General features: G+C 60.9%; 54 protein-coding genes, 1 tRNA gene, 1 pseudogene and 1 riboswitch (2 of these 57 cut by a window edge). Of the genes and pseudogenes, 23 read left to right on the plus strand and 33 right to left on the minus strand.

All coding sequences use genetic code 11. The annotated features are described in order from the left end of the window. A protein-coding gene (locus EPZ47_RS06940; protein WP_135844112.1) for an OprD family porin crosses the window boundary here: on the minus strand, positions 1–457 show its beginning. 797 nt of this gene lie to the left of the window's left edge; 457 of the gene's 1,254 nt are visible here — the first part of the coding sequence; its start codon is at positions 455–457; its stop codon lies beyond the left edge, outside the window. Between the two features lie 1,301 nt (positions 458–1,758). Here EPZ47_RS06940 and EPZ47_RS06950 point away from each other — a divergent pair. Beyond that, positions 1,759–2,115 carry a DUF6124 family protein gene (locus EPZ47_RS06950; protein WP_135844113.1) on the plus strand — a complete coding sequence of 119 codons (357 nt, stop codon included), beginning with the start codon at positions 1,759–1,761 and terminating at the stop codon, positions 2,113–2,115. A gap of 77 nt (positions 2,116–2,192) precedes the next feature. Here the strand turns inward: EPZ47_RS06950 and adeC are convergent, their stop codons facing one another. The 3 genes from adeC to EPZ47_RS06965 are packed head-to-tail and all read right to left on the minus strand — an operon-like array spanning position 2,193 to position 7,972. Next, positions 2,193–3,650, minus strand: coding sequence for an AdeC/AdeK/OprM family multidrug efflux complex outer membrane factor (gene adeC / locus EPZ47_RS06955; RefSeq protein ID WP_135844114.1), 1,458 nt, complete (start codon positions 3,648–3,650; stop codon positions 2,193–2,195). Next, the gene (emhB, locus tag EPZ47_RS06960) at positions 3,647–6,811 is read right to left on the minus strand and encodes an efflux RND transporter permease subunit EmhB (protein ID WP_135844115.1); all 3,165 of its coding nucleotides are present in this window, start codon (positions 6,809–6,811) and stop codon (positions 3,647–3,649) included. Before emhB ends, adeC begins: the two co-directional genes overlap by 4 nt. A gap of 3 nt (positions 6,812–6,814) precedes the next feature. Continuing rightward, positions 6,815–7,972, minus strand: coding sequence for an efflux RND transporter periplasmic adaptor subunit (locus EPZ47_RS06965; RefSeq protein WP_135844116.1), 1,158 nt, complete (start codon positions 7,970–7,972; stop codon positions 6,815–6,817). A 265-nt stretch (positions 7,973–8,237) separates the two neighbouring features. On the opposite strand from EPZ47_RS06965, the gene EPZ47_RS06970 reads away from it, so the two are divergent. After that, a complete protein-coding gene (locus EPZ47_RS06970) occupies positions 8,238–8,870 on the plus strand; it encodes a TetR family transcriptional regulator (RefSeq protein WP_135844117.1) in 633 nt (210 codons plus the stop codon). A 209-nt stretch (positions 8,871–9,079) separates the two neighbouring features. On the opposite strand, the gene EPZ47_RS06975 is transcribed toward EPZ47_RS06970, so the two are convergent. The 4 genes from EPZ47_RS06975 to EPZ47_RS06990 all read right to left on the minus strand — a co-directional run bounded on the left by EPZ47_RS06975 (position 9,080) and on the right by EPZ47_RS06990 (position 12,487). Continuing rightward, a complete protein-coding gene (locus EPZ47_RS06975) occupies positions 9,080–9,586 on the minus strand; it encodes a hypothetical protein (protein WP_135844118.1) in 507 nt (168 codons plus the stop codon). A 325-nt stretch (positions 9,587–9,911) separates the two neighbouring features. Next, positions 9,912–10,961, minus strand: coding sequence for an alkene reductase (locus tag EPZ47_RS06980; protein WP_135844119.1), 1,050 nt, complete (start codon positions 10,959–10,961; stop codon positions 9,912–9,914). A gap of 38 nt (positions 10,962–10,999) precedes the next feature. Then, positions 11,000–12,166: an MFS transporter gene (locus EPZ47_RS06985; RefSeq protein ID WP_135844120.1), complete on the minus strand. Its 1,167-nt coding sequence runs from the start codon at positions 12,164–12,166 to the stop codon at positions 11,000–11,002. Positions 12,167–12,184: 18 nt separating this feature from the next. After that, a complete protein-coding gene (locus EPZ47_RS06990; protein WP_135844121.1) occupies positions 12,185–12,487 on the minus strand; it encodes an ArsR/SmtB family transcription factor in 303 nt (100 codons plus the stop codon). A 156-nt stretch (positions 12,488–12,643) separates the two neighbouring features. On the opposite strand from EPZ47_RS06990, the gene EPZ47_RS06995 reads away from it, so the two are divergent. Further along, on the plus strand, positions 12,644–13,228 hold the full coding sequence (locus EPZ47_RS06995; protein ID WP_135844122.1) for an acyl carrier protein phosphodiesterase: 585 nt from the start codon (positions 12,644–12,646) through the stop codon (positions 13,226–13,228). A gap of 119 nt (positions 13,229–13,347) precedes the next feature. Here the strand turns inward: EPZ47_RS06995 and EPZ47_RS07000 are convergent, their stop codons facing one another. Both EPZ47_RS07000 and olsB read right to left on the minus strand, forming a co-directional pair. Next, positions 13,348–14,139, minus strand: a complete 792-nt coding sequence (locus EPZ47_RS07000) for a lysophospholipid acyltransferase family protein (protein ID WP_135844123.1) — start codon at positions 14,137–14,139, stop codon at positions 13,348–13,350. After that, positions 14,139–14,894: an L-ornithine N(alpha)-acyltransferase gene (gene olsB, locus EPZ47_RS07005; RefSeq protein ID WP_135844124.1), complete on the minus strand. Its 756-nt coding sequence runs from the start codon at positions 14,892–14,894 to the stop codon at positions 14,139–14,141. The genes EPZ47_RS07000 and olsB overlap by 1 nt, the downstream gene beginning before the upstream one ends. A 153-nt stretch (positions 14,895–15,047) precedes the next feature. Here olsB and EPZ47_RS07010 point away from each other — a divergent pair, with 153 nt between their 5' ends. The 5 genes from EPZ47_RS07010 (at position 15,048) to EPZ47_RS07030 (ending at position 19,461) form a co-directional block, all read left to right on the plus strand. Next, positions 15,048–15,932 carry an acyl-CoA dehydrogenase middle domain-containing protein gene (locus EPZ47_RS07010; RefSeq protein WP_135844125.1) on the plus strand — a complete coding sequence of 295 codons (885 nt, stop codon included), beginning with the start codon at positions 15,048–15,050 and terminating at the stop codon, positions 15,930–15,932. A 174-nt stretch (positions 15,933–16,106) separates the two neighbouring features. Further along, on the plus strand, positions 16,107–17,201 hold the full coding sequence (locus tag EPZ47_RS07015) for a serine hydrolase domain-containing protein (RefSeq protein WP_135844126.1): 1,095 nt from the start codon (positions 16,107–16,109) through the stop codon (positions 17,199–17,201). Next, a complete protein-coding gene (locus tag EPZ47_RS07020) occupies positions 17,198–17,506 on the plus strand; it encodes an amidase (RefSeq protein ID WP_135844127.1) in 309 nt (102 codons plus the stop codon). The genes EPZ47_RS07015 and EPZ47_RS07020 overlap by 4 nt, the downstream gene beginning before the upstream one ends. A gap of 205 nt (positions 17,507–17,711) precedes the next feature. After that, positions 17,712–18,302 (plus strand): YceI family protein, encoded by a 591-nt coding sequence (locus EPZ47_RS07025; protein ID WP_135844128.1) that lies wholly within the window; start codon positions 17,712–17,714, stop codon positions 18,300–18,302. Position 18,303: 1 nt separating this feature from the next. Further along, positions 18,304–19,461 (plus strand): phospholipase D-like domain-containing protein, encoded by a 1,158-nt coding sequence (locus EPZ47_RS07030; RefSeq protein WP_135844129.1) that lies wholly within the window; start codon positions 18,304–18,306, stop codon positions 19,459–19,461. 129 nt (positions 19,462–19,590) lie between these two features. On the opposite strand, the gene bglX is transcribed toward EPZ47_RS07030, so the two are convergent. Then, a complete protein-coding gene (bglX, locus tag EPZ47_RS07040; RefSeq protein ID WP_135844130.1) occupies positions 19,591–21,882 on the minus strand; it encodes a beta-glucosidase BglX in 2,292 nt (763 codons plus the stop codon). Positions 21,883–22,135: 253 nt separating this feature from the next. Here bglX and EPZ47_RS07045 point away from each other — a divergent pair, with 253 nt between their 5' ends. From EPZ47_RS07045 to EPZ47_RS07070, 6 genes are all read left to right on the plus strand, one after another. After that, the gene (locus EPZ47_RS07045; RefSeq protein WP_135844131.1) at positions 22,136–22,744 is read left to right on the plus strand and encodes a LemA family protein; all 609 of its coding nucleotides are present in this window, start codon (positions 22,136–22,138) and stop codon (positions 22,742–22,744) included. 43 nt (positions 22,745–22,787) lie between these two features. Beyond that, a complete protein-coding gene (locus tag EPZ47_RS07050; RefSeq protein ID WP_135844132.1) occupies positions 22,788–23,531 on the plus strand; it encodes a TPM domain-containing protein in 744 nt (247 codons plus the stop codon). A gap of 28 nt (positions 23,532–23,559) precedes the next feature. Continuing rightward, positions 23,560–24,177 (plus strand): TPM domain-containing protein, encoded by a 618-nt coding sequence (locus tag EPZ47_RS07055; RefSeq protein ID WP_135844133.1) that lies wholly within the window; start codon positions 23,560–23,562, stop codon positions 24,175–24,177. A gap of 205 nt (positions 24,178–24,382) precedes the next feature. Then, positions 24,383–25,597, plus strand: a complete 1,215-nt coding sequence (locus EPZ47_RS07060) for a class I SAM-dependent methyltransferase (RefSeq protein WP_135844134.1) — start codon at positions 24,383–24,385, stop codon at positions 25,595–25,597. 227 nt (positions 25,598–25,824) lie between these two features. Next, the gene (locus EPZ47_RS07065) at positions 25,825–26,406 is read left to right on the plus strand and encodes a DJ-1/PfpI family protein (RefSeq protein ID WP_135844135.1); all 582 of its coding nucleotides are present in this window, start codon (positions 25,825–25,827) and stop codon (positions 26,404–26,406) included. 81 nt (positions 26,407–26,487) lie between these two features. After that, positions 26,488–26,832: a YegP family protein gene (locus EPZ47_RS07070; RefSeq protein ID WP_135844136.1), complete on the plus strand. Its 345-nt coding sequence runs from the start codon at positions 26,488–26,490 to the stop codon at positions 26,830–26,832. 176 nt (positions 26,833–27,008) lie between these two features. Here the strand turns inward: EPZ47_RS07070 and EPZ47_RS07075 are convergent, their stop codons facing one another. Continuing rightward, on the minus strand, positions 27,009–28,028 hold the full coding sequence (locus EPZ47_RS07075) for a DUF4917 family protein (RefSeq protein ID WP_135844137.1): 1,020 nt from the start codon (positions 28,026–28,028) through the stop codon (positions 27,009–27,011). 140 nt (positions 28,029–28,168) lie between these two features. Here EPZ47_RS07075 and yiaY point away from each other — a divergent pair, with 140 nt between their 5' ends. Further along, positions 28,169–29,317 carry an L-threonine dehydrogenase gene (gene yiaY, locus EPZ47_RS07080; RefSeq protein WP_135844138.1) on the plus strand — a complete coding sequence of 383 codons (1,149 nt, stop codon included), beginning with the start codon at positions 28,169–28,171 and terminating at the stop codon, positions 29,315–29,317. Here yiaY and EPZ47_RS07085 read toward each other — a convergent pair. Together EPZ47_RS07085 and EPZ47_RS07090 are read right to left on the minus strand one after the other, a co-directional pair. Continuing rightward, positions 29,314–30,477 carry an MFS transporter gene (locus EPZ47_RS07085; protein ID WP_135844139.1) on the minus strand — a complete coding sequence of 388 codons (1,164 nt, stop codon included), beginning with the start codon at positions 30,475–30,477 and terminating at the stop codon, positions 29,314–29,316. The genes yiaY and EPZ47_RS07085 overlap by 4 nt on opposite strands. Before the next feature lie 12 nt (positions 30,478–30,489). Next, positions 30,490–31,719, minus strand: a complete 1,230-nt coding sequence (locus EPZ47_RS07090; RefSeq protein WP_135844140.1) for an aminotransferase class I/II-fold pyridoxal phosphate-dependent enzyme — start codon at positions 31,717–31,719, stop codon at positions 30,490–30,492. Positions 31,720–32,024: 305 nt separating this feature from the next. Between EPZ47_RS07090 and fos the strand changes: the two genes are divergently transcribed. The 4 genes from fos (at position 32,025) to EPZ47_RS07115 (ending at position 35,749) form a co-directional block, all read left to right on the plus strand. After that, positions 32,025–32,441: a fosfomycin resistance glutathione transferase gene (gene fos, locus EPZ47_RS07095; protein WP_135844141.1), complete on the plus strand. Its 417-nt coding sequence runs from the start codon at positions 32,025–32,027 to the stop codon at positions 32,439–32,441. A 188-nt stretch (positions 32,442–32,629) separates the two neighbouring features. Continuing rightward, complete coding sequence (locus tag EPZ47_RS07100; RefSeq protein ID WP_135844142.1) at positions 32,630–33,979, plus strand: diguanylate cyclase domain-containing protein; 1,350 nt, start codon at positions 32,630–32,632, stop codon at positions 33,977–33,979. 281 nt (positions 33,980–34,260) lie between these two features. Continuing rightward, positions 34,261–34,764, plus strand: a complete 504-nt coding sequence (locus EPZ47_RS07110) for a DUF4142 domain-containing protein (RefSeq protein WP_135844143.1) — start codon at positions 34,261–34,263, stop codon at positions 34,762–34,764. Positions 34,765–34,840: 76 nt separating this feature from the next. After that, complete coding sequence (locus EPZ47_RS07115) at positions 34,841–35,749, plus strand: SDR family oxidoreductase (RefSeq protein ID WP_135844144.1); 909 nt, start codon at positions 34,841–34,843, stop codon at positions 35,747–35,749. A gap of 48 nt (positions 35,750–35,797) precedes the next feature. Here EPZ47_RS07115 and EPZ47_RS07120 read toward each other — a convergent pair whose 3' ends face one another. After that, the gene (locus EPZ47_RS07120) at positions 35,798–36,202 is read right to left on the minus strand and encodes a low affinity iron permease family protein (RefSeq protein ID WP_135844145.1); all 405 of its coding nucleotides are present in this window, start codon (positions 36,200–36,202) and stop codon (positions 35,798–35,800) included. A gap of 173 nt (positions 36,203–36,375) precedes the next feature. Between EPZ47_RS07120 and EPZ47_RS30195 the strand changes: the two genes are divergently transcribed. Continuing rightward, positions 36,376–36,522 (plus strand): hypothetical protein, encoded by a 147-nt coding sequence (locus EPZ47_RS30195; protein WP_178084240.1) that lies wholly within the window; start codon positions 36,376–36,378, stop codon positions 36,520–36,522. A 105-nt stretch (positions 36,523–36,627) separates the two neighbouring features. Here the strand turns inward: EPZ47_RS30195 and EPZ47_RS07125 are convergent, their stop codons facing one another. The 3 genes from EPZ47_RS07125 to EPZ47_RS07135 form a co-directional block, all read right to left on the minus strand. After that, entirely contained in the window at positions 36,628–37,038 is a 411-nt protein-coding gene (locus EPZ47_RS07125) for a type II toxin-antitoxin system HicB family antitoxin (protein WP_135844146.1), read from the minus strand. Position 37,039: 1 nt separating this feature from the next. Continuing rightward, the gene (locus EPZ47_RS07130; protein WP_135844147.1) at positions 37,040–37,255 is read right to left on the minus strand and encodes a type II toxin-antitoxin system HicA family toxin; all 216 of its coding nucleotides are present in this window, start codon (positions 37,253–37,255) and stop codon (positions 37,040–37,042) included. 287 nt (positions 37,256–37,542) lie between these two features. Next, positions 37,543–38,172, minus strand: coding sequence for a LysE family translocator (locus tag EPZ47_RS07135; protein WP_135844148.1), 630 nt, complete (start codon positions 38,170–38,172; stop codon positions 37,543–37,545). A 145-nt stretch (positions 38,173–38,317) separates the two neighbouring features. Between EPZ47_RS07135 and EPZ47_RS07140 the strand changes: the two genes are divergently transcribed. Beyond that, positions 38,318–38,797, plus strand: coding sequence for an Lrp/AsnC family transcriptional regulator (locus tag EPZ47_RS07140; protein ID WP_135844149.1), 480 nt, complete (start codon positions 38,318–38,320; stop codon positions 38,795–38,797). Positions 38,798–38,820: 23 nt separating this feature from the next. Here EPZ47_RS07140 and EPZ47_RS07145 read toward each other — a convergent pair whose 3' ends face one another. From EPZ47_RS07145 to EPZ47_RS07210, 13 genes and pseudogenes are all read right to left on the minus strand, one after another. Continuing rightward, positions 38,821–39,375, minus strand: a complete 555-nt coding sequence (locus EPZ47_RS07145) for a hypothetical protein (RefSeq protein ID WP_135847960.1) — start codon at positions 39,373–39,375, stop codon at positions 38,821–38,823. A gap of 145 nt (positions 39,376–39,520) precedes the next feature. Beyond that, positions 39,521–39,594: transfer RNA gene (locus EPZ47_RS07150), tRNA-Gly, on the minus strand. Positions 39,595–39,759: 165 nt separating this feature from the next. After that, on the minus strand, positions 39,760–40,644 hold the full coding sequence (locus EPZ47_RS07155) for an alpha/beta fold hydrolase (protein ID WP_135844150.1): 885 nt from the start codon (positions 40,642–40,644) through the stop codon (positions 39,760–39,762). A 309-nt stretch (positions 40,645–40,953) separates the two neighbouring features. Further along, the gene (locus EPZ47_RS07160; RefSeq protein ID WP_135844151.1) at positions 40,954–41,646 is read right to left on the minus strand and encodes a pseudouridine synthase; all 693 of its coding nucleotides are present in this window, start codon (positions 41,644–41,646) and stop codon (positions 40,954–40,956) included. A 35-nt stretch (positions 41,647–41,681) separates the two neighbouring features. Next, a complete protein-coding gene (locus EPZ47_RS07165; RefSeq protein ID WP_135844152.1) occupies positions 41,682–41,900 on the minus strand; it encodes a cysteine-rich CWC family protein in 219 nt (72 codons plus the stop codon). Continuing rightward, positions 41,893–42,504 (minus strand): annotated as a pseudogene (locus EPZ47_RS07170) (GGDEF domain-containing protein); the annotation flags it as partial. The gene EPZ47_RS07165 and the pseudogene EPZ47_RS07170, both read right to left, overlap by 8 nt. Before the next feature lie 258 nt (positions 42,505–42,762). After that, on the minus strand, positions 42,763–44,541 hold the full coding sequence (atzF, locus tag EPZ47_RS07175) for an allophanate hydrolase (protein WP_135844154.1): 1,779 nt from the start codon (positions 44,539–44,541) through the stop codon (positions 42,763–42,765). 22 nt (positions 44,542–44,563) lie between these two features. Next, positions 44,564–48,205, minus strand: coding sequence for an urea carboxylase (gene uca / locus EPZ47_RS07180; protein ID WP_135844155.1), 3,642 nt, complete (start codon positions 48,203–48,205; stop codon positions 44,564–44,566). Positions 48,206–48,509: 304 nt separating this feature from the next. Beyond that, positions 48,510–49,151 carry an urea amidolyase associated protein UAAP2 gene (locus EPZ47_RS07190; RefSeq protein WP_135844157.1) on the minus strand — a complete coding sequence of 214 codons (642 nt, stop codon included), beginning with the start codon at positions 49,149–49,151 and terminating at the stop codon, positions 48,510–48,512. A gap of 11 nt (positions 49,152–49,162) precedes the next feature. Next, positions 49,163–49,888, minus strand: coding sequence for an urea amidolyase associated protein UAAP1 (locus tag EPZ47_RS07195; protein WP_135844158.1), 726 nt, complete (start codon positions 49,886–49,888; stop codon positions 49,163–49,165). 13 nt (positions 49,889–49,901) lie between these two features. Next, on the minus strand, positions 49,902–50,690 hold the full coding sequence (locus EPZ47_RS07200; protein ID WP_135844159.1) for an ABC transporter ATP-binding protein: 789 nt from the start codon (positions 50,688–50,690) through the stop codon (positions 49,902–49,904). Continuing rightward, positions 50,687–51,502 carry an ABC transporter permease gene (locus tag EPZ47_RS07205; protein ID WP_135844160.1) on the minus strand — a complete coding sequence of 272 codons (816 nt, stop codon included), beginning with the start codon at positions 51,500–51,502 and terminating at the stop codon, positions 50,687–50,689. Before EPZ47_RS07205 ends, EPZ47_RS07200 begins: the two co-directional genes overlap by 4 nt. A 15-nt stretch (positions 51,503–51,517) precedes the next feature. After that, a complete protein-coding gene (locus EPZ47_RS07210; RefSeq protein WP_135844161.1) occupies positions 51,518–52,585 on the minus strand; it encodes a putative urea ABC transporter substrate-binding protein in 1,068 nt (355 codons plus the stop codon). Positions 52,586–52,645: 60 nt separating this feature from the next. Beyond that, positions 52,646–52,747, minus strand: a riboswitch (guanidine-I (ykkC/yxkD leader). 305 nt (positions 52,748–53,052) lie between these two features. Here EPZ47_RS07210 and EPZ47_RS07220 point away from each other — a divergent pair. Beyond that, positions 53,053–53,442, plus strand: a complete 390-nt coding sequence (locus tag EPZ47_RS07220) for a hypothetical protein (RefSeq protein ID WP_135844162.1) — start codon at positions 53,053–53,055, stop codon at positions 53,440–53,442. A gap of 115 nt (positions 53,443–53,557) precedes the next feature. On the opposite strand, the gene EPZ47_RS07225 is transcribed toward EPZ47_RS07220, so the two are convergent. After that, positions 53,558–54,670, minus strand: coding sequence for an enoyl-CoA hydratase/isomerase family protein (locus EPZ47_RS07225; protein ID WP_135844163.1), 1,113 nt, complete (start codon positions 54,668–54,670; stop codon positions 53,558–53,560). Between the two features lie 131 nt (positions 54,671–54,801). Between EPZ47_RS07225 and ung the strand changes: the two genes are divergently transcribed. Further along, positions 54,802–55,494, plus strand: coding sequence for a uracil-DNA glycosylase (ung, locus tag EPZ47_RS07230; protein WP_135844164.1), 693 nt, complete (start codon positions 54,802–54,804; stop codon positions 55,492–55,494). 109 nt (positions 55,495–55,603) lie between these two features. Here ung and EPZ47_RS07235 read toward each other — a convergent pair whose 3' ends face one another. Further along, a protein-coding gene (locus EPZ47_RS07235) for an AbrB family transcriptional regulator (RefSeq protein WP_135844165.1) crosses the window boundary here: on the minus strand, positions 55,604–55,744 show its end. Its footprint extends 897 nt past the window's final position; 141 of the gene's 1,038 nt are visible here — the last part of the coding sequence; its start codon lies beyond the right edge, outside the window — the gene reads right to left on this strand; it ends in the stop codon at positions 55,604–55,606.

A 55,744-nucleotide genomic window follows, 5' to 3' on the forward strand; every position in this document is an offset into this window, starting at 1 on the left:
GGGAACGGCCGTCGTCGGAGCGCAGGATCGGCAGCACCGGCATCCATTCGCCAACCTTCAGCTCGGTCTTCGACACCTTGGCCTTGAGGGCCACGCCCAGGCGACCGAAGTCATCGGCCGGACGACCGTCATCGTGCACCGGCAGCAGTTGTGTGCCCGCCGTGCCGCGACCGCCGTCGAGCTTGAGCGAGTACGTGCCCAGCACATCCACACCGAAACCGACCACGCCCTGGGTGAAACCGGACTTGGCGTCGAGGATGAAGCTTTGGGTCCATTCCTCGGCTTTGCCTTGGGCATTGTTCGGGTTGGTGAAGTTACGGTTGATGTAGAAATTGCGCAGGTTGAGATTGACCTTGGCGTCTTCGACAAACCCCGATTCCGCGGCCAGGACGGGTAGGGCGGTACTGGTCAGGGCGACGGCAATGAGGCTGGGGAACAGGTGCTGTGTGGGCTTCATGGGCGTTGTCTCTATTTTTTATGGACGAAGCGAGTTGTTGCCGCACGTTTGAGGTGCTGGCGGTAAGGGTGGAGCCAGGGGCGTCAGGGCGATCGAGGATCAGCCGGGTGGGGCGGTGTGTAGGGGCATGGCGTCGAACCTGTTGTTATTGGTTTTGTGCGAGCGATGGTGAAGGGCCGCCCGGGATCGGTTCAATTGCTGATTGTGGGTTTTGGGCGATTATCGAACGGCAAAAAACTGATTGGATGGACGCATTCCACTGTGGGAGCGAGCTTGCTCGCGATGGCGGCCTGACAGCTGATCGAGTACATATCCATTGCTGCGGTAACGGCTACTTATGGTTCCGCTCTTACAGCGGCTCACTTTTGAGAAGCGCAAAAGTAAGCAAAACGCTCCTGCCCCACCACTCGGTGCCTCGCCTAGGCTCGGCATGCCCGAACGCAGGCATTGCTCCGTGGGCCCGCCGCGAAGGGCCATCCATGGCCCAGCGCGGCTATCCCGGCATCCATGCCGGGATGCCCACTCCACAATGCCTGCGTGCGGCCATCGTGGTTAACGGGGCGCCGAGATCAACGTCCACCGCGAGGCGGCCTTAGAGCCGACCTGACTCTCCTGGTCGTACACCTGTCAGATCTGTGGGAGCAAAGCTTGCTCGCGAAGACGGCGGCACATCCAACGCTGATGCAGGCTGGTCCACCGCTATCGCGAGCAGGCTCGCTCCCACAGGGAAAACGCGGTCCCACCAAGAACCAGGTCGGCTACCAGGCCGCCTCGTGGTGGACGTTGATCTCGGCGCCCCGTTAACCACGATGGCCGCACGCAGGCATTGCGCAGTGGGCACCTCGGCATGGATGCCGAGGTAGCCGCGCTGGGCCATGGATGGCCCTTCGCGGCGGCCCACGGAGCAATGCCGGAGTGCGGGCATGCCGAGCCCTAGCGAGGCACCGAGTGGTGGGGCATGAGCGTTTTGCTTACTTTTGCGCTTCTCAAAAGTGAGCCGCCGTCAGGGCGGAACCCTAAGCCGCCGTTACCGCAGCAATGGATATGTACCCGATCAACAAAATCTTGGCCAGCCGTAAGGCCGCCATCGCGGGCAAGCCTTGCTCCCACAAGATTTGTGGCCGGTCTGACAGACGCGGCGACTTTTCCGACGAAGTTTTAAGGTTGCTGCTCGGAAGCGGTATCTCTAGCTTGTTCGGGTCGCTGCCAATCCAGCGACCGGGACTGCAAGCCCGCCGAATTCGTTAGGCGCCAGCGCCCGGACCCACGTCTCGGGCTCCAATTGATGCAGGAGCGCCGTTATGAAAAAACATCATCCTTCTTCGCCATCAGAAAGCACTTTCCCCTACAACGACCCCGATCCAGAAAAGCTCCAAGAGGCCGCAGACCGAGCACTCGATTACCATCTGGGCACCCACCCTGATCCCAAACCCAAACCCAAAACCTCAACTCAAGTTTTCACCGTCATCGATACCCTCGACACCGAGTGCCTGCTAGCAAATCTCAGCGAAACCCTGGCCTCAGCCAGTGCCATGGTCAACGACCTGGCGTTCGATCTGGAAGGCTCGCGGCGGCATGTCGCGCTCGGCGTGGCGCAGATGATTGACTTGAGTGAGTTGTTGGCCAATCGAGCGCTGGATCTCATCGACCCGCGTTAACCCAGTCGCTGTTAAAACACGCACAAACAAAAAACCCACCTTTCGGTGGGCTTCTTGTTTCAGCGTTCAAACATCAATCAGAACAGTTTCATCTTCGGTGCTTCTTCTTTCACCGGTTCGTTCTTGCCGCTCTCGGCATTCCAGCCACCACCCAGTGCCTTGTACAGATTGACCTCGCTGGTCAATTGCGAGAGGCGGTCGGTGATCAGCGATTGTTGGGCGCTGAACAGTTGGCGTTGGGCGTCGAGGAAGGTCAGGTTGCTGTCGACGCCGATGCGGTAGCGACGCTCGGCCAGGCGGTAGTAGTCCTGGTTGGCGGCGACGAAGGCGGTCTGGGCCTGCAACTGTTCGTTGTAGGTCCGGCGTGCGGCCAGGCCGTCGGAGACTTCCTGGAACGCGGTCTGAATCGACTTCTCGTAATTGGCGACGTTGATGTCTTTCTGGATTTTGGCGTAATCCAGGCTTGCCCGCAGGTTGCCGGCGTTGAAAATCGGCAGATTGATTTGCGGGGCGAAGGTCCAGGTGCCTGAGCCGCCCTTGAACAGCCCGGACAGGTCCGGGCTCAAGGTGCCGGCGTTGGCCGTCAGGCTGATGCTTGGGAAGAATGCAGCCCGCGCGGCGCCGATGTTGGCGTTGGCGGCCAGCAGGTTGCGTTCGGCCTGGAGAATGTCCGGACGACGTTGCAGCAGGTCCGATGGCAACCCGGCCGGCATTTCGCTCAGCAGGTCATCGCTCAGCGGTTGCGAGTTCAGGTTGGCCGGCAGGCCAGTACCCAGCAGCAGGGTCAGGTTGTTCTCGTCCTGGGCGACCTGGCGGGTGTAGCGAGCCAGTTGCACGCGGGCGTTCTCTACCGCCGTGCGCGCCTGGCTCAAGTCCAGGGCCGAGGCCACGCCAACTTCGGCGCTGCGCGAGGTCAGCTTGAGGCTTTGATCGTAAGCGCCCAGGGTGTCCTGGGTCAGCTTGAGCAGTTCCTTGTCGGCCTGCCAGGTCAGGTAGGCGTTGGCCACGCTGGCCACCAGGCTGATCTGGGTGCTGCGACGGGCTTCTTCGGTCGCGAAGTAGCTTTGCAGCGCTTGCTCGCTCAGGCTGCGAACCCGACCGAACAGGTCCAGTTCATAGGCACTGATGCCCAGGGTGGCCGAGTAGGAGCTGCTGATGGCCGCTTCACCGGTCTGCGAGGCCCGTGCTGGTACCCGCTGGCGGCTGCCGGAACCGGTGGCCGAGACCGCCGGGAACAGGTCCGCCCGCTGGATACGGTATTGCGCGGCATAGGCATCGATGTTCAGCGCCGCGACACGCAGGTCGCGGTTGTTTTCAAGGGCCACTTGAATCAGCTGTTGCAACGCCGGGTCATGGAAAAACTGTTTCCAGCCCTGCTCGACGGCGGCCTGGCTGGGCGCATTGGCCGATTCGTAGGCCGGGCCTTGCGGGTACTGCGCCGCAACCGGTGCTTCGGGCCGCTGATAATCGGGGATCAGCGAGCAGCCGCTGAGCACGACGGCAGCGATGGTCAGGGAGAGGAGCGACTTGCTCATTGGCCAGCCTCTTTAGAAGTTTCAGGAGTGTCGTCCTGGTCGGCATTTTTGCGGCGGCCTATCGACGACACGGTCACGAAGAACAAGGGCACCCAGAAGATCGCCAGGATGGTGGCGGTCAACATACCGCCGATCACACCGGTACCGATGGCGTGTTGGCTGCCTGAACCTGCGCCCGTGGAAATCGCCAGCGGGACCACGCCGAGGACAAACGCCAGGGACGTCATGATGATCGGCCTCAGACGCATCCTACAGGCTTCAATGGCAGCTTCCACCAGCGTGCGGCCCTGTTCGTGGAGTTCCTTGGCAAATTCCACGATCAGAATGGCGTTTTTCGCCGCCAGGCCAATGGTCGTCAGCAAGCCCACCTGGAAGTAAACGTCGTTGGACAGTCCACGCAGGCTGGTTGCCATCAATGCACCGATGATCCCCAGCGGGACCACGAGCATGACCGCGATCGGAATCGACCAGCTTTCATACAACGCCGCCAGGCACAGGAACACCATCAGCAGCGACAAGGCGTACAACGCTGGTGCCTGGGAGCCCGACAGGCGTTCCTCGTAGGACAGGCCCGTCCAGGAAATCCCCACACCGGCAGGCAGCTTCTTGGCGATGGCTTCGACTTCGGCCATGGCTTCACCGGTGGAGTAACCCGGTGCCGGCGATCCCAGAATCTCCATCGCTTCCACGCCGTTGTAACGGGCCAGTTTCGGCGAGCCGTAGACCCACTCGCCCTTGGCGAACGCGCTGAAGGGCACCATGGTCCCGGCGCTGTTGCGCACATACCACTTCTGCAGGTCTTCGGGGCTCATGCGCGCATTCGGCTGACCCTGAACGTATACCCGCTTCACTCGACCACGGTCGATGAAGTCGTTCACATAGTTACTGCCCAGGGCAATCGACAGCGTGTTGTTGATGTTCGAGAGGGTAATGCCCAGCGCGCTGGCCTTCTCGTCATCGATTTCCAATTGGTACTGCGGCTCGTCGTTCAGGCCGTTCGGACGCACCTGGGCCAGGACCTTGCTCTGGGACGCCATGCCCAGGAACTGGTTGCGGGCTTCCATCAACTTCTCGTGACCGATGCCGGCGCGGTCCTGCAGGAACACGTCGAAACCGGTGGCGTTACCCAGTTCCATCACCGCTGGCGGAGCGAAGGCGAACACCATTGCATCGCGGAAGGTGAAGAAGTGTTGCTGCGCGCGGCCAGCGATTTTGAACACGGTGTTGTCAGCGTTCCGCTCTTCCCACGGCTTGAGCATGATGAACGCCAAGCCGGAGCTCTGGCCACGACCGGCGAAGTTGAAGCCGGTCACGGTGAACACCGAGGCCACGCCATCGCCTTCACCACCGTCCTTGCTGGGGCGCAGCAGGAACTCGCGCATATTGTCCACCACCACCTGGGTACGCTCGGCGCTGGAGCCGGCCGGTGTCTGCACCTGGGCGAACAGCACGCCCTGGTCCTCTTCCGGCAGGAACGCTGTCGGAATGCGGGTGAACAGCCAGACCATGCCCACCACGATGATGATGTAGGCCAGCAGGTACGGAGCCTTGTGCTTGAGCATGTTGCCCACGCCGCGCTCGTAGCTTCTGACGCCACGGTCGAAAGTGCGGTTGAACCAGCCGAAGAAACCGCGTTTCGGCGTGCCGTGCTCACCCTTGGGGATGGCTTTGAGCATGGTGGCGCACAGGGCCGGGGTAAAGATCAGGGCCACCAATACTGACAAGGCCATGGCCGAGACGATGGTGATGGAGAACTGCTTGTAGATCACACCGGTGGAGCCACCGAAGAACGCCATCGGCAGCAGTACCGCCGATAGCACCAGGGCGATACCCACCAGGGCACCCTGGATCTGGCCCATGGATTTCTTGGTGGCTTCCTTGGGCGACAGGCCTTCTTCGCTCATCACCCGTTCGACGTTTTCCACCACGACGATGGCGTCGTCCACCAGCAAGCCGATGGCCAGCACCATGCCGAACATGGTCAGGGTGTTGATGCTGAAGCCGAACGCCGCGAGGATCCCGAAGGTGCCCAGCAGTACCACCGGCACCGTCATCGTGGTGATGATGGTGGCGCGGAAGTTCTGCAGGAACAGAAACATCACCAGGAACACCAGCACGACCGCTTCGACCAGGGTTTCAACCACACCCTTGATCGACTCGCTCACCACTGGCGTGGTGTCGTAGGGGAACACCACTTCCAGGCCTTGCGGGAAGAACGGCTTGAGGTTTTCGACGGTCTGGCGCAGGGCCTTGGCCGTGTCGAGGGCGTTGGCGCCGGTGGCCAGTCTCACCGCCAGGCCTGAAGCCGGGGCACCGTTGAACTGGGCATTGATGCTGTAGCTTTCACCGCCCAGGGCGACGTCCGCGACGTCGCCGACGCGCACTTGCGAGCCGTCCGGATTGACCTTGAGCAAGATGGCCTTGAACTGCTCGGCGGTCTGCAGGCGGGTCTTGCCGATGATGGTGGCGTTCAGTTGTTGACCGGGCAGGGCAGGCAGGCCGCCGAGTTGGCCGGACGCAATCTGGACGTTCTGCGCGGTAATGGCAGTGGTCACATCCACCGGGGTCAGGTTGTAGTTATTCAGCTTGGCCGGGTCGAGCCAGATCCGCATGGCGTACTGGGCGCCGAAGACCTGGAAGTCACCGACACCGGCGGTCCGCGAAATCGGGTCCTGCATGTTGGACACGATGTAGTTGGACAGGTCCTCCCGAGTCATGCTGCCGTCGCGCGATACCACGCCGATCACCATCAGGAAGTTTCTCACTGACTTGGTCACGCGGATGCCCTGTTGCTGCACTTCTTGCGGCAGCAGCGGGGTGGCCAGGTTCAGCTTGTTCTGCACCTGGACCTGGGCGGTATCGGAGTTGGTGCCTTGCTCGAAGGTCGCGGTGATGGTCATGCTGCCGTCGGAGTTACTTTCCGAGGACACATAACGCAGGTTGTCGATCCCGTTGAGCTGCTGCTCGATGACCTGCACCACGGTGTCCTGCACGGTTTGTGCGGATGCGCCTGGGTAGGTCACGGAAATGGCGATCGCCGGAGGGGCGATGCTCGGGTACTGGTTGATCGGCAATTTGAGGATCGAGAGAGCCCCGACCAGCATGATCACCAGGGCGATTACCCAGGCGAAAATCGGACGGTCGATAAAAAATTTCGACATGGTTTACTCCCCTTTGCCGCCGGCTGCTTTATCAGCTGCCTGAGCGGGGGCCGGGTTCTTGGCACCAACATTGGTGGCTTCGGTGGCTTTGACTTCCACCCCTGGCCGTACGTACTGCAACCCTTCGGTGATCAAGCGATCGCCGGCCTTGAGCCCGTCTTCGATCAGCCACTGGCTGCCGACGGTGCGGCTGGCCTTGAGCTGACGCAACTCGACCTTGTTGTCCGCGCCTACCACCAGGGCGGTCGGCGTGCCTTTGAGGTCGCGGGTCACGCCTTGCTGCGGGGCGAGGATCGCCGCGCTGTTCACACCGGACTGCAGTTGTGCGTGGACGAACATACCGGGCAGCAAGGTGTGATCCGGATTAGGGAACACGGCGCGCAAGGTCACCGAGCCGGTGGTCTGGTCGACCGACACCTCGGAGAACTCCAGCTTGCCCTCATGGGCATATTGGCTGCCGTCTTCCAGGGTCAGCTTGACCATGGCGGCGTTGTCACCGGCTTTCTGCAAGCGGCCGCTTTCCAGCTCACGGCGCAGCTGCAGCAGCTCTACCGAGCTTTGCGTCACGTCGACGTAGATCGGGTCCAGTTGCTGGATGGTTGCCAGGGCGTCGGTCTGACCGTTGCTCACCAACGCACCTTCGGTTACCGAGGAGCGACCAATGCGACCGGAGATCGGTGCGTAGACCTTGGTGTAGCGCACGTTGATCTGGGCGGTCTGCAGATTGGCTTCCGACTCCAGGCGGTTGGCCAAGGCGGTGTCGTATTCCTGGCGGCTGACGGCTTGTTCCTTGACCAGTTGCTGGTAACGATCGGAAATCGACTTGGTGGACCGCAGGTTGGCTTCGGCGCTCTTGAGCGTCGCTTCGTACACGGCCGGGTCGATCTGGTACAGCTGTTGGCCGGCCTTGACGTCGGCGCCTTCCTTGAACAGACGCTTGAGGATGATGCCGTTGACCTGTGGGCGAACTTCGGCGACGCGGAACGCACTGGTGCGCCCCGGAAGCTCTGACGTCAGGGTGAAGGGTTGAGTCTTGAGGGTTACGACGCCGACCTGAGGAGGGGGAGGAGCAGGCGCAGCCTCTTCCTTTTTGCATCCGCTGAGCAGCGATGCCAGGGCGATGGCGGTAACCAGAGCGGTAACAGCTGGCTTGAATTGCATGGAAATCCTCGGGTCCAGGCGCGCAACTGGCGCACTCGAAAGGTGGAAGGTTAAAAAGGCGGTGTTATTCAATTAGTAGGATGCTAAGAAATATACTTACGTACATGGTTGTTTGTAAACAGCCAAATTGCGTACCATCCGGATTTACAAAAGCCTGACAAAGGCCTGCAAGGGTCGGGGACGCATTCCAAGAAACGCCGCCTCATATTTTGTTCAGCTGATCCTTACGCATTGCTTACGCATCCTGATTGAGGTGTTTACTGCCATGGTCCGTCGTACCAAAGAGGAAGCCCTGGAGACTCGCAGCCAGATACTCGAAGCCGCTGAAAAGGCGTTTTTCGAGCGAGGCGTGGCACGCACGACGCTCGCCGATATCGCAACACTGGCCGGTGTGACGCGCGGCGCCATCTACTGGCACTTCAGCAACAAGGCGGACCTGCTCCAGGCCATGCTCGATACCTTGCAAGAGCCACTCGATGAACTGGCGCGTGCCAGTGAGCGCGAAGAGGAGCTTGATCCGTTGGGCTGCATTCGCAAGCTGTTGGTGCAGTTGTTCCAGCAGGTGGCCCTGGACCCGAAAACCCGCCGCATTAATGAAATTCTGTTCCATAAGTGCGAATTCACCGATGAAATGTGCGATTTGCGCCAGCAACGGCGTGAGGTCAGTCTCGACTGCAATGTGCGCATCGTGCTGTCGTTGAGCAATGCGATGAAGCGCGGTCAACTGCCGGATGACCTGGACCCCGAAAGGGCGGCGATTGCCATCCACGCCTACATCGACGGCATTCTCTACCAATGGCTGCTGGCCCCCGACAGCTTCTCGCTGGCCGGTGAGGCTGAGCGCTGGGTAGACATCGGGCTGGATATGCTGCGCCTGAGCCCCAGCCTACGCAAATGAACAAAATGCGTAATTGCATCGGTTTGTGTCAATAGCTGATTGGCGACGGTGCCGCCGTGTCTTGATTGCGTCCAGGTCTTTTGTAGATGCACTGCGGGCACGTTGATCGCTCACGAGTCGCTATCGTGCAGGGGCGTTATGGCGTGTTCATGTACAGGCGCCAGATAGGTGCCTGTACTTGTCGTGTCGGCTGTTACCGACCGCCTGGATTATTCGACGATGAGGCGCACCGAATAGTTGAAGGGGGGTTCGAGCATTTTTCGGAAGATTTCTGACCGGCAGGTGTATTCACCATTGCCGGTATACGCGACTCTGCTTTTCCAATTTGGCCTATAACTGGATTCCAGGGCGCCGAAACCGATGGGCGCCTCAAAGTGGGTTTGCATTTGACAGCCGAAGTTGAAATTGCTCATTTGATAGGAGAGAACTAATTCAATCGGCTTGATCTTTCTCAGTGTCGGCTGCCAGCCAGCGGCGGGGTAGGTGAATCTCCGGTCATGGACGAAATAAAGTTCTTGTTTCGTTTTGGCGGTCACTTCATAAGCGCTCAAGGAAAAATCCGGGGGCATGGGGATTTCACTTGAAATGTTTGTCAATTCCAAAACGTTGGAAGTGTTGTTTGTGATCTCCACGGTAATGCGTGTGTTGGCCAGGCTGCTGGCAACTGCTACGGGCCCCAGCAACAGGCCGAGAACCAAGTTTTTCATAATGTTCATTGCGATGTGTCTCTCATGAATGCGAGGCTCGCTAAAGCCTGCATGAAACAATTGGGCGTGTTCGAAGTTGCTCGGTTTAGTGTTGCTTCTACAAAGTTTGAAGTGGCTTGTTTAAAGTGAGTCGTTTTTGAGTCCGTTTGCTGGAAGGGGTGTTGTTCGGGATTATTATTAGCGTTATTGGGTGTGGTTATCCATGGCGAGTAAATGTTGTGTTGTTATTTGATATTTCGATTGCCGAAGGAGCGGGTTGGATTTGAAGTGTGTAGATGCAAAAAAGCCCCGGCTCTTTCGAGTCGGGGCTTTTTTAAAAAGCTGATTTTTCGAATTACATCACGGGGTAGTCGATATAACCCACCGGGCCTTTTCCATAAAACGTTTCGGGGTGCGCCTCATTCAAGGGTGCATCGGCTTTCAAGCGTGCTGGCAGGTCCGGGTTGGCAATGAACGGCACACCAAAGGCGACGGCATCGGCCTTGCCCTCGGCGAGCCAGGCATTGGCGCTGTCCTTGGTGAAGCGTTCATTGGCAATGTACGGGCCGCCGAAAGCTTGCTTGAGTTGCGGGCCGATGCTGTCTTCGCCTTCCTTCTCGCGCGAGCAGATGAAAGCGATGCCACGCTTGCCCAGCTCGCGGGCCACGTAGCTGAAGGTTTCGAGGCGGTTCTCGTCGCCCATGTCATGGGAGTCGGCGCGTGGTGCCAAGTGCATGCCAACCCGGCCGGCGCCCCAGACTTCGATGACGGCGTCGGTCACTTCCAGCATCAGGCGGGCACGGTTTTCCAGGGAACCACCGTATTGGTCGGTGCGCTGGTTGGTGCTGCTTTGCAGGAACTGGTCGAGCAGATAGCCATTGGCGCCGTGGATTTCCACACCGTCGAAACCGGCGGCCTTGGCGTTTTCGGCACCTACGCGATAAGCGTCGATGATATCGGCGATTTCAGCGGTTTCCAGCGCGCGTGGCGTCGGGTAGTCGGCCAGCGGACGCACCAGGCTCACGTGGCCTTTGGGCTGGATGGCGCTTGGCGCCACCGGGGTTTCGCCGTTCAGGTACGACGGGTGTGAGATCCGGCCCACGTGCCACAGTTGCAGGAAGATTTTGCCGCCGGCGCCGTGGATCGCCTTGGTCACGTTGCTCCAGCCGCGTACCTGGTCGTTGGACCAGATGCCGGGGGTGTCCGGGTAGCCCACGCCCATTGGCGTGACGGAGGTTGCTTCGCTGAGGATCAGGCCGGCGGACGCACGTTGCACGTAGTACTCGGCCATCAAGGCGTTGGGTACGCGACCGGCGTCGGCGCGGCAGCGGGTGAGCGGGGCCATGATGATGCGGTTCTTCAGCTCGATGTCGCCGAGTTTGATCGGATCGAAAATAGTCGTCATGAATTACAACCTCGTAAGAGTCAGGGAGTGGTTAGAAGTCAGTGAGTTGCCGGTGCCAGGTCGGCATTGCCGCCCTGGCGGAAAGTGATCAGGGTGACCAGTAGCGCCAGCACGGCCAGCGCACCGGCGGCCAGGGGCACGGTGGTCAGGCCCAGGCCGTGATCGATGACGCTGCCGCCGACCCAGGCGCCCAGGGCGTTGCCGATGTTGAAAGCGCCGATGTTCAGGGTGGACACCAGGTTTGGCGCGGCTTTGCCGAAGGTCACCACGTTGACTTGCAGGGCCGGCACGGCGGCAAAGCAGGCGGTGGCCCAAAGGAACAGGGTGATTTCGGTGGGGATCAGCGCCACGCTGGTCCAGCTCAGCACGGTTGAGACCACGGCCATGGTGATGAAGACGCCCATCAGCGTGTTCGCCAGGCTCTTGTCTGCCAGCTTGCCGCCAATGATGTTGCCCAGGGTCAGGCCCAGGCCGATCAGCACCAGGGTCCAGGTCACGCCACGGGGCGACACGCCGGTGACTTCGCCCAGCAACGGGGCAACGTAGGTGAACAGAGTGAACACCGAGGCGGAGAACAGCGCGGTCATGCTCAGGGACAGCCACAGGCCCGCGCCCTTGAGCGCTACCAGTTCCGAACGCATGTCGAGTTTTTCTTCATCGCGCTTGGCTGGCAGGAAACGGATCAAGCCGATCAGCGCAATCACGCCAATGACGGTGACGGCCCAGAAGGTCGAGCGCCAGCCGGCTTCCTGGCCCAGTGCAGTGCCCAGCGGTACGCCGAGCACGTTGGCCAGGGTCAGGCCGGTGAACATCAGGGCCACGGCCGAGGCGCGCTTGTTGGGCGCAACCAGGCCGGCGGCCACCACCGAACCGATGCCGAAGAACGCACCGTGGCAGAGGGCGGTGACGACCCGGGCGAACATCAGCACGTTGTAGTCGCTGGCGATGGCGCAGAGCAGGTTGCCGACGATGAAAATCCCCATCAGCGCCACCAGGGCGGCCTTGCGCGGCAGCCGCGCGGTGGCCAGGGCCATGAACGGCGCACCAATGGCCACACCCAGGGCATAACCGGTCACCAACCAGCCGGCGCCGGGGATCGAGACACCCAGGTCAGCCGCCACATCGGGCAGCAGGCCCATGATGACGAACTCGGTGGTGCCGATGGCAAAGGCGCTCAGGGCCAGGATGAGGAGTGAGAGGGGCATGGTGGGGTCCTTGTCAGATCAGAGCTCTTGGCTCATTTGCTTGAGGAACTGCTGGATCACTTCCTCGTTGCGTTTGAAGAAGTGCCATTGACCGACCTTCTGGCTGCTGATCAGCCCCGCCCGTTGCAACACCGCCAGGTGGGCAGAAACCGTGGACTGCGACAGGCCGCAGCGCTGGTCGATCTGCCCGGCGCAAATGCCGAATTCGTGGTTGTGCAACTGTTCGGGGAACTGGACCTTGGGGTCTTTGAGCCAGTTGAGGATGTCTCGCCGTACTGGGTGCGCCAGGGCTTTTATTATTTCGTCGAGGTCGAGGGTCATGGGGGCAAGCTCGGGGTGAGTAAAACGCTATATCGCGATGGGGCGAACCTTAAATCGTTATTTCGCGATATACCAATATGGATTTGATCTGAGGATCGAATAAATCGCTATATCGGGTTATAACGATATTGGCGTGACGATGCTAAGCTGCTCGCCATGAACTACCTCGCGCACCTGCACCTCGGCGGCCCCGGCCGGGAACAATTGCTCGGCAGTCTCTACGGCGATTTCGTCAAAGGGCCGCTGCAAGGGCAGTACGATGCCCGGATCGAAGCGGCGATTGCCTTGCATCGGCGCATCGACATGTACACCGACCGCCATCCCTTGGTGGACGTTGCCCTGTCGCGTTTTTCCACGGTACGCCGGCGCTATGCCGGGATCGTCCTCGACGTATTTTTCGACCACTGCCTGGCCCGGGACTGGATGCTGTACGGCGAGGGGCCGCTGATGGATTTCACCTCTCGGGTGTACCAGGTACTCAATACCGAACCGCAACTGCCGGGGCGCCTGGCGCAGATCGCGCCTTATATGGCAGCGGATGACTGGTTGGGTTCTTACCGGGAGTTCGAGGTGCTTGGGCAGGTGTTGCGCGGCATTTCCCGACGCCTGTCCCGGCCGGAGGAATTGGCCGGGGCGATGCAAGAGTTGATCAGGCTCTACGAGCCGTTGAGCGAGGATTTCCGGCTGTTCTACCCACAGTTGCAGGATTTTGCGCTGAGCCAGATTGCACCACAAAACTAAATGTGGGAGCGGGCTTGCTCGCGAAAGCGGCGGTTCAGTCAACATCTCTGCTGAATGTTAAACCGCCTTCGCGAGCAAGCGCGCTCCCACAAGGGATTTGATTTCCACAGGTTCTCGGTTCAGGCTGCGATCGCAGGCCGCATCGGCGCTTGCTGTTTCTCCGGGATCACGCCGAACAACGCCTTGTGCACCGCCTGCTGCGCCTGGAAGGCCAGGGCCGCGCGTTCCTGGCCGTGGCAGGCAATCGGTTGCAGCAGGTGAATGTGCACGTCGCCCCGATCATTGGTGAACAAGCGCATCAGGTGCGACAGCAAGTCGTCATCCCCAATGAACGGTGCCAGCGAGTCAGGTTCGCCATTGCGCAGGTAACGGATCGCCACCGGTTGCAACGCTACGTCGGCATCGATGGCCGCGGATAACAAGCGACCATGGAAAGTACGCAAGGAACGGCCATCGGTGGTGGTCCCCTCAGGGAACATCAACAGCGGATGAGCCTGTTCCAGGTGGCGGCTCATCTGTTTGCGAATCAACTGGCTGTCACCCGAGCCGCGACGGATAAACAGGCTGCCGGCCTTGGCGGCCAGCCATCCGGCCACCGGCCAGGTACGCACTTCGGCCTTGGACAGGAACGACAGCGGCGTGAGCATGCCCAGCAGCGGGATGTCGGTCCAGGACACATGGTTGCTGACCCACAGCATCGGCCGTTGCGGCAACTGGCCGTGGACCGTCACGCAAAAGGGCAGGGCATGGCTCAACCGCGCCATGAAGAACCGCGACCAACGCTGTCGACGCACCATGGAGTTGGCAATCCCCAGGCGTTCGAACAACCCGAACAGGCAAGCCATGCTCAGGCCCAACGCCACCACCAGCAGCACTCGCGCGATACGCGCGTACACCCGCAACCGACTCATCAGACCGCTGCCTTGAAGTGACGGGCATAGCGCGGGCAGAGTTCGTCGCGCTTGAGCAGGATGAACACGTCGGCCACCTGGAAATCCTCGTCCCAGCATGGCTCGCCGCAAATCTTCGCGCCCAGGCGCATGTAGGCCTTGAGCAGCGGAGGCATTTCGGCGATGACGTTGGACGGCACGTCCAGGGTCGGCAGCGGTTTTTTCGGTACGGCTTGCAGGTGTTCGGTGCACAGGTAGCGTTCGCGCAGGCGCTGCATGATCGCCTGGGCCTGGATACCGCCGTCCTGCATCGGAATGCTCGCGCAGCCCATCAGGTAGCTGTAGCCGCCTTCGTTCAGGACTTCAGCCAGTTCACCCCAGAGCACCGCGATGGTGCCGCCGTTGCGGTAGGCCGGGTCGACGCAGGTGCGACCGATTTCCAGGATCGGGCCCTTGAGATGGACCAGGCCATGAAGGCTGAATTCTTCTTCGCTGTAGAAGCGGCCCAGGCTGCTGGCGGCCTGGTGGTCGAGCAGGCGAGTGGTCGCCACGAGACGGCCAGTATTCAGGTCGCGTACGCCGATGTGGGCGCAGTGAACATCATAGTCATCCATGTCCAGACCCACTTCCGCGCCTTTGAGCTTGGCGTTGAATTCGCCGCTGAAGACGTTGAAGCGCAGGGCCTGGGCTTCTTGCAGAGCTTTGGCGCCAATCAGGCGTTCGGCTTGCAGGCGGCGTTCATTGCCGGTGTCGCTGATGCGGGCGATCTGAGTCATAGCGAATCTCCGTGCGGGCTGTGCACCCGTCTTGGGGTGAGCCAATCGACTTTCTTTATGCAGCCATGTTGTGCAAAGTCAGGCTATGTAGCCCCGGTGTCATCGCCATGAAGCTTTGGTGATGCTTATATGACAGTCCTCAAGGAGCGCCCCATGCCCTGGCAAACCCTGATCGAACGCGGCGAACGCCTGCCCGCCCATCCGGATCTGGCCGAGGGTTATGCGACCTTGCTACAACGCCTGGGGCCGGTCACGCCGTTCGAACTGGCGGTGGCCGGGGCGCGGTTGATGGCGACGCCGGGGCTGGCTTTCCTGGTGGGGTATCAGGCGGCGCTGCGGGTGCTTTGGCCGAGCGCACCCCAGAGCCTCGGTGCCTTGTGTGCCACCGAACAGCGCAGCCTGCGCCCGGCGGACCTGCAGACCCGCCTCAGTGATTTGCGCCTGAGCGGGCGCAAGGATTTTGTCACCGCGGGTGATGCCGCTGAATGGTTGCTGGTCGCCGCCCGCAGCGAAGCACCCGGTGAAGCGCCGCGCCTGAACCTGGCGGTGGTCTATCCCGGCGAGCCTGGCGTCACCCTGGAAAAACTCCCGGCCATCGCCTTGATGCCGGACATCAGCCATGGCCGCGTACGGCTTGACGGGGCGCTGTGCGAGTTGTTGGCCGGCGACGGTTGGGATGCCTACGTCAAACCGTTCCGCACCTTGGAAGACCTTTATGTGCTCAGTGCCATGACCGCCTGGTTGTATGGCGTGGGACAGGAGTGCGACTGGCCGCAGCCTTTGCAGTTGCGCCTGCTGGCGTTGCTGGCAGGTTGCGCGGAGGTGAGCCGTCACAACCCGTCCAGTGCTGTCGGGCATGTGCTGCTGGCTGGGGTGTTCGCCCAGTTTGAAGGGCTCGCTGGCGAGCTGAATGAGGCACTGGCCGCCGGGCCTGACGCGTGGCGCGAGATGTGGGCGCGGGATAAAGCGGTGATGGAGATGGCGGCGGGGGCGCGGGCCAAGCGGTTGGCCAAGGCGTTGGAATCTTCATTGGCTTGACGGGCCTCATCGCGGGCAAGCCTTGCTCCCACAGGTTCAGGGTTAAATGACAGTCTGTCGTAGACCTGTGGGAGCAAGGCTTGCCCGCGATGGCGTTGGTACTGTCGACACAAACATCCAAACTGTCATCAAGCCTGCTTAAACTCAGCAGGTTCAACCCTCCGAGCCCCAAGCATGTCCAAAGGCTGGTTCCTGATCCCGTTCCTGCTGCTCACCCTGGGCGTCCACGCTGAAGACTGGCCCGGCGAGCAGTGGCCAACCGGCCCGCGTCCCTCCGGGCCGGCCATCGAAGCCCTGGAACAATACGCCTTCCCGCCTCGGGACGAGGTCAGCCGCGAAGGCATCCGCACCGATGCGCTGCTGGTGATCCAGAACGGTCGGCTGGTCTATGAACGCTATGCCGGACCGACCACCGCCGACACCTCGCACCTGACCTGGTCCATCAGCAAAAGCCTGATGGCGACGGTGTTTGGCGTGGCCTACGGGGAAAAGCTGTTTGGCCTGCAGGAGCCGGCGGCCAAATATTACCCGGCGCTGAGCAAGCACCCGGACATGACCCTCGCCGATCTTTTTCACTGGGCCTCGGGCCTGGATTGGCAGGAGGACTACGAATACGCGCCGCTCAACTCCTCGGTGGTGGCGATGCTGTACACCCGGGGACGCCGCGACATGGCGGCCTTCACCGCGCAGCACGAAAGTTTCAGCCCGCCGGGGCAGGCGTTCCGTTATTCCAGCGGCGACAGCAACCTGTTGGCGGCCGCGCTGAAAAACATCGTCGGCCCGGCGCGCTACCCCGATTACCCCTGGACGGCCCTGTTCGAACCCTTGGGCATTCGCCACGCTGTCTGGGAAACCGATGCCAGCGGCACGTTCGTCGGCTCGTCCTATGCCTACCTCACGGCGCGGGACCTGGCGCGTGTCGGGTTGTTGATGCAACGGGACGGTCGCTGGGGCGAACGGCAGTTGATCCCCAAGGATTGGATCGCGTTCAATCGCGAGCCCTTCGCCCGCTTCCAGGCCGGCCAGGACGAAGCCGTCCCTGGCGGACATTGGTGGCTCAACCGCGCCGCCGACCCGACGATCCGTCCGTGGCCCGATGCGCCATCGGATACCTTCGCCGCGTTGGGCCATTGGGGCCAGGTGTTGTACATCATCCCCAGCGCCAACCTGGTGATCGTGCGCTACGGCGATGACCGCGATGGCCGTTATCGCCACAACGAGCTGCTCAAGCGAGCCATGGCGGCGTTCGCCGGGGCGGTACAGCCATGAGACGCAAACTGTTGCTCACTCTGGCGTTGGCGCTTCTCATCGCTCTACTGGGCTGGATCTGGCTTGAACGCGTGGCGCTGCGGTCCTTTCCCGACATCATCAGCGCTTACACCGCCAAGGAATATTGTTCGTGTCGCTACGTGATGGAGCAACCGGCTGATTATTGCCGTGGCTATGTGAAGCAGTCGGTGCCCATCAGCGACTTTCTCGATACCCCCGAAGCGAAGCGCGTCACCGTCAGCGGGTTGGGGCGTAGCAGCAGCGCGCGGTGGATGGGGGCGCGGCAGGGGTGTCGGTTGGAGTAAGGCCTGACACCGGTTCTACTGTGGGAGCAAGGCTTGCCCGCGATGGCGATTTCAAAAACGTCATCGCGGGCAAGCCTTGCTCCCACAGATGAACGCCTTCACCACAGGTTCCCTGTATTCCTGGGCAGTTGTTGCAACAGACAGTTTGCAAGCGCCCTCGGCCCGGTTAAGGTTCGCCACAGGTTTATCTGCCCCCCGAGTGTGTATGTTCAAGCGGTCTTTTTCTCACGCTGTCGCGACCTTGCTGCTGGCCTGCGCCGCGCTGCCGGCCCAGGCCAATTGGTACCTGGACGGCGAATCGTCGCGGCTGTCGTTCATCAGCAGCAAAAACGGCAATGTCTCCGAGGTCCAGCGGTTCCTGGTGCTTCATGGTCAAGTCCAGCCTAACGGATTGGCCCGCCTGGAGGTGGAGCTGGACTCCATCAACAGCGGCATTCCCCTGCGGGACGAGCGCATGCGGGCCGAGTTGTTCGAGATCAAGCAATTTGCCGAAGCCAGCATCACCGGGCAGATCGACTTGGCGCCGATCCAGGATCTGGCCAACGGCGCGCAGTTGGAACTGCGCCTGCCACTGACGGTGAACCTGCATGGCAAGCAGCATGAGTACCAGGCCGAACTGTTGGCGACACGCTTGGATGAACGACGTTTCCAAGTGGTGACCCTGGAGCCGGTGGTGCTCAACGCGGCGGATTTCGACTTGGCGCCGGGCCTGGAAAAACTGCGAAACCTGGCCGGGCTATCGGCCATCAGCCTATCGGTGCCGGTGAATGCGGTGCTGATTTTTACGGCGCGCTGACATGAGCGGCCCAGTATTTCCCTGGCGTGAAGGCAATCGCTTCGAGCTGTTGATTGACGGCCCGCAGTTTTTCCCGCGCATGCTGGTGGAAATCGCCCGGGCCCGGGAACAGGTCGAACTGGAACTGTACCTGGTGGAGGCGGGGGCTTGCGCCGAGGCGATGGTCCAGGCCCTGGTCCAGGCCGCCGAGCGCGGCGTGCGGGTGCGCTGCCTGTTCGATGACTACGGCAGCCTGGCGTTTACCCTTGGCCTGCGCAACCGCCTGACCGAGGCCGGTGTAGAGCTGCGCTTCTACAATCGCCTGAGCTGGCGCCGTTGGGTGCGCAATCTCTACCGTGATCACCGCAAGCTGTTATTGGTGGATCAGCGTCTGGCGGTGGTCGGCGGCACCGGCGTGACCGATGAATTCTGGAACCCTCTCGATGACCACTGTGAGTGGCACGAAGTGATGGTGGAAATCGTCGGCCCGCTGGTGCTCGACTGGCAGTTGCTGTTTGACCGCCAATGGCTCGCCAACCGCCATCGCCGTGCCTGGAAACCCGCCTCCAACTTTGGTTTGCCACGCTTGCCCCGCGTTCCACTGGTAGGTGAGGGCATGGGCCGGGTGGCGTATGCCGACGCCCGTCAGCATCGCGACATTCTGCAATCGTTGTCCCGGGCGCTTAACAGCGGTCAGAAACGGATCTGGATGGCGACACCGTATTTCCTGCCGACCTGGAACGTGCGTCGCTCCTTGCGCAAAGCCGCCGCACGGGGCATCGACGTGCGCCTGCTGCTCACTGGCCCGCGCACCGATCATCCGTCCGTGCGCTACGCCGGGCATCGTTACTACCCGCGATTGCTCAAGGCCGGGGTGCAAATATTCGAATACCAGCCGTGTTTCCTGCACCTGAAAATGGTGCTGGTGGACGATTGGGTCAGCATCGGCTCGTGCAATTTCGATCACTGGAACCTGCGCTTCAATCTGGAAGCCAACCTCGAAGCCCTCGACCCCGGGCTCAGCAGTGCCGTGGCAGCGAGTTTCGAACGTGACTTTGCCCAGAGCCTGCAAGTCAGCCTCGACGCCTGGCAACGTCGGCCGCTATGGAAGCGGGTCAAGCAGCGATTGTGGGGGTGGGTGGATCGGTTGGTGGTGAATTTGCTGGGGCGACGGGGTTAGGGTTCACCGAAAACCAATGTGGGAGCGGGCTTGCTCGCGAACGCGGTGTGTCAGCCGACTCAATTGCTGACTGATACACCGCGTTCGCGAGCAAGCCCGCTCCCACAGGGAGTTTGTGTTGCCTGAGGATCAGAGCAACTCAAAACTCTGCTGCTTCACCTCCTGGGAATCCAGGCCGATCTGCACGTTGAACTTACCTGGCTCAGCCGCGTATTTGAGCTGGGCGTTGAAGAACTTCAGGTCATCTTCGGTGATGGTGAAGTGGACGACTTTTTTCTCACCGGCCTTGAGCATCACCTTGCGGAAGTTTTTCAGTTCCTTCACCGGGCGGATGATCGAGCCGGTCACGTCCTGGATGTACAACTGCACCACGGTTTCGCCGTCACGCTTGCCGGTGTTTTCCACCGTTACGCTGGCGTCGAGCTTGCCGGTCTTGTTCAGCGTGGTCGACGATAGGGCCATGTCCGAGAGGCTGAACTGGGTATAGCTCAGGCCGTAGCCGAACGGGTAGAGCGGGCCCGTGGTGTCATCGAAATATTGCGAGGTGTAGTTGCCCGGCTTGCCCGGCGTGAATGGCCGGCCGATGCTCAGGTGGTTGTAGTAGGTAGGAATCTGCCCGACCGAGCGTGGGAAGGAAATCGGCAGTTTGCCCGACGGGTTGTAGTCGCCGAACAGCACGTCAGCGATGGCGTTGCCGCCTTCGGTGCCGCTGAACCAGGTTTCCAGGATCGCGTCAGCCTGTTGCTGCTCTTGCAGCAGCGACAGTGGGCGGCCATTCATCAACACCAGCACCAGCGGCTTGCCGGTAGCCTTCAGGGCCTTGATCAGTTCGCGCTGGCTGGCGGGAATATCCAGTTCGGTGCGGCTCGACGATTCGTGGGACATGCCCCGGGACTCACCCACGGCGGCCACCACTACATCGGCTTCCTTGGCGGCTTTGACGGCTTCGTCGATCAGCACCTGGGCCGGACGCGGGTCGTCCACCACTTCCGGCGCATCGAAGTTGAGGAAGTTCAGGTAGTCGAGCACCTTCTTGTCGCTGGTGATGTTGGCGCCACGGGCGTAGATCAGCTTCGACTCGGCGCCCAGGGCGCGGGTCATGCCGTCGAACAGGGTGACCGATTGCGCAGGACGCCCGGCGGCGGCCCAACTGCCCATCATGTCGATCGGTGCCTTGGCCAGCGGGCCGACCAGGGCGATCTTCGCCGTCTTCTTCAGGGGCAGGGTCTGGTTGCGGTTTTCCAGCAGGACCAGGCTGCGGCGCGCCACGTCACGGGCATCGGCGCGGTGCATACGGCTTTCGGCATAGGTGTCGACCGGGTCATCCTCGGCCTTGCCAATGCGCAGGTACGGATCCTTGAACAGGCCCATGTCGTATTTGGCCGCGAGCACTTCCCGTACCGCGTTATCGATGTCGCTCTGCTCGATCTCACCGGCCTTGAGCAGCCCTGGTAGTTCTTTGCCATAGAGCGAGTCGTTCATGCTCATGTCGATGCCGGCCTTGATCGCCAGCTTCGCCGCTTCGCGACCGTCCTTGGCGACGCCGTGCTTGATCAGCTCGAAGATGGCGCCATGGTCACTGACCGCCAGCCCCTTGAAGCCCCATTCCTTGCGCAGCAGGTCGTGCATCAGCCAGGTGTTGGCGGTGGCGGGCACGCCGTTGATCGAGTTCAGCGCGACCATCACCCCGCCGGCTCCGGCGTCGATGGCGGCGCGATAGGGCGGCAGGTAGTCCTGGTACATTTTCACCGGGCTCATGTCCACGGTGTTGTAGTCCCGACCACCTTCTACCGCGCCGTACAGGGCGAAGTGCTTGACGCTGGCCATGATGCTATCGGCTGCGTTGGCGCCGGTGCCCTGGAACGCCTTGACCATTACGCCGGCGATGCGCGACACCAGGTAGGTGTCCTCGCCAAAGCCTTCGGAGGTCCGGCCCCAGCGTGGGTCGCGGGAAATGTCGACCATCGGCGCGAAGGTAATGTCCAGGCTGTCGGCCGCGGCTTCCTGGGCTGCAACTCGCCCGGAGCGGTAGATAGCGTCCATGTCCCAGCTCGAGGCCAAGGCCAGGGGGATCGGGAAAATCGTGCGGTGGCCGTGGATCACGTCATAGGCGAAGAACATCGGGATCTTCAACCGACTGCGCATGGCCGCGTCCTGCATCGGACGGTTTTCATCGCGAGTGATGGAGTTGAACGTGCCACCGATGTTGCCGGCGGCGATTTCCTTGCGGATCATCTCCCGAGGCATTTCCGGGCCGATGCTGATCAGGCGCAATTGGCCGATCTTCTCTTCGAGGGTCATTTGCTTCATCAGGTTACTGATGAACGCGTCCTTGTTCTCTATGGGGGCTGGCAGGTTGTCGGCTAATACGGATTGACTGGCCAGACTGACAAACAGGCCCAGCAAACACAGCTTCTTCATGAATAGTTTTCTCGCAAGCCTAAAGGGCGGTGATCAGGACACGCCGGTCAGCCAAAATGTGAGGAGCGGCTATTGTTGTTCAGTTAAATGCAGCACACTTTCGAACCCATTGGGCTGAACTTAGTTTCGTACTGCGCATCTTTTAGCCCATCGACCCGATTCAATCCAGTGGCGGCGGCAGATTATGCCCCAGACGCCGGTGAGATAGGTGGCTGTGTTTTTCTCAATGGAATGTATAGGGGAGCTTCACCCGATGAACTTACGATTGAACCACCGCACTGGCCTGCAAATGCTGGCCCTGATGCTGTTCACTTCGCTGCTGGCCGGTTGCGGCATCAATAACATTCCGACCCTGGATGAACAGGCCAAGGCTGCCTGGGGCCAGGTGCAGAACCAGTACCAGCGCCGCGCCGACCTGATTCCCAACCTGGTGGAAACCGTCAAGGGTTATGCCCAGCATGAGCAGGAAACCCTGACCGCCGTGATTGAAGCGCGGGCCAAGGCCACGTCGATCCAGGTCGATGCCGGCACCTTGGACAACCCGGAAAAACTCAAACAGTTCCAGCAGGCCCAGGACCAGTTGAGCGGCGCCTTGAGCCGGCTGATGGTGGTGGTCGAGCGTTACCCTGACCTCAAGGCCAACCAGAATTTCCTGGCCTTGCAATCGCAGCTTGAAGGCACCGAGAACCGCATCGCCGTGGCCCGCCGTGATTTCATCCTGGCAGTGCAGAAGTACAACACCGAAATCCGCACCTTCCCCGGTCGCCTGTGGCACAGCGTGATGTACAGCGACCTGCCGATCCGCGAAACCTTCGAGGCCACCAGCCCCAACGCCGAGAAAGCGCCTGAAGTGAAGTTCTGATCAATGCTCCACAGGCTATGGCGTTACCACGGATGAGGTTCCAATGCGCGTGTTGAAAATTGGCCTGGTGCTGCTGCTCTGGGTGTTTGCAGTCACGGCCCAGGCCGAATTGAAGTTTCCGGCGCTGACCGGGCGGGTGGTGGACACCGCCCAGATGCTCGATCCTTCGGTGCGCGGGCAACTGGACGGGCAGCTCAAGGCCCATGAGCAGGCCACCGGCGAACAAGTGGTGGTCGTCACACTGGCGGACCTGCAAGGCACCAGCATTGAAGATTTCGGTTATCAACTGGGGCGTCATTGGGGTATCGGGCAGAAGGATAAAAACAACGGCGCGTTGCTGATCGTGGCCCGGGACGACCGTAAACTGCGGATCGAAGTGGGCTACGGTCTGGAAGATCGCCTGACCGATGCCCAGAGTTCGGTGATCATCAACCAGGTGATCACCCCGGCCTTCAAGACCGGTAACTTCAACAAAGGCGTCAGCGACGGCGTGGCGGCGATGCTGCTGGTGTTGGGCGGCAGCCCGCTGGATGAACCGGCGCCGGTGTACAGTGCGGACGGGCGGGAACAGGGCGATTTTGTCGAGCGTCATCCCGGGTTGTTCATCTTCCTGGTGTTGCTGTTTATCGTGACGATATTCATTTGCCAGATGCTGGGTATCCTGCCAGCGGGCCGAGGTGGCTCCGGCGGCTCCGGTGGAGGAGGCTTTGGCGGCGGTGGTGGTGGCGGTGGTTTCAGCGGCGGCGGGGGCAGTTTCGGGGGCGGCGGTTCGTCGGGCGGCTGGTGACAATAATAATGAGCAGGTACTTTTAACCATGGCGTTACTGACTGAACACGAACAACGCAAGGTCGCCGAGGCCATCGCCCGGGTCGAGCGCGAAACCGACGCCGAACTGGTCACCGTGCTCGCCGCCCGTGCTGACGACTACGCCTATATTCCGCTGTTGTGGGCCAGCCTGTTGGCCCTGGTGGTGCCCGGCGTGCTGCATTACCTCACGGGCTGGTTGGCCATGCACAGTCTGTTGATGGTGCAGTGGATCAGTTTCATCGTGCTGTGCCTGCTGTTTCGCATTCCAAAAGTCACCACCCATTTGGTCCCTCGTTCGGTGCGCCATTGGCGGGCCTCCAACCTGGCGCGCCGACAGTTTCTCGAACAGAACCTGCACCACACGGTGGGCAGCACAGGAATGCTGATCTTTGTTTGCGAAGCCGAGCGGTATGTGGAAATTCTGGTGGATGAAGGCATTTCCAAGCGCCTCGACAACAAGAGTTGGGATGCCATCGTCGCGGCATTCACCCAGCAGGTTCGCCAGGGGCGGACACTGGAGGGCTTCGTGACTTGCATCGAAGCCTGTGGCGAATTGCTCAAGGTGCATGTGCCGGTGACCCACGAGCGCAATGAACTGCCCAATCGGTTGGTGGTTCTGGGCTAGCGTGGAAAGCAAAGCCCGTGGGAGCAAGGCTTGCCCGCGATGAACGATAACTCGGTTTGCCCGCAGGATTGCGGTGCTTGCATCGCGGGCAAGCCTTGCTCCCACAGATAAACTCATTGCCCACGAATTTTCCCGTGCCCTCACTCCCCATCCCCCCTAAAATACCCGCCATTCCCGATTCGCCCCGCCCCGAGGCCGCTTTTTCATGTCTGTCACCGCAACCCCCGCCCGTCCCGCGCCGGATCACCACGCCCAGTTCGTCGAGCTGCTGCAAACCAGCCTTGAGCAGAGCGCGTTCATCAAACTGGTGCTGGCCAAGTACGTGGGGGATGAAGCGGACCTGCAACGGCTGATCATCAAGCAACTGACGGTCAAGGATCAGCCGTGCCTGTCCTTCGTCTACCGCTACAAGACCCGCGACATCACCAAAAACTTCCCGCTGACCGAAGGCGTGGCGACCATCGCCGCGCTGGTGCCAGCGTCGTTCAAGAACGCGCATTTGCTGGCGGTCACCGACGAGGCGCAGTTGGAATACAGCAAAAAGGGCAAGAGCTCGCTGTTCAAGAGCAAACCCCAGCAACTGCGGGAAGTGCCATCGGCCGAGCACAACCGCGAGAAAAATCGCTTCCTCGACCTGAGTCGGCCGTTCCTGGCTGATCTGGGCGTGACTAACCACAAGCACGAGCTGATTCCGGCGATGTCGCGCAAGTGGAAGCAAATCAACAAATTCATCGAAGTTTTCAGCCATGCGCTGACCTCCTCGCCGCTGGCGCTGGACAAACCGGTGCGGGTTTCGGATTTCGGCTCGGGCAAGGGCTACCTGACCTTCGCCATTCACGATTACCTGCGCAATACCTTGCAGGCCCAAGGCGTGGTGACCGGTGTTGAACTGCGCGAAGACATGGTCAAGCTGTGCAACGAAGCCGCCGCGCGCCTGGAGCATCCGGGCCTGAGCTTCCAGCACGGTGACGTGCGCAGCGTGGCGCCGAGCGCGGTGGACGTGATGATCGCCTTGCACGCCTGTGACATCGCCACCGACTACGCGATTCACATGGGTATTCGCTCCGGCGCTTCGATCATCATGTGCTCGCCGTGCTGCCACAAGCAGATCCGTCTGCAAATCCAGAGCCCGGCGTTGCTCAAGCCGATGCTGCAATACGGCCTGCACCTGGGCCAGCAGGCGGAAATGGTCACCGACAGCTTGCGGGCGTTGTTTCTGGAAGCCTGTGGCTACGAAACCAAGGTGTTCGAGTTCATCTCCCTGGACCACACCAACAAGAACAAGATGATCCTGGCCGTCAAACGCGCCGAACCGATGGATCCGACCGAGCTGCTGGCGAAAATCCAGGAGCTCAAGGCGTTCTACCACGTCACCGAACACTGCCTGGAAACCTTGCTGCGCAGCGATGGTTATCTCTAGCGCTGAACCCTTGTGGGAGCGGGCTTGCTCGCGAAGGCGGTGTATCAGCCCCTGAGTTGTTGGCTGACACTCCGCTTTCGCGAGCAAGCCCGCTCCCACAGGACCCTGTCCCGCACTTCATCAATGTGCAGCCCGTCCGGTAATGACGGGTTATCGCTCTGCGATCGACGTACCGGGCTACCTTTAATGCGTTCACCCCTAACGCATCCCCAAAGGAGCCCCACCCCATGGCCGCTAAGAAGATCCTCATGCTGGTCGGCGATTACGTCGAAGACTATGAAGTCATGGTGCCATTCCAAGCCTTGCAGATGATCGGCCACACCGTGCACGCGGTTTGCCCGGACAAAACTGCCGGGCAAACCGTGCGCACGGCGATCCATGACTTCGAAGGCGACCAGACCTACAGCGAAAAACCGGGACACTTGTTTGCCCTCAATCATGACTTCGCCAGTGTCGAAGCCGCTGACTACGACGCGCTGCTGGTGCCGGGCGGGCGTGCGCCGGAATACCTGCGCCTGAATGAAAAGGTCCTGCAACTGGTGCGTGATTTCGACCAGGCGGGTAAGCCGATTGCTGCGGTGTGCCACGGCGCGCAGTTGCTGGCGGCCGCGGGCATTCTGGAAGGGCGCGAATGCAGCGCTTATCCTGCGTGCGCCCCGGAAGTACGTCTGGCGGGCGGGACCTTTATCGATATTCCGGTGACCGAAGGCCACGTCCAGGGCAATCTGGCGACCGCCCCGGCGTGGCCGGCGCACCCGAACTGGTTGGCGGGGTTCCTGACCTTGCTGGGCACGGCCATCACCCTATAGCGCGGCGGGCCTGACTGGCAGAACAAGCGCCGCGGGTCTTTACTGCTTGGGCAACTATTTGCGCGCCTGAGGAGAACTCCTATGTCTGGATGGTACGAAATCAGCAAAAGCAGCAACGGCCAGTTTCGGTTTGTGCTCAAGGCGGCCAACGCCGAAACGATTTTGACCAGCGAGCTGTATGCCACCCGTAGCGGCGCTGACGGCGGCATCGCGTCGGTACAGAAAAACAGTCCGTTGGCCGAACGCTATGAACTCAAGAACACCAAGGACGGCCATCCGTACTTCAATCTCAAGGCCGCCAACCACGAGGTGATTGGCAGCAGCGAGGCCTACGCCTCGGACGCCGCCCGGGACAAAGGTATCGCCAGCGTCAAGGCCAACGGACCGACGACGGTGATCAAGGACAAGACCCTGGCGGCGCTTTGAGTTTCCCCCCGGTAGACGGCGTAGGAGCTGTCGAGCGAAGCGAGGCTGCGATCTTTCCGCAGGCGCTTGAGTCCCAAGCGAAAGATCAAAGGATCGCAGGCTTCGCCAGCTCCTACAGCGCCGAGCCAAACCATGCACTGACCTGAAGGTGGGTTTCCAGGTCATGCATGCGCAGGTTAAACCTCCACCGGCACCGACAGCTTCGGATCGCCCAACGGATGGCTCTTGGCATCGAAGAACCGCAGTTCCACCCCCAACCCCTGGAACACTTTGGCGTAATGGCGCTTCTGGTGCTGGATGAACGCCTGGCTACGCGGGTAGATCGAAATTGCCACGGTTTTCGGCGCAGCCAGGCGCAGGGCATGCACGATGTGGCTGTCCTGCTCGCCCAAGGCATGACCGAACAGGCACAGGTTGTCGCCGTGGTGCAGCAACTGGTCATAGCAGAACGACAGGTAGTCGGAGCTGCGGATGGTCTTGAGCTTGTCCTGGCTAGGGCCTTCATTGACGAACAGCGGCACGTCGTCGAGGGTCTTGATCGTGTTGTTGATGGCGAAACTGCCCAGCAGCGTGCCCTCGGTGGAGGTGAGCTTGCGCGCCGTGCCGTCCTGGTTGCGCACCAGGTGCAGGCCGCCGTGCAGGTACAGCAGGCGCGGTTTGTCCGTGGCTACCTGGCTCAGATCAAAACCGTGGTCGCTGCCGAGGAACAAGTCGGTGAGGGTCTGCGGCGCATGCTGGATCGCCCAATAGTTGAGCAAATCGTAGTTGGTGGTGAACACCGTGCGGTAGCGACTCAGCTCCTGGTTGAGCGTCGCCAGGGTTGACGGCTGCACCAGTCGCCAGGGGATATGCACAGCGTGCACGGTGTTGATCAGCGCTTCTTTGATCGCGTAGTAGCGATTGCGCGGGGCGGCGGAGCTGACGGCCAGGGCCTTGTTGACTCGGCTGGTGGTTTTCAGCGCGCCGAGCACTTGCTCGAAACTGCGCGTCTGCATCGCGTCGAACACGCTCAGTTCCGACGGGCTCAGCGGCTTTTCTTCAACGGTGCGGGCATTTTCGAACAACGAGTCATAGCCGAAATCGTCCCATACGGCGCGGCTGGCACCATTGCCCACCAGCAAGCCGCTGAAGGTGGTATGGGCGCGCAAGGCCTCCCAGTCTTCGAGCCGGGCGTCATATTCCTGGAAATCGGTCATCGCGAAGCTTATCCCAAACGTGGCAAAAGGCAGGGCGCGACTTTATCACGACCCAGTCTTGAGCCAGATCAAGATACGCTGTGACTACTCGGTCATTCTGTAGGCCCTGCCGATCCGGCCTCAACCAGGAGCGTGACCCCATGAGCAGTACTTTTTTCATTCCCGCCGTGAACATCATGGGGCTGGGCTGCCTCGATGAAGCGATGACCGCCATCCGCAACTACGGTTTTCGCAAGGCGCTGATCGTCACCGACGCCGGGCTGGCCAAGGCCGGCGTCGCGAATATGGTGGCCGAGCAACTGGCGCTGCAGGACATCGATTCTGTGATCTTCGACGGTGCCAAGCCCAACCCGAGCATTGCCAATGTCGAACTCGGATTGGGACTGCTGAAGGAGAGCCGGTGCGATTTCGTGGTGTCGCTGGGCGGTGGTTCGCCCCACGATTGCGCCAAGGGCATCGCCCTGTGCGCCACCAACGGTGGCCAGATCCGTGACTACGAAGGCGTCGACCGCTCGAGCAAGCCGCAATTGCCGTTGATCGCCATCAACACCACGGCCGGCACCGCCAGCGAAATGACCCGTTTTTGCATCATCACCGACGAAACCCGCCACGTGAAAATGGCGATTGTCGATCGCAACGTGACCCCGCTCATGTCGGTCAACGACCCGGCCCTGATGGTGGCGATGCCCAAGGGCCTGACCGCCGCCACGGGCATGGATGCGTTGACCCATGCGGTCGAGGCTTATGTGTCCACCGCTGCCAATCCGATCACCGATGCCTGCGCGCTGAAAGCCATCACCCTGATCAGCGAGAATCTGCGCAAGGTCGTACGCGATGGTAGCGATCTGACGGCGCGGGAGAACATGGCCTACGCGCAGTTTCTGGCGGGGATGGCGTTCAACAATGCTTCCCTGGGTTTCGTACACGCGATGGCGCACCAGTTGGGTGGCTTTTACGATTTGCCTCACGGTGTATGCAACGCGGTGCTACTGCCTCATGTGCAGAGCTTCAACGCCTTGGTGTGCGCTGCTCGCCTGACCGACGTGGGGCAGGCGATGGGTGTCGACACGCGCGGGTTCAGCCCGGAAGAGGGCGCCCAGGCCGCCATTGCGGCGATTCGTCGCCTGGCCCATGACGTGGAAATTCCGGCCGGTTTGCGTGACTTGGGCGTGCGCCTCAATGACGTCCCGGTGTTGGCTGCCAATGCCTTGAAAGACGCTTGCGGCCTGACCAACCCGCGAGCGGCGGATCAGCGGCAGATCGAAGAAATTTTCCGCAGCGCGTTTTAAGGGGCCCGTGGCGGCATGAACCTCACGCATAACATCGCCGCCATCCCCAGCAGCGTGCACAACGCTGCCAGCGGCCAGGCCTGTTGGCTCAACAACAGGCTGGCCATGGCGCCCATCACCGACGCCATCAGTTGATGCAGAAAACCGCTCAACGCCATGGCGTAGGCACCGGCCACCGGTGAACCCTCGTTGGCCAGGGACAGGCTGATGGGATAGGTCAACGACTGGCCGAACACCGCGAAGCAATACGGCAGCCAGAAGAGCAACGCGATGCTGCTCAGGGTGAGGCTGCCTGCCAGCATGGTCGCGCTACCGCCCAGCACCAGTGCGATGCCCCAGCCCATCATCCGTCGTTGGCCGGTACGCAACACAAAAGCGTTCACCACCAGCGCGCCGAGCAGATACGCTGCGCTGATCGGCCAGCCCAGCAGACCGTACTCAATGGGCGACCAGTGGAAGCTTTCCTGCAGAATCAGCGGTGCGGCGGTATTGAAGGCGACGATCACTCCGTAACCCAGACCACCTGCGAATGCTGGTAGCAGAAAACCACGGCACCTGAGTATCTGCACGTAAATACGCCCCGCCGATTGCCCGTTGCGGGCCTCTGTCAGCGCCGGGAACCGTGCCCGGGACACGGCCGCTGCCATGGCCAGGCTGCTAGCGCCTAGCCCGTAGAAGATCGCCTGCCACCCGAAAGCCGCCTGGATCAGCGAGCCCAGGTACTGGCCGATGCCGAGGGCGATCACGAAGGCAATCGATATCCATGACAGGGCCTTGGCCAACAGATCGCCGCTGAAACTGTCACGAATCAACACCCGCGCCATCACCGAGATGCCGCTGGCACCGATGCCCTGGATCAGCCTGAACGCCAGGAATGCCTCCACTGTCGTGCCCAACGGCAGGGCCATATTGGCCAGGCCGTACAGCCCCAAAGCCGCCAGCAAGATCGGTTTGCGCCCCAGGCGCTGGCCCAGGCTGCCCCACAACAACATGGGCAGCGCCATGCCGATCAGGTACACCGACAACCCCCAGGATGCCCGGGACGCATCGCTCCCCAGGTCCCGGGCGATATCGGGGAGGGCCGGCAAGTAGATGCTCATGCCCAGCTGCGCGAGGAAGACGGTGGTGCAGGTGACGATCAGGGTCGTGCGGTTCTTCATCAAGCACTCGTTTCAAGGGCGGATGTCACGTCCGTGGGCCAGCAGCAGGTCGCTGAGCCGTTCGCAGAATGAGCGAATCACGTTGGGCTCCATATCGGCACGCAGAGTGATGCGGATTGCGGCCTTGCCTTGCGGTACCACGGGGAAAAAGACCGCTGAAGTGAAATACCCCAGCTCGGCCAGTTCGACCGCCACGCTATTGGCCAGGGTCGCTTCACCGCAGGGCATCAGACGGATCGCCATGGGGCTGCTGCGCTGTTCGGTACGAACGAGGCTGTCGAAGAGGCGGATATTAGCCTGCAAACGCTCCTGCAAGGCACTGAATTCCCGGCTGCGGTGCAGGCGGATCGAGGCCATGCCGGCGCCAATGGCCGCTGCGTTCAGGCTTTGGGACCAGTTGCTCGGTCCTCCATAGCGTTGCACCAACGCTTTGTGCCGTTCACTGCCAAACATGGCCAGCCCGCCACTGGCCCCGAATGACTTGGCCAGTGAGGCGACAATCAGGGTGCGCTCGTCCACCGCATGGAAGCGCGAACGGGCCAGGCCAGCGCCGCATTGTCCTACGGTAGACAGCGCGTGAGAGTCGTCCAGGTAGAGAAACAGGCCATAACGATGTTTGAGATACAGCAGGCTGTCCAGATCCGCTACGCCGCCCATGCTGTAGGCGCCATCGGCCACGTAGGCCACGTTGCGTTGTTGTTTGCACAGGTCTTCGAGGAAATCCATGTCATTGTGCGGGCACGTGATGACTTGAGTTTCATCGGCGCAGGCAGCCTTGATGTGATTCATCGAGTAATGGGCATGTTTATCAAACACCATCACCGGTGGCCGATTGTCCGTCAGCACGCCGCTGGCCAGCAACGGCAGGATCCCGGCGCTGGCAGCACTGCACGACAGGGCGCTGAGGCAGCTGGCGCCAAACAACTCTGACAATTGGGTTTCGTATTGGTCCAGGATCGCCAGCTTGCAGCGATTCTTTGAGTTGGCCACACGCAGGGTCCCGGTTTCCCATAGGGCGGTCATGGCGCCGTCCAGCAGCGCGGGGTGGTAATCCAGGCCCAGGTAGGAAGTGGTGCAGAAGTGATGAAAGGTCCGGCCGTACTGGTCGACCAGGACATTGGGGGTCTTGACCTCGACATTCAGCCCCGAGATTTTTCCGACTTCGGCGCTCTTCCAGTCCGGATCCGCGAGGGAAATGGCTTTGCGGTAGTTGGTGAAGTGATGGGTCGATTGTGCAGTCATGGCGCGATTACATTCCTTGGTTGAGTGGTGCTGTCCGTGGGGTGTTTCAATATCTGTGTGTTTCCAGACTTTACAGATCGTTGTGCCGGGCTTTGAATCGGCTATTTCTGGTGTGTTTGAGTGTTACGGGAGACTTCTGTGTAGGACCTTGCCTAAGGGCTTGGGCGGCAAATCCATTCGCGCCGTCAGAGCTCGGTGAAGTCGTGTTTTTACCCCCGAATATGCTGCGTTTCGCTTTGCCAGCAGCGCAGGCGCGACACCGGTTGGCGGCGTAACGTCGATATCTTTCTAAAGGTTGCTTATCCATGCTCTCAGGCTTCAATCATCTGACCCTTGCCGTCACCGATCTGGACCGCAGCGTGGGGTTTTATCGCGAGCTGCTGCAGCTTCGTCTTGAGGCCAAGTGGGACAGCGGGGCTTATCTGTCGCTGCCTGGGTTATGGTTGTGCCTGTCCCTGGACCCGGCGCGAAAAACCGAGCCCGCCGCGGACTACACCCATTACGCGTTCAGCATCGATGCGGGAAATTTTCCATTGCTGATGGCGCGGCTGAACGCCGCCCAGGTAACGCCCTGGCGCGACAATCGCAGTGAAGGTGATTCGTGTTACTTCCTCGATCCGGATGGGCACAAGCTTGAGGTCCATGTGGGGGACCTGGCTTCCAGGCTGAAGGCTTGTCGGCAGGCTCCTTATGCGGGAATGGAGTTTTTTACGGATCCGTGAGGGGGCGAGTTGTCTGGCGTTGCGGTACTCGTCGATGTTGTCTTGCGGATCTCACCGTTTTCATACTGATCACTTACGCTATCCTCATCGTATGTATGGGGGCGTGTCAGGGCTGCACGCTGTATCAGCGTGGTGAACTGCCCCCCGGACTCACTCACCGCCGCATCATCCGGATGACCTCCAGCACCATGGATACTCGAAGTTCCGCGCCGCTGGCCAGTTACATCGATCTTTTGATGGACGCTGTGTGTGCCGTCGATGGACAAGGGCGGTTCGTGTTTGTCAGTGCCGCCTGTGAGCGCATTTTCGGCTACACCCCGCAGGAGTTGATTGGCCGGCCGATGATCGACATGGTGCACCCTGCCGACCGCCAGCGAACCCTTGAGGCGGCACGGGAGATCATGGACGGCGAGCCCAAGCTCAATTTCGAGAACCGCTACCTGCGCAAGGATGGCCAGGTGGTGCACATTTTGTGGTCGGCGCGCTGGTCGCCGGTGGATCAACTGCGGATCGCCGTGGCGCGGGACATCACCGAGCGCAAGCAGGCCGAGTCCCGGCAGGCGGCGTTGTATGCGATTTCCGAGGCGGCCCACGCAGCGGCGGATTTGCTGGCGTTGTTCAAGCGCATCCACCTGATCATTGGCGAGTGGTTGCCGGCGCTGAATTTTTCGGTGGCGTTGTATGACGAGCAATGTGCGCAACTGAACTTTCCTTACCACGTTGACGATCTGGAGCGGCAGCCTGAATTGCCCGGTACGATCACCGGGCGTTTGTGCGCTGAGGTGATTCGCAGTGGTCAGCCGATCCTGCTGACCCCCGGTTGCCGCCAGTTGCCGCCAGGTTTTTCCGACCTCGTGGCGCGTCCGGACGCGCCTTGTTGGCTGGGCGTACCGCTGAACTCGCAGAACGGTACGATCGGCGCGTTGATCGTCAAGAGCGCCCCAGACAACGAACGCTACACCGAGCAGGACAAGGAACTGCTGCAATACGTCTGTGCACAGGTCACCATCGCCATCGAGCGTCAGCAATTGCACGCCCGGTTGCAGCACATGGCGCAGTACGATCAATTGACCCAAGTGCCCAACCGCGCATTGCTGCGTGACCGGTTCAAGGCCGCACTGGTCACCGCTCGCGCTGCGTCAGGGCGCATGGCCTTGCTGTACATCGACCTGGATCGCTTCAAACAGATCAACGACACCTACGGCCATGGGGTGGGTGACATGCTGTTGCAAGCGGTGGCCAGTCGTCTCAAGGGATGTATCCGGGATACCGACACCGTGGCGCGCATAGGCGGCGATGAGTTCGTGGTCCTGCTCCATAGCATTCAGACTTTGGAAGATGCCCATCGCGTACAGGAGAAAATCCGTCATACGCTGGCCCAGCCGCTACGCCTGGACGGGCATTGCCTGAGCATCGAGCCGAGCATCGGCGTGGCCTGTTTCCCCGACCATGGCACTGAGGACGTGGCACTGTTCCGTCACGCCGACGCGGCGATGTACGCCGCCAAACGCCAGAATCACGAGGCGTCCGGCATCTGACCGCGCACCACCGTTCGTCGTGGTGTTAGACGTTTTTTTCAAACCTTTCAGGCACTGTCCCTTTCCTATGTAAGGCGGATCCCGCTCGCCGGAAACATCGCCCGCGATCGAACCAAGACGTTTGAAGTGGGTCGCAAAAGTGGGAGAACCACCAACACGAGCGTCGTGAAAGCAGTATTTGGCCGAAAACCGCGCCAGGCGTCTCGCTAAATCGTCACAGGTGGTTCTGATTCAGAGGCAGGGAAACCCGCCAGAAACTTTTATCAGAGGAGGGCGCGACCATGAGCCGTATGGCCACCTTTTTTCGTACCACCAGTCTTGTCGTGCTGATGGGCCTGGGTGCCGGCAGTGCCTGGGCTCAATCGCCTGTCGAATTCATCAACGATGCTTCGGCCAAAGGCATGGCCGACATCGAAGCCAGTCGCATGGCCCACGGGAAAGCCGAATCCAGAGAGGTCAAGGATTACACCATTATGGTGATCAACGACCGCACCACTGCCAATCAGCACCTGGCGAAGATCGCGAAGAAGCTCGACCTGCCGGTCGCGCCCCGTGAAGAGGTCGCTGACAAGGCCAAGACCCTGATGCCGCAGGTGCAGGAGGGCGAGTCGTTCGAAGCCGCCTATGCCGCCAGCCAGGTCAAGGCCACCGAGGACGCCATCGCGCAGATCCAACAGCAGGCCCAGAGCACCGAAGTGCCAGAAATAAAGGCTTTCGCCGACGAAACGCTGCCTAAATTGCAAACCCATCTCAAAATGGCCCGGGCGCTCCAGGCCAGCCGCTGATTCGCCGTACGTTTTACATTCAGGACCGGAGCGCTCGCGCTCTGGTTCATCTTGCCCGCAGAAAAGGAGAGCCTCGATGTCCACACGCCGAGAACCCAACCAATACGCGATGCAGAACCCGCTGACTCAATATCCTCGTCCACCCTTTCCCGACCAACCCCAGTCGCCTCCGGGCATCGACCAGGACATGGTGCCCAAGCCGGATCACGGCGAAAAAAGCTATCAAGGTTTCGGCCGCCTGGAAGGGCGCAAGGCGCTGATTACCGGTGGCGACTCGGGGATCGGCCGCGCGGCCGCCATCGCCTATGCCCGGGAGGGGGCCGATGTAGCGATCAATTATTTGCCCAGTGAAGAGCGGGATGCGCGGCAAGTCATCGAACTGATCGAAGCCGAAGGGCGCAAGGCCATTGCAATACCGGGCGATCTCAAGGACGAAGCCTTTTGCGTCCAACTGGTGAGAAGTGCTCACGAGCAATTGAGTGGCCTGGATATTCTGGTGAATGTCGCCGGCAAACAGGAAGCGCAAAAAGACCTTGCCGACATCACCACTGCGCAATTCGACGACACCATGAAAACCAACATCTATGCGATGTTCTGGCTCTGCAAGACGGCGGTGCCGCTGATGCCGGCGGGAGCGACCGTGATCAATACGGCATCGATCCAATCCTACGACCCGTCCGCGACGCTGTTGGATTACGCCACCACCAAAGCGGCCATCGTGGCATTCACCAAGGCGCTGGCCGGGCAGGTCATCGGCAAGGGCATCCGTGTCAACGCCGTGGCACCGGGGCCGATCTGGACCGTGCTGCAACCCAGCGGCGGACAACCGCAAGAGAAGATTCCTACGTTCGGCTCCCAGGTGCCGATGAAACGTCCAGGTCAACCGGCCGAATGCGCGCCGCTTTATGTGTTGTTGGCATCCCAGGAGTCGAGTTACATCACTGGAGAAGTGTTCGGCGTGACGGGCGGCAATCCGCTACCTTGATGCTTGACCGGACCGTGCGAGTGGCACACCACCACTCGCGCGCCCCACTCAACACTGGTTCAGATCGATCTTGTTCTTTTCCTCCAAGCCTTCCAGGCCTTTGACTTCGTCTTCACCCATCGCCTGGTAATGCTTTCTCAGCGCCTCCAATTGCTTGAGATCCAGCGCTTCGAGCCCGAGCATCGCATTTTGCGCATTCTTGGTCGCTCGCAATAACTCGTCGACCTTCAGATGCAAGATGTCGGTATCACGGTTCTGCGTGTTCTGAATCAGGAACACCATCAGGAAGGTAATGATCGTCGTCGACGTGTTGATGATCAGCTGCCACGTATCATTGAACTGGAAAAAAGGTCCGCTGACGGCCCATAGCACCAGCAACACGATGGCCCCCAAAAAGGTCTTGGGGCTCCCCGCCCAGAGGGCCAGTTTTTGTGCGATTTTTGCGAAGGTCATTGCTGTTTTCCTTGTGGGATGCACCTGTCTGGTGAGACAGCAACGACGTGATGAAAATTCTGCTTATGTTGGGTGGCGGTCTTTAGGCGAACGTCTATCGCCCTGCCAGAAGACCGTCGCAACATTTGCCATGTCCAAGGGTCACTCCTTAAAGACCTCAACCGGAGTACACCATGAACGCCACCCGCACCTTCTGCCTTGCCTGTTGCCTGTTCGCCCTGCAGGGCTGCTTCGACAACTCGGGCAATGAGACCAAGGACAACACCGATGGCACCAAGTCTTCGATACAGATGAAAGAGTCCGGTTCGGAGAAAAAATAACCCTGGTGAGAGCGAGCCTGCTCGCGATGGCGTCAGATCGGCAACATTGATATTGGCGGGTCTACCGCTATCGCAAGCAGGTTCTGTATTTCAACCTGCTATTTTTCAGCGCCCCTGCTGCAGCACTTTCAGCGCCGCCGAAGCCAGAAAACCTGAGCGGCTTTTTTCCTCAGGATGGTGCAACACATATTCATCAATACGATTGAGCAGGTAGCCAGGCAAAGTGATGTTGAGCTTCTGCGCCTTGCCCAGGTACTTGGTCACATCAATGTCCACCAGCGCCCAAGTGCAGCCGGCATATTTTGGATTGGCTGCATGCAAGGTGACGGTATTGGCCGACGGAATCGGCGAACCGTCTTCAGCCAGAATCTCGAAGTGCCCCTCAATGGCCTCACGTGCCATCGCCATGGCCTCGTCCAGGTCGTCGCCAGCGGAAAAACAGCCGGGAATATCCGGCACCTCAACACCCCAGGCGTGCTTGTCATCGCCCATGGAAATCGCAATCGGGTAAAGCATTTCAATCGTCCTCCGCAGACGTAGCGCAACTGGCCGTCTGAAGCAGCGCCTGTTGCAAAATACTGATGGCCGTTTTTTTGAGCAGGTCCTTCTTTGGATGGGGTACCGTCACCAGCCCCGGCTTGGTCGGATGCTTGAAGTGATGGTGACTGCCCCGAACCCGCACCAGATACCCACCGTCCGCAATAATTTGGCTTATCAGAAATCGGCTATTCACATCACCTCCGTGTGGTGTGATTGGTAGGTACTATACCTACTGAAATTAAATGATCAACACTATAACCACCGAAGGCGATATCGGTAGGTAAGTGCAGTCATTGCTACGAAGTCTAGAGGCCGTGTTGCACAAGGGCGGAGGTGAGGTGGGTTGGGTTTATTTCTGGATGTGATGAGCGGAGGATTGCACCCGTGGCGAGGGCGCTTTCTCCCGCTGGGGTGCGTAGCCGCCCTGGATTTTCGGCTCGGTTTGCTTTCGTTCTCAAGCATGAGTCCCAGCAGCGAACTCTACGACTGCTGCACAAACGTCAGTCGCACCGCAAACCCAATCAAAAGACTCCCAAACAGCCACTGCTGCAAGCGCTGGGCCGAAGGGGAGCGCTGGAGCCAGCGCCCGAGCGCCACACCTACCAGCGCGTAGGCGCTATCAAACAAGAAACCGACGCTGACCAACATCACGCCCAGGGTCGCAAACTGCCCCAGCACCGGCCCGCCCTGTGGATCGATGAATTGCGGCAACAACACCGAGCAAAACAACAAGGCCTTGGGATTGAGCAGATTCGTCAGCAGCCCACGCCGAATCGCCAGGTACCAGTGTCGCTTTCTGGCCTCGACAGCGGCGCCTTCAAAACTTGGCAACAACGTGGTCCGCAGGCATTGAAAACCGATCCATAACAAGTAGGCAGCCCCGGTCAGGCGCACGACATCGAAAGTCCATGGCGCCGTCTTGAACAAGGCCGAAAGTCCCAGCGCCGCCAATGCAACATGACATCCACGAGCAATCCCCAGGCCCACCGCCGTCGCCAGCGCCGCGCCCTTGCCCTGACGGGCACCGGTTTGCAGCAGCAGAATCATGTCCGGCCCTGGCAACACGTACACCACCATCAAGGCCATCAGAAACAACCAGAGCTCTGCCATGCGACACCCCCTTCATCGATGCTTCTCAAGCATCAAGTCTATGGCTGACGGGCGGGGCAGGTGGTTGCGAAGTCAGCTTCTAAAGCTTCATTAATTGGCATAACCTGCCAGTTATTCGCACTATTCAATTGGGAACTGCCAATTCATGAAATTGGACGCCTTCGACCGAAAAATCCTCGCCGCGCTGCAACGCGATGGCCGCCTGAGCAATGTGCAACTGGCCGAAGAAATCGGCCTGTCCCCGTCGCCCTGCTTGCGCCGTGTGCGGATGCTTGAAGAAGCCGGTGTGATTCGTGGTTACCAAGCCAATCTCGACCGCGACGAAGTGGGGCTTGGATTAACAGTTTTTGTCGGCGTGAAGGTTGAGCGGCACAACGACGAACAAGCCGAAGCCTTTCGCCAGGCCGTCACGGCATTGCCGGAAGTGATTTCGGCGTTTCTGGTGTCAGGCGAATCGGATTTTCTGTTGCAAGTGGTGGTGCCGGACTTGCGGGCTTACGACCGTTTTCTCACTGGGCGGCTGCTGAAGTTGCCGGGGGTGAGTGATATCCGGAGCAACTTTGCGATTCATACGGTGAAGACGCCGGGGGCGTTGCCGTTGGGGCATTTGCCGGGGGGCGGTTGATATTTCGGGTGTGCCGTCAGCACCTATTCATTCGCGCAACGTCGCGCAATCGCCTTCAACATGCGACGGCGAATAAGCCCACTGACCGGTCGAATCAGGTACCAGTACGAAGTAAAACTTCGTAGCGCATCAGCATCGAGGCAATGCACCCGCGTCTGCGTGGTGACTCTCGTCAAGCCCGGCCGCAACAACTGGCAGGTGAAACCAATCACCAGCTTCACACAGCCCGGCTCATCGAATACCCGGAACGCCTCGGCATCCGCTACAGGGACTTGGCCGTAGTCAGCTTTCCAAAGCTTGCCGGCGAGTCCGTAAACAACTTCCGTATCGTCATCGCGCTGCAGCAACGTGAAGTTATCCAGGCCGAACGAAGCGGGCCGATCAGCCCCTTCGCGCCAAGGCCGGCCCAGCAGGCGCATCGGGAGCTCGCGGAGCTTGATTGCATATCGAAAAAAGCGGTCGTCTTCAGGACGATGAGCGAGGACATACGCCATCGCACGGGAAGGGGCTACGGGAACGTCCACTGAATGCTGCTCACTGAACTGGTACGTAGGGAGATGTGAATCAATAAGGCGCATCCCTTGCTTCCCTTCATCTTTACTCGAGGTGGCCATTACATTAGGGCGCAACATCCACAAATTCCAGACCAAAAAAAACCGGCCACCAAGAGCCGGTTTTTTACGTCCCTCGTCAAAACCACACGACGTGAGAGCAGAATTCGATTGGAGCGGGTGAAGGGAATCGAACCCTCGTTATCAGCTTGGGAAGCTGGAGTAATGCCATTATACGACACCCGCTCAGAGCGGCTGACTTTGTACCAGATGTGGGCACGGATTTGAAGTTTTTCTTTACGCACGACGAGGTCAGTCGTCTACGCAAGCCTCAAACCAGAGCGGTCGTTCGCGGGCAAGCCCCCGTAGCCAAAAAAGCGCAGGGTGGGGCTTGCTCGCGAGGACTCGGTTTCAGATAGCCGGTGCATGGTAGCCCTGCACGTAGCTATAGCGCGGTCGGCTTTCGTGGCGAGCCGGTTTGAGGAAGTCCAGCAAGGCGTTGCGGCTGTCCCGGCAGGCGGCTTTGTGCTCCATGTCCAGGAAGTGTCCGGTGGCTTGCAGTGTGCTGAAGCTGCTGTGCTGCACGTGATCGGCAAAAAGCCTCGCGTCGTCGGCCGCGGTGTATTCGTCCCATTCGCCGTTCAGGAACAATACCGGGACGTTGATTTTTTTCGCTGCGTTGACGTAGCACAACCGATCGCTGTGGAGCACGTCGCTGATGTGGAAATGCATCTGCCCGTATTCATGCTCGGCCAGGCTGCTGACGTGGCGATAGTTGAAGCGCTTGAACAGCGGCGGCAGGTGTTTGCCAATCGTGCTGTTGACCAGGTGCCCGACACGGTCGCCGTCCAGGCAGCCGAGGTAATCCACGCCGCGCTCCAGGTAGTCGCGCATCGGCGCATTGAGCACCGGCGAGAATGAGCTGATCACCGCTTTTTCGATGCGCCGTGGGCGCTGCGCCAATGCAGTCAGCGTGGCGGCGCCACCCCAGGAAAAGGACAGCACATGCTCGGCGGCGAAGTGGTCGATCAGTTCCAGAAGGATCTGGCCTTCGATCTCTTTCGTCAGCATTTGCTCATGTCGGTTGTGGGCCTTGGACTTGCCCGCGTAGGGCTGGTCGTACAGCACGACATTGAATTGCGGGTAGAGGTTTTTGGCGGTCTGTGCAAACGACGCAGTGGTGGCCATCGAGCCGTTGACCAGAATAATGGTCTTTTGTGCGGCGTCTGCGCGATAGAACTCCGTGTAAACCCGATACTGACCCTGTATATCCAGCACAGCGATTTCTGGCCTCATGTCATAAGACTCCTGGCAAGCGGGTATGCGCGCAATAAGATTGCACGGGCAATGTGACAGGTAGGCATACGCCTGAAAGATATGGCCCATGTCGATCCGAACAATGGTCGACGGGTGTTGTTATAGGCGGGCAGTTTGCCGGAGGAGCAAGGCGGAACCTGAGGATTCCAACCGGCAAAAGGTTTCTTGGAAGTATGTTGTGACTCATCGGTCACATTTCGGCCGACGGTTTGATTCAAGCAGGGGGGCGACTGTTGCGCAAGTACCGATTGGAAAATTGTTCGACACTTCTGCCCAGCGGTAGCGGGTTCAAATGAGATGGACTTCCCCGGGGCTCAAGGCGCGGTACTGGCCTGGCTCGAGATGGGCGTCCAGCGTCAGTGGCCCCATGCGCTCACGGTGCAGGCGCAACACCTTGTTATCGAAGTGGCCGAACATGCGTTTGACCTGGTGATAGCGCCCTTCAACGATGCTCAGGCGCGCCGATTTTGGCCCCAGCAGTGTTAGCTCCGCTGGTTGGGTGGTGAGGTCTTCGAAAGCGAAGTACAGGCCGCGAGCGAAGGTGACGGCATATTCGGCGGTGATGGTTTGCTCGGTCTCGACGTAATAGACCTTGGGCAGTTTGGTCTGGGGTTGGGTCAGGCGCCGCGACCAGCTTCCGTCATTGGTGATCAGCATCAGCCCTGTGGTGTTGAAGTCCAGGCGCCCGGCGATGTGCAGGTCGTCCTTGTCCGGTTCGTCCAGTAAGTCGAGCACGGTGGGGTGCTGCGGATCGCGGGTGGCGCTGACACAGCCGGGCGGCTTGTGCAGCATGAAGTAGCGCGCTGGGCGGCCCGCTTGCAGCACCTGCTCATCGACTTCAACCCGACTGAACTCACGCACTTGTGCATGGGGATCGTCGACGGTCTGGCCGTCGATCCGCACGCGACGCTCCACCAGCAGCAGGCGGACCTGTTGGCGGTTGAAACACGGCAGATTACTGAGGAAGCGGTCAACGCGCATGGGCGGGCAGGGCAAGAGAAAAAGGGACGCGCATCTTATCCAATCGGCAGTCCCTTGGCTTGCAACTGCTCCAGTACCTGGGCGCAGCGCGGACATAAACAGGATTGATCTCGCTGTTCGGCCGGCAACGCTTCAAGCACGGCCGGGTCGATGCTCACGCTGTAGCACCAGCAGGTGCGGTCGACGGTTCGCGGGTCGGCCAGGGTGCAGTCATTGGTGGCGCCGCAGGCCGGGCACAGGTCGGGTTTATTCATAACTGGAGTGAGGCAGTTCCACGCAGGTTCGGTTGCACCCGGTCTGCCGGGCGCGTTGCAGCGCATGATCGGTCCGCAACAGCAGACTGTGCAAGACGTCTTCGTCCTGCAAGGTGGTGAGGCCGATGCTGACGGTCACCCGTAATTGTTTCCCACTGCAGAAATAGCGTTGGTTTTCGATGTGCTGGCGAACTTTCTCAGCGATTTTCAGACCGGTCTGCCCATCGGTGTCCTTGAGCAGTACGACAAAGGTATCGGCACTCCAGCGACACACGATGTCCGACTGCCGCAGGCTTTCAGTCAGATCGCGCGCTACCCCGGTCAGTAGTTGATCAGTGGCGATGTGACCGTGGTTGGCGTCCAGCCGCTTGAAGTCGTCCAGCTCCAGCAACAGCGCGGTCAAGGGTTTGGGTTCGCGCTGGGCTTCGTGCAGGGCTTGCACCGCCAGCAGGTCGAAGCCTCGGCGGTTCGGCAGTTCGGTCAGGCTGTCGAGGATGGTCTGGGCGTCGATGCGGCGTTGATAGCTGTTGATCAGTTGATAAAGGATTGCCAACACGGCCAGTGTCACGAGCAGGCCGATCAGCAGGTTCAGGTACAGCGTCTTGAGAGTGTGGTCCCGTACCGAGGTATGGGCAGCCTGGTAGCCCAACAATGAAATGATCAGAAAGCCTGCACCGAGCAGCAGCACTACGAGCAGGAGCGGCTTACGCTGGGAATACAACGGCGAACGGAGCGACATGGCGATTTCCTTGGCGCAGACCCAATGAAATCAGTTTAGTGGCCTTGTAGGAAAAGATGCTCGGATTTGCAGGGTTTATAGCACTGTGGCGAAGGAGCAAGCTCCCTCGCCACAGGTTCACAACTACTTAAGGCTTTGCAGGTAAGCCCGCCATCCCCCCAAATGGCTGATCTCCTGCGCGCCCTCCAAGCCATACGCCTCGCAAATGAATCCGCTTTCCCAACGGCCATCGGCCAGTTGCACCTTGCCCAGCCCCAACGGCGCGGGGATGCCGGTCAGGAACGAACCCAGTTCGCTGCTCGGCATTTCCCAGACCTCGACCTCAATCGCCACGCCACCTTCACTGACCCGAAGCATGCCGGGGCGCAAGGGTGGGCCGCCGGCCAGGGCATAGAGGCGGTAATCGGGTGAACTGCGGGTGGCTTCGACCAGGTGGGCACCGCGTTGCTTGAGCTGCCAGTTAAGCGCCAATCCGTCCAGGTGCGCCCCGCACACCACCAGTCGTGCCCGGTCGTGGCGTGCCGGGTTGGTTGGCGTTGGCAACGCCGGATCCTGCTGGCGCTGCAAGGCATCGGCCACGCCGAGCAGGTATTGATCAGTGAAGGCTCGACCGAACAGCGTCACGCCCCAAGGCAGGCCGTTGGCCATGAACGCGCTGGGGACGGCGACGGCGGCATAGTCCAGCAGGTTCATGAAATTGGTGTAGTAACCCAGCTCGGAATTGCGCAACACCGGTTCGGCGGCCAGCTCGGCGAGGGTCACCGGACGGCCGATGGTCGGCGTGAGGACGCAATCGAGGGTTTCCATGACGCGGTCGCATTGGGCTTTGAGTGCTTGCAAACGGTACTGGGCGCGGAAGGTCTGTACGCCATCCACGGTAGGTGCTTTCGCCAATACGGCGCGGATCACTGGTAATACGGCGTCAGGCTCGCGCTCCATCAATTGGCCGGCGACGCTGTAGCGCTCGGCGACCCAAGGCCCTTCATATAGCAGGCGTGCGGCTTCCAGGAACGGCGACAAGTCCAGTTCCACCGCTTCGCCACCTATGCGTTCGAGCCGCTCGATGGCGTCCAGAAACAGTTGCGGACCTTCGTCGCAGCCGAAAAAGGCCAGGTCCTGGGGGCGAGGCACGCCGAAGCGAAAGCGTCGCGGCGCGCCGAATGCTGAGCCGTCGTTCCACAGCGGATTGCTGCGGCTGTATTCGTCGCGGGGGTCGAGACGAGCCGTCAGCGCCAGTAACTGGCTGGCTTCCCGCGCCGTTGCGGTGAAGGTCGTGACGCAGTCCAGCGTGCGACAGGCCGGTACTACGCCGGCCGTGGAGATCAAGCCCTTGGTGGCTTTCAACCCCAGCAGATTGTTCAGTGCCGCAGGTACCCGACCGGAACCGGCGGTGTCGGTACCCAAGGCAAAACTTGCCACGCCCAGGGCCACCGCCAGTGACGAGCCGGCGCTCGAACCGCCCGCCGGATAGTCGGACAGTACGCTGTTGCGGCAGGCGCCGTAGGGCGAGCGGGTGCCATTGAGTCCGGTGGCGAACTGGTCGAGGTTGGTCTTGCCCAGCGGAATCGCGCCCAGCGCCAATAACTGCTCGACGATGGTGGCCGAACGTTGCGGCACGTAGGCAAACGCCGGACACGCGGCAGTGGTGGCAATGCCGGCCAGATCAATGTTGTCCTTGATCGCGAAGGGCACGCCGTACAGTGGCAGGCTTTCCAGGTCGCGGCCTTCCAGTGTGGCCAGGAAGGGTTCGAGTTCCTCAAGCGTCAGCAGGTGGATGAACAGGTGATAGTCCGGATTCAGCGCGGCGGCTTTTTCCCGCAGGCTCGACAGCACTTGGCGAGGCGTCAGTTCGCCGCTGCGGTAGGCGTTGCGCAGATCGTCCAAACGTAGAGAGAGGTTCATGGTGTTAATCCTTTGATTGAGTTCAGTCACGTTCCAGCACCACGACGCGCTGTCCGGCGCGCACCGCTGAACCTGGCTGGACGCGAACTTCGCGCACCACCCCGGCCACGGGCGCCAGCACCGGGATTTCCATCTTCATCGACTCCAGAATCACCAGCACATCACCGACGGCGACCCGGGCGCCCACTTCCACCTGCACCTGCCAGAGGTTGCCGGCGATGTGGCTGTCGACGCTCATTTGATCCTCGCTCAGTAGCGCGTTTTCGTCCGGCGCGGGGGCAGGTTCTTCGCTGTCGAAGTGCGCCTGGCCACTGGCGATCCAACGCTCGCGCTCGGCGTTGAAAGCGCCTTGTTGCTGCTGTCGGAACGCGGCGATGCTGTCGGCCTCCTGCGCCAGAAAACGCTGGTAATCAGCGAGGTTGAGCTGGCTGTGTTCGATGTTCAGGTCGAAGCGGCCCAGGGGAAAATCCCGGCGAATGCGCAGCAGTTCATCGGCACTGACCGGGTAGAAACGAATCTGGTCGAAGAACCGCAGCAGCCAGGGCTTGCCGTCAAATGCGGCAACGTCCCGATACCGGTTCCACATCTGCAACGTGCGTCCGACGAACTGATAACCCCCCGGACCCTCCATGCCGTACACGCACATATAGGCGCCGCCGATGCCCACCGAGTTTTCCGCAGTCCAGGTGCGGGCCGGGTTGTATTTGGTGGTCACCAGCCGATGCCGTGGGTCCAGCGGCGTGGCGACCGGCGCGCCGAGGTAGACGTCCCCCAGGCCCATCACCAGGTAGCTGGCGTCGAACACGGTGCGTTGCACTTCGTCGAGGTTGGGCAGGTCGTTGATGCGTCGGATGAACTCCAGGTTGCTTGGGCACCAGGGCGCGTCCTTGCGCACCGTGGTCATGTATTTCTCGATCGCCAGCTGGCAAGCCGGATCGTCCCAGGACAGCGGCAGGTGGACGATGCGCGACGGCACTTGCAGGTCCTGTGCGGCGCACACCGCGTCCCATTCCCCGGCGACAATGGCCAGGAGATCGGCCAGGGGCAGTTGCTCGGGTTGATAGTGCACTTGCAGTGAGCGAATGCCCGGGGTGAGGTCGATCACACCGTGCAATTGTTTGTGTTCCAAAGCCTGCATCAAGGCATGGGCGCGAAAGCGCAGCACGAGGTCCAGTTCGGGGGCGCCGATTTCCAGCAGTAGATGGGTGTCGCCGGACAATCTCGCCACCAGGCGGGTATCGTCCCGCCCGATATCCAATACCACAGGCGACGAAATCCCCTGTGGGAGCGAGCTTGCTCGCGATAGCGGCGGGACATCCAATATTGATGTAACTGACAGACCGCTTTCGCGAGCAAGCCCGCTCCCACATTGATCCCATTTCAAGGCCAGAGATCGGGCGGTCGATACATCCACCGGCACAAACCGCACCTTGTCCCCCGCCTTGAGTTGCCCCAGTTGCCAGAGGTCCGCCTCGATCACCGTCACCGGGCAAACGAAGCCGCCCAGGCTCGGGCCGTCGGGGCCGAGGATGACGGGCATGTCGCCGGTAAAGTCCACGGCACCGATGGCGTAGGGATTGTCATGGATGTTGGAAGGATGCAGGCCGGCCTCGCCACCGTCGGCGCGTACCCATTCGGGTTTCGGTCCGATCAGGCGCACGCCGGTACGGCTGGAGTTGAAATGCACTTCCCACGCCGTGTCGAAGAAGGTCTGGATGTAGCACTCGGTGAAGTATTCCGGCGCGCCGTGAGGGCCATAGATCACACGAATCTGCCGCACGCTCGGCAACTCAAGAACCGGCACGCTCGTTTGCGGCAGCGCCGTGTGCTCATCCAGTGGCTTGAGGTGCAACACGTCGCCCGTGCACAACGCCCGTCCGCCATGACCGCCGAACTGGCCGAGGGTGAACGTGCTTTTACTGCCCAGGTAATCCGGCACTTGCACGCCGCCTTGCAGGCACAGGTAACTGCGCGCCCCGGCCCCAGCGATGGTGCCCATTGCCAGGGTGGTGCCGGCCCCAATCGACAACACGGTGTTCATCGGTACGGCTTCACCGTCGAGGGTCAGCGCAATCACCGCACCGGTCACGGCCACCCGGGCAGGGCAGTTGAAGCGCAGCAGCGGCCCGCTCATGGTGATCTCCAACGCCGCCGCACCTTCTTCATTACCCAGCAGGCGATTGCCCAGGCGCAGCGAACGGCTGTCCATCGGTCCCGACGGCGGCACACCCACCGCCCAATAGCCGAGGCGACCGGGATAGTCCTGGATGCTGGTCTGGGTACCGGGGCTGAGCACTTCAAAGGTGTTGGCGCGATAGACCAGCGCCTCCAGGCAGCGGGTCCAGGGCTGGCCGTTGGCAAACGGTGCATCGAGGAGGATCTGTTGCAGGTATTGGCGATTGGTTTCCACGCCGTACAGCAGGCTTTCATCCAGCGCTTGATACAAGCCCAGGCGTGCCTGCTCGCGGGTGGGGGCCCAACGAATGACTTTGGCGATCATCGGATCGAAGTAAGGCGGGATCTGGCAACCGGCCTCGACCCAGGTGTCGATGCGCAGTTGTTTGCCATCGCATTGCGGGAACTGCACGGTGGTCAGCAGCCCTGGGCTAGGCTGGAAATCCCGGCCCGGATCCTCGGCATACAAACGTGCCTGAATCGCATGGCCCTCGGCTTTCAAACCCTGGCGTAACTCGCAAAGTGGCGGCAGGTCGCCGGCGGCCAGTTGCACCATCCAGCGCACCAGATCCACGCCCCATACTTGCTCGGTGACGCCATGCTCGACTTGCAGTCGGGTGTTCACCTCCAGGAAATAGAAGCGTCCGGCATCGCTGTCGAACACGAATTCCACGGTGCCGGCGCTGCGGTAGTTCACCGCCTTGGCCAGTTGGATCGCCGCCGCACAGAGTTCGTCAGCCATGCCTTCGGGCAGGTTCGGCGCCGGGGTTTCCTCGAGGACTTTCTGATTGCGCCGCTGCACCGAGCAGTCGCGCACGCCCAAGGCGATCACTTGTCCCTGGCCGTCGCCGAACACCTGCACCTCGAGGTGCCGCGCGCGTTCGATGTACTTCTCGATGAACACCCCAGCATCGCTGAAGTTGTTCTGGCCCAGGCGCCTCACCGTTTCGAAGGATTCACTCAGCTCGGCGGCACTGCGACACACGCGCATGCCGATGCCGCCGCCACCGGCGGTACTTTTGAGCATCACCGGATAGCCAACCTGCGTCCCCGCCAGCAGCGCGGCGTCGAGGCTGTCGAGCAGTTCGGTGCCTTCGAGCAGCGGCACGCCGTGTCGGCGTGCCAGGTCGCGGGCGGTGTGCTTGAGGCCGAACACACGCAGTTGCTCCGGCGTCGGGCCGATGAACGCGATATTTGCGGCTTCGCAGGCTTCGGCGAAGGCTGCGTTTTCCGAGAGAAAACCGTAGCCGGGATGGATCGCCGTCGCGCCGCTGCTTTTGGCGATCGCCAGGAGCTTGTCTACCGCCAGGTAAGTGGCGGCCGCCGCGCCTTCGCCCAGGCAATGGGCTTGGTCGGCTTGCAGGATATGCAAGCTGGCGGCATCGGCCTGGGCATACACCGCCACACCTTCGACCTTCAGTTCACGCAGGGTCCGCAGGATGCGGCAGGCGATGGCGCCACGGTTGGCGATCAGGACTTTTTCGAACATGGCATAACCCCCTCAGGCATGCATGGCTGCCTGAACCGGGATGCGGGCCGTCCCGCAGTTTTCGATGGCCGCCGGGGTCGTCCCTGGTGGCGAAATAATCAACTTCAAAACACCGCTGAACCCTGTGGGAGCGGGCTTGCTCGCGAAAGTGGTGTGTCAGTCAACATCTATGTCACTGTCGGACCGCTTTCGCGAGCAAGCCCGCTCCTACATTGGATCGTGGGTGTCTGGTAACGCTATTTAATGCACTGCCCCGACCGGCTCTGGCACAACGCAAACAACCAGCGCCGCAGGCGGCTGAGTTTCAGTTCCATATCAAAAGCTCCGCAGGTGTGGGGTTGTAGGCATTGCATGGGTTGTTCAGTTGCGGGCAGTTGGAGATCAGGACGATCACGTCCATCTCGGCCCGCAGGTCGACGTATTTGCCCGGCGCCGAGATCCCGTCTTCGAATGTCAGGCCGCCGTCGGCAGTGACCGGCACGTTCATGAAGAAGTTGATGTTCGGTCCGATATCGCCCTTGCCCAGGCGACCGTCATGGGCGCAGGCCCGCAGGTAGTTGTCGCGACAGCTGTGCATGTAGCGTTTTTCCAGGGCGTAGCGCACGGTGTTGCTTTCCTGGGCGCAGGCGCCGCCGAGGGTGTCGTGGCGCCCGCAGGTGTCTTCGACGATGGTCAGCATCGGCTGGCCTAGGTTGGAGTACAGGACGCTGCCGGTGCTCAGGTAAACGCTGTTCTGCCGGCGCAGCGTGCGCTGCACGTCGTAGCGTTCCTTGGGGTTGGCCAGGCTGTAGAACAGCGTGTCGACCGCCTGGTTGCCCTCCAGGTCGAGGATGCGCAGGGTCTGGCCAGCCTTGACCTCCACCAGCCAGGGTTCCCCGGCGGGAATGGTGGCGCGATAGATAGCGGTGTCAGGCTGCTTTTGTACGGTGGCGATGGCGAGTGACATGGCAGCGATCCTCAGGCGAACAGACGGTCGGTGTTGATGAAACCGCGCTGGTTTTCCGGGCGCGACTGGCGGCAGTGCTCGGCGACGCTGGGGTCAGCATTCATCCAACTGAGCTTGAGCGGTTGCGGGGCGTATTGCGGGTTCGGGTCCATCGGGTGTTGCAGCGCAGTCAGCACCACCAGGGTGTCCATCGGCGCGTACAACTCGATGTAATCGCCGGCCTTGGAATGGCCTTCAACGAAGTGAAAACCTCCGGCCTCATCGACATTGACCCGGCTGAACAGGTTGAGGGTCATCAGCAGGTCGGACAGGCCCAAGCCCCATTTGCCCAGCTCCACCAGCAGGTTGTCGGTGCCATTGCGAAAGAAGCCGTTGCGCAGCTCCTGGTAGCGGCCCTGACCGTATTTCTGCGCGACTTCCTCGGCGCAGAGCACGCCGCCCAGGCTATCGCTCCAACCGCAGGTGTCGGCGGTAATCGCCGCCAGTACCCGACCCATGTCCGAGTACAAACAATGGCCGGCGGTGAGTTTGGCGGTGTGTTGGCATTTGAGGCTGTCGGGCAGGTTCAGGCGTTCGGTTTTTTCGTTGGCGTTGAGTAGCGTCAGGCTCACGTTGGCACCGCCGCGCAGGTCGGTCAGGCGCAGCAGTTGGCCGCGCTTGAGCACAAAGGAACGGTGGCCGCCACCGGGCAGCAGCTCTTCGGCGAAGGGGGGAAACAACGGGATCGAATCGGTCATGGGAAAACTCCTTTCAAGCGCTACGCAACGTGCCGGCCAGTTCGGCGGGCAGGGCGTCGACGGCGGCCCGGTCGGTGCGCCGGTCGCTGTTCAGTGGAATGTCATAGGTGATGCGCGCGCCATAGGCGCCGGGGGCGTGCGGGTCGACACGGACTTTGTCGAACACCAACAGGCGCGTGCCGAGGCTGAAACCTTCGGACAGGTCATGGGTGACCATGAACACTGTCAGCCGGGTTTCGCGCCACAGCTCCAGCAACAAGGCGTGCATGTCTTTGCGAATGCCCGGATCGAGGGCACCGAAGGGCTCGTCCAGCAGCAGGACACGCGGCTTCATGATCAGTGCCTGGGCGATGGCCAGCCGTTGTTGCATGCCGCCGGACAGTTGCGCTGGGTATTTGTCCCGCGCGTGGCCGAGGCCGACCTTGCCCAGCAGGTGCGCGGCTTCTTCGCGGACCTGGCGTTTGGCGCTGCCGAACAGCCGGCCCAGCAGCGGCGAGCGCGGCAGTTCCAGGCCCAGGGCCACGTTGTCCAGCACGGTCAGGTGCGGGAATACCGAATAGCGCTGGAACACCACGCCCCGACTGGCATCCGGCTCACCGGCCAAGGGTTGGCCGTCCAGGAGAATCTGCCCGCGACTGGCGCGTTCCTGGCCCAGCAGCAATCGCAGGAAGGTCGACTTGCCGCAACCGGACGCGCCCACGAGTGTGCAGAATTCGCCCTCGGCGACGCTCAGGTTCAAGCGCTCAAGCACCACCTGATCGCCATACTGTTGCCAGACGTTGTTCACGGTAATGAAGCTCATGCCTTCGCCCCCTCGTACCAGGGGAACGCTTGCCGGGTCAGGCGCTTGAGGCCCCAATCCATCAGCCAGGCGAGCAGGGTGATCCACACCACGTACGGCAAGATCACGTCCATCGCCAGGTAACGCCGCACCAGGAAAATCCGATAGCCCAGCCCATCGGTGGAGGCGATGGCTTCGGCGGCAATCAGAAACAGCCAGGCCGACCCCAGCATCAGCCGCAGGGAAATCAACAGGCGCGGCAGCAATTGCGGCAGCACCACCCGTAGCATCAGCGTCCAGGTCGAAGCGCCGAGGGTCTGGGCCTTGATCAGCAGCTCGACCGGGATTTCCCGGGCGCGCTGTTCCAGATCCCGGGCCAGGCACGGTGTGATGCCAATGACGATCAGCATGACTTTCGACAATTCCCCCAGGCCAAAGACGATGAACAGGATCGGCAGGATCGCCAGCGGTGGCACCATCGATACCACCGTGAGCAACGGCGATAACGGCGCGCCGAACAACGGTAGCGTGCCGGCGGCAATGCCCAGGCACAGCCCGGCGAGGGCACTGATGCCCAGGCCGATGGCCAGTCGCCGCAGGCTCGACGCGGTGTCTTGCCAGAGCAGGTAATCGCCGCTGCGGGCATCAGCCGTGAAGGCCAGGCGTTTCACCGCGTCGGCCATTTGCACGGCGCTGGGCAGCAGCTTGTCGTTAGGGTTGTCCGTCAACCGTTCGGCCGAGCCCATGAAGTAGGCGAACAACACCAGCGCGAAGGGCAGGATCACCAGCAACAAGCGGCTGGGACGATCCGGGTAGCGGTTGATCAGGCGCATGCCAGCTCCTCCGGTTTACAGCTTGGCGTCGGCGGCCAACTGCACGTAGGTCGGGTCAAAGCGCAGCTTGAGGTTGGCCTTGTCGCCGCGGGTCACGCCATTGGCGAACGCCATGCCGACCGCGTCGGTATTCTTGGCACCTTCGCCCAGCAAGCCGTGCTGGAACGAGAACTCGGCCACCTTGCCCATGGTTGCGGGCAGTTGCTGGCTGGTGGCGAAGCTCAGGGCTTCCTTGGGTGTGGCGAACAGCTTGGTGGTGTCCAGTTGCGCCTGGAAGCCGGCCAAGTCGGTGCCTGAGGCTTTGGCCATGTGTTCCAGTGCCGTCTTGCTGGCGGCGTTGTTCGCGTTCATCAGCGCCACCACTTCAAACCAGGCGCCGGTCAACGCTTTGCCCAGGGCCGGGTTGTCCTGCAGGGTCTGGGTGTTGACCACCATCATGTCCATGATCTCGCCGGGTACTTGGCTGGAATTGAACACTTCGCTCACGCCGGGCTGGGCCTTGATGTCCGAGAGCATCGGGTTCCAAGTGGTGACGGCCTTGACCTGATCAGTGTTGAAGGCGGCGGAGATGTCGGCGTCGGACGTGTTGACGACTTTCAGGTCTTTCTCGGTGAGGCCAACCGAATCCAGGGCGCGGGCCAGCAGGTAGTGGGAGACCGACAGTTCCACCAGGTTGACGTCCATGCCCTTGAGATCAGCGACTTTCTTGCCAGCGCCCTTGAGGACGATACCGTCGTTGCCGTTGGAGAAATCGCTGACGATCAGCGCGGTGCTGTCCACGCCACCGGCGGCGGGAATGGTCAGGGCGTCCATGTTGGTCATGGTGCAGCCGTCGAACTGACCGGCGGTGTACTGGTTGATGGATTCGACGTAATCATTGAGCTGCACGACGTCGATCTTGATGCCGTACTTCTTCGCCCACTTGTCGACGATGCCTTGGCTGCCAGCGTATTCCCAGGGCATCCAGCCGGCGTAAATGGTCCAGCAGACGCTGAAGTGGTCTTTTTGCGCCGCGGGGGAGGAAAGGCTCACCAGGGCCGAAAAGGCGGCGATGAGCAGGGACGACAGACGAAGCTTGAGCATGGTGGTTCTCCAGTTGATCAAGGGCGGACAGGAGCAACGCGGCACCGCGAACGGTGGCTTGTCTCCCGGGCTTTTGTCCCGCCGTGTAACCTCAACTGGAGGTCGCCAACTCTCGGACCAGTCACTCGCCAGAGGCGAGCCGGAACCCTAGTCAGCCATTGCAAATTGTGGTGCCGCGAACCTGTGATGACTCCTGCACGAGGTTTTTTAAAGCGAGAGCCGTGCCAAGTCCGCCGAAGGCCCGGGCCAGAGAGGGTGGGGGCAGGGGAGGGATGATTGAGCGTGGATTTGTGCTTGCTTGTGGTGCCATCGCGCACCGGAAGAGGGCGACGAGCGACATGTTTCCAGTTGTTGCCGGGGCGCACCAGATTCCGATTTCGCTGTCAGATTAATCGTCAGTCACCCAATAGATGACTGCCGCCCATCAGCGTCGCTGATGTGGCCCATTCGCGGTCCAGGAGGCCGCCATGTATCGACGACTGCTGCTCATTGTGTTTCTCGGTTTGACTCTTTCGGCATGCGTGCCTTATTACGACGGAGACTCGAGCTACTACCGTTCCGAAGTCTATACCTCACCGGCGCCAGTCTATTACGGCGGCGGGAGCTACTATTCGGCTCCGCGTGGTTATTACGCTCCGCGGTATTACCAACCGGCGCCACGCTATTACTCGCCGCCGCGTTACTACCAACAAGGCCCACGCTATTACTCGCCACCGCGAGCGGCGTACCGGTCTTATCCAAATCGGGGCGGCTGGGACGGCCATAACCGGGGCGGCTGGAATGACGACCGCCGTGGCCGAGGTGGGCGTGATCATCGAGGACGCGGCGGTCATGACGGGCGGGGCAATCACCGCTGATCGCTGGGCAACAAAAAGCGGCGCATTGAGCGCCGCTTTTTTTGTGCCTGTCATAAATCCGGTGAGATAACTTTTGCTCCCACAGATCACTCCCACTGAGTGTCATCCAGGGGCTTTACTCGTTGGACAAATCCGCCAACGGATGCCGACCTTCCCACGCCTTGTGGAAATGCGCCTCCACTGCTGCTTCAGGGACATGATTGATGTCCGGCCAGTGCCAATGGGGTTTGTGATCCTTATCGATCAACCGCGCCCGCACACCTTCGCTGAACTCCGGATGGCGGCAGCAGTTGAGGCTCAAGGTGTATTCCATCCGGAACACCCCGGCCAACGACAGATGCCGGGCACGAGCGATCTGTTCCCAGACCAGATGAGCGGTCAGTGGTGAGCCTTCGCTCATGGTCTTGGCCGCCCGGGCGATCAATGGATCCGGGTGGTCCACCAGCAGGCTGAGGGCCTTCCAGGCGCAGCGCACATCGCTGACATCCAACCACTCGTCGATTTTCTGCCGACGTGGCAGCCATTGGGCTTCGGGCAGTTGCGCGACGGCTTCCTGCTGCAGCGCCTTGAGCAGGCTGTTGAGCTGCATCTGGGTCTGTTCCTGCCAGTTGAGTTGCAGCAGGCCCTCGATCAAGTCGTCCTGTTGTTCATCCAGCAAAAACCGGTCGGCCAGGCCCAGGTCGATGGCATCCCGGGCATTCATGTGGGCGCCGGTCAGGCCAAGAAACAGACCGAGCTTGCCCGGCAGGCGCGACAGAAACCAACTGGCGCCGACATCCGGGTACAGGCCGATGCTGATTTCCGGCATTGCCAGGCGACTGCTCGGCGTGACGATCCGGGTACTCGCGCCTTGCAGCAGGCCCATGCCGCCGCCCAGGACATAGCCATGGCCCCAGCACAGCAAGGGTTTGGGGTAGGTGTGCAGGTTGAAGTCCAAGCGGTATTCCGCCGCGAAAAATTGCCCAGCCAGGGGTGGTACTTCACCGGGGGTGGCCCGGCAGGCCTCCACCAGGCTGCGCACTTCGCCGCCGGCGCAGAAGGCCTTGGCGCCATTGCCGCGCAGCAGCACGCATACGATTTGCGGTTCTCGGGCCCAGGCATCGAGACGATCGCGCAGGGCGTTGATCATTGGCAGGGAAAGAGCGTTCAGGGATTTTTCGGCATCCAGCGTGGCAATGCCGACGCGGGCACCGTCGATGCCGGTGAGTTCTTCGAAGTGCAGATTCATCGTGACCTCGATCAGAAAATTGAATGTTCAGTATGACCGCTGCGTAGGAAAGTGCCGGTTCTGCGTCAGATCAATTGACAAGCCATGTAGGCTTTCCTAGGGTGCGCCCATTGTTTTTACCGGGTGCAACCATGACTGCTGACGACCGTATCAAACTCGAACCGAGCTGGAAGCAGGCACTGCGTGCCGAGTTCGACCAGCCCTACATGGCAGAGTTGCGCGAATTCCTGCGTCGGGAATACGCCGCCGGCAAGGAGATTTATCCACCGGCGCCGCTGATTTTCAATGCGCTCAACTCCACGCCGCTGGACAAGGTCAAAGTGGTGATCCTCGGCCAGGACCCGTACCACGGCCCGGGCCAGGCCCATGGTTTGTGCTTCTCGGTGCAACCGGGCGTGCCGACGCCGCCGTCGCTGGTGAATATCTACAAAGAATTGAAGCGCGACCTGAACATCGATATTCCCAACCACGGTTACCTGCAAAGCTGGGCCGACCAGGGGGTATTGCTGCTCAACACCACCATGACCGTTGAACGCGCCAATGCCAACGCCCACGCGGGCAAGGGCTGGCAGCATTTCACCGACCGGGTCATCGAAGTGGTCAGCGAACACCAGCCACACTTGGTATTCCTGCTATGGGGCGCCCATGCCCAGGGCAAGCAGAAACTGATCGACGCCACCAAACACCTGGTGCTGACCTCGGTCCATCCGTCGCCGCTGTCGGCTTACCGTGGGTTTTTGGGGTGCGGGCATTTCAGCCGGACCAACAAGTTTCTCGAACAACAGGGCGAAGCGCCGATTGATTGGCGGTTGCCGCCGGTTTGAGCGGTCGGCTACGGGCCCCATCGCGAGCAAGCTCGCTCCCACATTGATCTGTGTATGCCGCAAATCCATGTGGGAGCGAGCTTGCTCGCGATGAAGGCAACTCGGTTTATTAATCAGAACCGGGCTTGCGCATCCAATACCTGAACAACGGTTCCGCCAGAAACAGCACAAACAACAGCCGCATCACTTGCAACGCCGTCACCAGCGGCACCGACAGTTGCAGCGTCTCCGCTGTCAGGCTCATTTCCGC

The organism is Pseudomonas viciae, assembly GCF_004786035.1.
Classification (GTDB): Bacteria; Pseudomonadota; Gammaproteobacteria; order Pseudomonadales; family Pseudomonadaceae; genus Aquipseudomonas; species Aquipseudomonas viciae.

Coding starts and splice junctions, on each gene's coding strand:
- EPZ47_RS07025 (WP_135844128.1), top strand. CDS start 17,712: ATGTTCAAGCGGTCTTTTTCTCACGCTGTCGCGACCTTGCTGCTGGCC.
- EPZ47_RS06975 (WP_135844118.1), bottom strand. CDS start 9,586: ATGAACATTATGAAAAACTTGGTTCTCGGCCTGTTGCTGGGGCCCGTA.
- yiaY (WP_135844138.1), top strand. CDS start 28,169: ATGAGCAGTACTTTTTTCATTCCCGCCGTGAACATCATGGGGCTGGGC.
- EPZ47_RS07055 (WP_135844133.1), top strand. CDS start 23,560: ATGGCGTTACTGACTGAACACGAACAACGCAAGGTCGCCGAGGCCATC.
- EPZ47_RS07050 (WP_135844132.1), top strand. CDS start 22,788: ATGCGCGTGTTGAAAATTGGCCTGGTGCTGCTGCTCTGGGTGTTTGCA.
- EPZ47_RS07115 (WP_135844144.1), top strand. CDS start 34,841: ATGTCCACACGCCGAGAACCCAACCAATACGCGATGCAGAACCCGCTG.
- EPZ47_RS07000 (WP_135844123.1), bottom strand. CDS start 14,139: ATGAGTCGGTTGCGGGTGTACGCGCGTATCGCGCGAGTGCTGCTGGTG.
- fos (WP_135844141.1), top strand. CDS start 32,025: ATGCTCTCAGGCTTCAATCATCTGACCCTTGCCGTCACCGATCTGGAC.
- EPZ47_RS07195 (WP_135844158.1), bottom strand. CDS start 49,888: ATGACCGATTCGATCCCGTTGTTTCCCCCCTTCGCCGAAGAGCTGCTG.
- uca (WP_135844155.1), bottom strand. CDS start 48,205: ATGTTCGAAAAAGTCCTGATCGCCAACCGTGGCGCCATCGCCTGCCGC.
- adeC (WP_135844114.1), bottom strand. CDS start 3,650: ATGAGCAAGTCGCTCCTCTCCCTGACCATCGCTGCCGTCGTGCTCAGC.
- EPZ47_RS07135 (WP_135844148.1), bottom strand. CDS start 38,172: ATGGCAGAGCTCTGGTTGTTTCTGATGGCCTTGATGGTGGTGTACGTG.
- atzF (WP_135844154.1), bottom strand. CDS start 44,541: ATGAACCTCTCTCTACGTTTGGACGATCTGCGCAACGCCTACCGCAGC.
- EPZ47_RS07065 (WP_135844135.1), top strand. CDS start 25,825: ATGGCCGCTAAGAAGATCCTCATGCTGGTCGGCGATTACGTCGAAGAC.
- EPZ47_RS30195 (WP_178084240.1), top strand. CDS start 36,376: ATGAACGCCACCCGCACCTTCTGCCTTGCCTGTTGCCTGTTCGCCCTG.
- EPZ47_RS07205 (WP_135844160.1), bottom strand. CDS start 51,502: ATGCGCCTGATCAACCGCTACCCGGATCGTCCCAGCCGCTTGTTGCTG.
- EPZ47_RS06985 (WP_135844120.1), bottom strand. CDS start 12,166: ATGCCCCTCTCACTCCTCATCCTGGCCCTGAGCGCCTTTGCCATCGGC.
- EPZ47_RS07075 (WP_135844137.1), bottom strand. CDS start 28,028: ATGACCGATTTCCAGGAATATGACGCCCGGCTCGAAGACTGGGAGGCC.
- EPZ47_RS06990 (WP_135844121.1), bottom strand. CDS start 12,487: ATGACCCTCGACCTCGACGAAATAATAAAAGCCCTGGCGCACCCAGTA.
- ung (WP_135844164.1), top strand. CDS start 54,802: ATGACTGCTGACGACCGTATCAAACTCGAACCGAGCTGGAAGCAGGCA.
- EPZ47_RS07210 (WP_135844161.1), bottom strand. CDS start 52,585: ATGCTCAAGCTTCGTCTGTCGTCCCTGCTCATCGCCGCCTTTTCGGCC.
- EPZ47_RS06980 (WP_135844119.1), bottom strand. CDS start 10,961: ATGACGACTATTTTCGATCCGATCAAACTCGGCGACATCGAGCTGAAG.
- EPZ47_RS07220 (WP_135844162.1), top strand. CDS start 53,053: ATGTATCGACGACTGCTGCTCATTGTGTTTCTCGGTTTGACTCTTTCG.
- EPZ47_RS07015 (WP_135844126.1), top strand. CDS start 16,107: ATGTCCAAAGGCTGGTTCCTGATCCCGTTCCTGCTGCTCACCCTGGGC.
- EPZ47_RS07045 (WP_135844131.1), top strand. CDS start 22,136: ATGAACTTACGATTGAACCACCGCACTGGCCTGCAAATGCTGGCCCTG.
- EPZ47_RS07155 (WP_135844150.1), bottom strand. CDS start 40,644: ATGAGGCCAGAAATCGCTGTGCTGGATATACAGGGTCAGTATCGGGTT.
- EPZ47_RS07160 (WP_135844151.1), bottom strand. CDS start 41,646: ATGCGCGTTGACCGCTTCCTCAGTAATCTGCCGTGTTTCAACCGCCAA.
- EPZ47_RS07090 (WP_135844140.1), bottom strand. CDS start 31,719: ATGACTGCACAATCGACCCATCACTTCACCAACTACCGCAAAGCCATT.
- olsB (WP_135844124.1), bottom strand. CDS start 14,894: ATGACTCAGATCGCCCGCATCAGCGACACCGGCAATGAACGCCGCCTG.
- EPZ47_RS07145 (WP_135847960.1), bottom strand. CDS start 39,375: ATGCGCCTTATTGATTCACATCTCCCTACGTACCAGTTCAGTGAGCAG.
- bglX (WP_135844130.1), bottom strand. CDS start 21,882: ATGAAGAAGCTGTGTTTGCTGGGCCTGTTTGTCAGTCTGGCCAGTCAA.
- EPZ47_RS07120 (WP_135844145.1), bottom strand. CDS start 36,202: ATGACCTTCGCAAAAATCGCACAAAAACTGGCCCTCTGGGCGGGGAGC.
- EPZ47_RS07030 (WP_135844129.1), top strand. CDS start 18,304: ATGAGCGGCCCAGTATTTCCCTGGCGTGAAGGCAATCGCTTCGAGCTG.
- EPZ47_RS07190 (WP_135844157.1), bottom strand. CDS start 49,151: ATGTCACTCGCCATCGCCACCGTACAAAAGCAGCCTGACACCGCTATC.
- EPZ47_RS07085 (WP_135844139.1), bottom strand. CDS start 30,477: ATGAAGAACCGCACGACCCTGATCGTCACCTGCACCACCGTCTTCCTC.
- EPZ47_RS06995 (WP_135844122.1), top strand. CDS start 12,644: ATGAACTACCTCGCGCACCTGCACCTCGGCGGCCCCGGCCGGGAACAA.
- emhB (WP_135844115.1), bottom strand. CDS start 6,811: ATGTCGAAATTTTTTATCGACCGTCCGATTTTCGCCTGGGTAATCGCC.
- EPZ47_RS07200 (WP_135844159.1), bottom strand. CDS start 50,690: ATGAGCTTCATTACCGTGAACAACGTCTGGCAACAGTATGGCGATCAG.
- EPZ47_RS07225 (WP_135844163.1), bottom strand. CDS start 54,670: ATGAATCTGCACTTCGAAGAACTCACCGGCATCGACGGTGCCCGCGTC.
- EPZ47_RS07070 (WP_135844136.1), top strand. CDS start 26,488: ATGTCTGGATGGTACGAAATCAGCAAAAGCAGCAACGGCCAGTTTCGG.
- EPZ47_RS07140 (WP_135844149.1), top strand. CDS start 38,318: ATGAAATTGGACGCCTTCGACCGAAAAATCCTCGCCGCGCTGCAACGC.
- EPZ47_RS06965 (WP_135844116.1), bottom strand. CDS start 7,972: ATGCAATTCAAGCCAGCTGTTACCGCTCTGGTTACCGCCATCGCCCTG.
- EPZ47_RS07100 (WP_135844142.1), top strand. CDS start 32,630: ATGGATACTCGAAGTTCCGCGCCGCTGGCCAGTTACATCGATCTTTTG.
- EPZ47_RS07010 (WP_135844125.1), top strand. CDS start 15,048: ATGCCCTGGCAAACCCTGATCGAACGCGGCGAACGCCTGCCCGCCCAT.
- EPZ47_RS07060 (WP_135844134.1), top strand. CDS start 24,383: ATGTCTGTCACCGCAACCCCCGCCCGTCCCGCGCCGGATCACCACGCC.
- EPZ47_RS07125 (WP_135844146.1), bottom strand. CDS start 37,038: ATGCTTTACCCGATTGCGATTTCCATGGGCGATGACAAGCACGCCTGG.
- EPZ47_RS07020 (WP_135844127.1), top strand. CDS start 17,198: ATGAGACGCAAACTGTTGCTCACTCTGGCGTTGGCGCTTCTCATCGCT.
- EPZ47_RS06970 (WP_135844117.1), top strand. CDS start 8,238: ATGGTCCGTCGTACCAAAGAGGAAGCCCTGGAGACTCGCAGCCAGATA.
- EPZ47_RS07165 (WP_135844152.1), bottom strand. CDS start 41,900: ATGAATAAACCCGACCTGTGCCCGGCCTGCGGCGCCACCAATGACTGC.
- EPZ47_RS07110 (WP_135844143.1), top strand. CDS start 34,261: ATGAGCCGTATGGCCACCTTTTTTCGTACCACCAGTCTTGTCGTGCTG.
- EPZ47_RS06950 (WP_135844113.1), top strand. CDS start 1,759: ATGAAAAAACATCATCCTTCTTCGCCATCAGAAAGCACTTTCCCCTAC.